Genomic DNA, 55,871 nt, shown 5'->3' with positions numbered 1-55,871 from the left:
TGCTGCTGTCGGTCTTATCACCGACTATTTCTGGGGCATTCTCCGCCGCTACATGCCCCAGCGCAGCGCGGCGGTGTGCACAGGCGCATCCCACCAAACAGCCGCCTCGTCGTCGAGCATGCTCAGCGTGATCGAACAGCCGGCCATGTCGAGCGAGGTCACATAGGACCCGACCAGCGACCGGGCCACCGTCACGCCGTGCTTCTCGAAGATTTTGCGGGCGCTATTGTACATCAGATAAAGCTCCATCAACGGCGTGCCGCCAAAGCCATTGACGAAGAGCAGCGCCTGGCCTCTGGCACCGTCGCCCAGGTCACCCAGGATTGCGGTACAGATCTCCTCGGCGATAGCATCGGCGCTCTTCAAGGTGTCGCGCCGCCTCCCAGGCTCGCCGTGGATGCCGACCCCGAACTCCATCTCGCCGTCGCCGATGTCGAAGGTCGGCTTGCCCGCCGCCGGCACGGTGCAACTGGTCAGCGCCACGCCCATCGAGCGCGTCGCGCCGTTGACGCGCTCGCCCAACGCCTTCAAAGACTCCAGTGGCATGCCTTGTTCGGCTGCCGCGCCGACGATTTTCTCGACCACCAGCGTACCGGCGACGCCGCGCCGGCCGGTGGTGTAGGACGAGTTTTCGACCGCGACGTCGTCATTGGTCACGATTTGCATCACGCCTGCCGTCATTTCAGCGGCCATGTCGAAATTCATCACGTCGCCCTCGTAGTTCTTGACGATGAACAGGCAGCCGGCGCCCGTATTGACGGCATCGGCGGCCGCCATCATCTGGTCAGGCGTCGGCGAGGTGAATACCTGGCCGGGGCAGGCGGCATCCAGCATGCCATGCCCGACGAACCCGCCATGCAGCGGCTCGTGACCCGAGCCGCCGCCGGAGATCAGCGCCACCTTGCCCGGCTTGAGCACCTTGCGGCGGACAAATTTGTGCTCCTCGCCAAGCGCCAGGATATCGGCATGCGCGGCAACGAAGCCGTCGAGGCTCTCGGTCAGCACCGTATCGACCGAATTCAGAAATTTCTTCATGGCTGTCCTCTCGAAATAGCCCAGCGTCAGCTGCCCTTGCCGGCGATGCTGGTGATCTTCTGGATGAAATCGTTGACCGCCCGGTCGAGCGCCGCGTTCTGCTTGTCGTCGCCGAAATCGGGAACGATCAGCGAGACATGGCGTGTCTTGCGCATGCCTGCAGCCAGCGACATCTTTCCCGGATGCGCCCGATGGTAGGCTTCAAGGAAATGATCGCGTTCGGCCGGGCTGAAATGGCAGACGGAGAAGATAGCCGGCAAATGCTTCGACGGGATCGGCGTCGAATAGGCGGGGCTGGAAATCTGCGTGACGAAGCTGCGATGCTTGCCCAGCGCGTCGGCGAGGCGCTGGCGCATGCCGGACGGGCGCTGGTCGATGACCTGCGACAGGATCGTCTTGTAGGCGCGGATCGCCTCTTCGGGGCCGGATTGCGGCGCCTTGTCTGCCATGCCGGGTCCTAGATTGAAACGTCCGCGATGGCCGCCTTGGCCATCGCGAGTTGGGCGGGAGCGACGGAGAGGTCACGCAGGCCGGTTGCGAGCAGCGCCGGGATCGAGGCGGGGTCGCCGCCGGCATCGCCACACAGGCTGACCGGCATATTATGCTCACGGCCGAAGGCAGCAACCGAGGCGATCAGCCGGAGCACGGCCGGGTGCCTGACCGAATTCAGATGTGCGACCGAAATGTTGTCGCGAGCGGCAGCCATTACGTATTGCGTCAAATCATTCGAACCGATCGAGAAGAAGGCGGCCTTGGCGAATGCCTCCGGCGCAATCGCCACCGAAGGCACCTCGACCATGATGCCAAGCGGCGGCATTTTTTGCGCGATGCCGCGCGCCAAAAGGTCAGCCTGCTCTTCCGCGAACAGTGCCGTGGCGTGTTCATACTCTTCCGGAACGGCGATCATCGGGAACATCACCTTCAGATTGCCGTGCATGGCGGCGCGTAGCAAGGCGCGGATCTGCACGCGAAAGACCTCCGGACGCATCAGCGACAGCCTGATCCCGCGCAGGCCAAGGAATGGATTACCTTCCTCAACGGTCAGGCCCGGCACAGGCTTATCGCCGCCCGCATCGACGGTACGGATCGTCACCGGCCTGTCGCCTGCCCATTCCAGCACTTTGCGGTAGGCGCGATATTGGGTCTCCTCGTCCGGCAGCGTCTTGCCGAACAGGAATTCGGTCCGCATCAGCCCGACACCGTCGCACGCCGCAGCATCGATGCGGTCGGCATCGGACGGATCGGCAATATTCACCTGCACCCGGACCGCTATGCCGGTCTTCGTTGCTGCCGGCCTTGTCAGATAGGCTGCCGCTTTGCCGCGATGCGCCGCGAAAGACGACGACGATCGCCGGAACGCGGCGATCTCCGCTTTCGAAGGCGCCAACACGATGCCGCCATGTTCGGCATCGAGCAGCGCGATTCCGGTAAGGTGAGCCGACGAAGCACCGAGTTCGGCCACCCCACGCCCCGTAAGCCCAAGCCCCACCACCATTGGCACGCCGCGCGAGCGTGCCAGCATTGCGACATGACTTGCGGCACTTCCGGCCGTAAGTGCTATGCCGCCGCCGACACTCCAGTCGGTTTCGAGGAAGCGCGTCGGTGCGATATCCTCGCCGTAGAAGATCGCACCCGCCGGCGCGGCAATGTCGCCGCCCCCGGCTAGCGCGCCTAGCACCTGGTCGCGTATGTCGCGCATGTCGGCCGCGCGCGCCCGGAAATAGTCCTGCTCGGATGTCTCATAGCCGGCTATCTCGGCGTCGAGTGCCTGCCGCCAAGCCACATCAGCGGCCATGCCCGCGGCGATGTGCGAAAAGGCCGGGCCGGTCAGCGCGTCGTCGTCCAGCAGGGCGAGCTGGAATTCGAGGATCCCGGCCGCCTCGCTGTCGCTGGTTTCGATCAATGTCGCGAGCCGGGCTGCGGCAATGGAGATGGCGGCCTCAAGTGCCGCCTTCTCGTCCGCGGCAGTCGCCTTGCGGACATAACGCACAGCAGCCTGGTCCAGATCGAACAGCGGCCCCTCGGCATAGCCGGCCGATGCCGAAATGCCCTGCAGCTTAAGCGGTTCGGGCATGGTCCTTGCCTTCGTCGAAATCGCGCCGCACCAGCTCGATCAGCGCGCCGACCGCCTCGCCGGCGCCGTCTCCTCTGGCTCTGATATGCAGGACAGTACCTTTCGGCGCTTTCGCAGCCATTACCTTGACGATGCTCTTGGCGTCGAACCATGGCCCGTTGGCGGCGAGCGCAATTTCGACGTCGGCCGAAAATGTCTTGGCAAGCTTGGTGAATTTCACCGAAGGGCGCGCATGCAATCCCACCTCATGGGTGATCAGGACGCTGGCTTCGGCTGCTGCGGACATGCTTGTCAAAATTCCCGTTCATTCACGACGGCGACAGTTCGTGCGCCGTCGCCACCACTTCCTTGAGCGAGGCGCCGCCGGAAGCCTCGGTCGCCGCCATCACCGCGCCTTCGACGATCGGCGCATTGCAGACGATGATCTTCTGGGCGCGTGGTTCGCCGATCATCTCGACCGCCATCTCGCTATTGGTCTCGGCACCGCCGAGATCGACGAGGATCGCGACACCGGCCTCCGACCAGGCCTTGTCGATGGCGCCCATAATCGCCTCGACATTGGTTCCCAGCCCGCCATGGCCGTTTCCGCCGCACCATGCAAGCGGCACTTCGTCGCCAACCATCTGCCGCACCATGTCAGCGGTGCCTTCGGCGACTAGCGGCGAATGCGATACGATGACGATGCCGACATTGCTCATGCGCGCCTCTCGATTGTCTCGGCTACGGCCCGCACCAGAAGCGCGGTCGAGCGTGCGCCGGCATCCATGTGACCGATCGAACGGTCGCCAAGGAATGAGGCGCGCCCACGCAGCGCCTTCATCGGCACGGTCGCCTCGGCTGCACTGTCGGCAATGTTGACGATGTCCGCTGCCGTCTTTCCCTGCAGCAGGGCCTCATGCACCGGCTGCAGCACGTCGAGCATGGTCTTTTGCCCGGCCTGCGACTTGCCTCTGGCGGCCACCGCTTCGATAGCCTTGCCGAAGGCCGCCGCCAGATTGGCGCGATCCGGCGCGGCGGAAATCTCGTTGCCGAGCGCCATGAACAGCGTGCCGAACAAGGGACCGGAGGCTCCGCCGACGGTCATCACCAGCTTGGTGCCGATCGCCTTCAGCGCCTCGGGCAACGGCTTTGCCGCGAACGCACCGGCCTCGGCTCGGACTGCCTCGAAGCCGCGTTTCATGTTGAGCCCATGATCGCCGTCGCCGATCGCCTGGTCGAGTCTGGTCAGCTCTTCGGCATGGGCGGCGATGGTGTTTGCCGCTGCCTCGATCAGCCTGGAAATATTCGCTGCCGCCATGTCACCCATGCTCCTGGCCCCTGCGCTGCCGGCAGTACGAGAAAATTGCATATCCGGCAATTGAAGCATTCTCTTCCCCAGTCAAGCGGGTTCGAGCAATGCAGCGAGGGCAGTGAAGACCTCGGCGACGGCAAAGGCGCCGGGATCGACCACGCCGTCGAGCTGGCTGCCAATATAGGCGGACCGCCCGGCCTTGGCCTTGCGCATGGCAGCGGTGGCCTCGGCTCCGCGTTGCGCCGCGACCGCCGCATCTTCCAGACTCCCCCTATCCAGCGCCCTCAAGGCGGGTTCCAGGGCATCGATCATCGTGCGATCGCCGATCCTCGCTCCACCATAGAAGGACATCCGATCCAGGCCAGCGAGAAGCGCCTTGGGAAGCGTTTCGCCAGACTGCAGCGCCTGCGCGGCGGCGGTGAAGAAGATCGACAGCAGCACGCCGCTAGAGCCGCCCATGCTGGCGCTCAGGATGTCGCCGACGGCGGCGAGCGTTGCGGCAGGGTCGGCGAGCGGCAGTGTCGCAATGCGGCCAAGCACGCTGCGCGCACCGGCCGCCACAGTCGATCCGGTGTCGCCGTCTCCAGCCTTGGCGTCCAGTCCGTTCAACGTGCCTTCAAGCGAGATCAGCCGTTCGCAGACCGCGACAACCAACCGCTCGGTGCGCGCGTCCCGGCTGGCGTTCGACGCGTTGTCCGGGCCGGCAGCTTTGGCCACCGGCACGACGCTCATTGGGCGAACGGCTCTTGCCGGCGGCCAGGCGTGAGGGCCTACCGGCGCCCGCAACGCCACTTCGCGCGGCGCATCGAGCCGGATCAGCGACAGCGAAAAGCCGTTCATGTTGAGCGCGGTCATAAGCTGCCCGGGCCCGATCGTCAGCGTCACCTTTTTTGCCAGCGGTAAAGCCAACACCGCATTGGCGACAAGCAACATTTCCAGCGGTGGCACCGAACCGAGATTGTTGATCAGCAAGGCGTAGTCACTGGCGGGATCGAGCCGCGCGGCAAGGCGCTCCGACATGATCGCAACCAGTCTTTCGGCACTTTGCACCGCAATCCGCTCAACGCCCGGTTCGCCATGGATGCCGAGGCCGAGTTCAGCGTCGTCGACGCCAAATCTTTCGTCATGGCTCTGGCCGGGGATCGAGCAGGATGAAAGCGATATGCCGAGGGAAACGATGTCCGCCGCCGCGGCCCGCGCCGCCGCGGCAACCCCCGCCAGATCAACGCCTGCTTCCGACAGATGGCCGGCGATCTTGTGCACGAACAAGGTGCCGGCAACGCCACGCGGCTGGGCAATGTCAGGCAGGGCAATGTCGTCGGCGACAATCACCATCTCGACGCGGAAGCCTTCGGTGCGCGCCTTCTCGGCGGCCAAGCCAAAGTTGAGGCGATCGCCGGTATAATTCTTGACGATCAGCAGGCACCCGGCGGGACCGGTCACCGCGCGGATGGCGGCCAATACTGCTTCCACGCTTGGCGAAGCAAAGATCTCGCCTGATACTGCCGCCGTCAGCATGCCAATGCCGACAAAGCCGGCATGCGCGGGTTCGTGCCCGGCCCCGCCGCCGGAAATGACCGCGACCTTGGTCTTATCCCAGTCCGCGCGGAGAATGGCCTTGATCTCGGGATAGCCGTCGAGGCGAGCGAGATCGCCGGCGCCGGTCGTGCCGAGAAAGCCGTCCAGGGCCTCAGTGACGATCGTATCCCTGCGATTGAAAAAATGCTTCATCGAATTGGTCCAGTCCGGTGCCCGAAATTGCCGGTTGAAAGGTGCCAGGAAAACACTCGCGCAGCGCTCACATCAGCCGTCGCCCATCGGCGCCGAAATACAGCGGCGAGCGATAGCGGATTATGATCTTGTCGCCCTGCGCCAGGTCGGTGTCGGGGTCGGTCAGCGTCACCAGCTTCCTGGTCCCCACCGTCACGTGCAGATGGTTCTGGTCGCCGAGATGCTCGACCCAATCGACGACGCCGTCGGCATGGCCGTTCGCGGCCTTCTCGATCGAGAGATGTTCGGTACGTGCACCGATCGTCCTGGTCCCCGCCGGCGCGCCGCCATCCGGCAGCAGGCCGACCGGCAACAAATTGATTGCCGGTTGGCCGAGCCTTGCGGCGACGTGAAGGTTTGCCGGCTCAGAATAGATCGTGCGCGGCGAACCGATCTGCACCAGCACGCCGTCGGCGAGGATGCCGATGCGGTCGGCCATGGTCATCGCTTCGATCTGGTCATGGGTGACGTAGAGCATTGTGGCGCCGAGTTCGGCCTGGATGCGCTTCAGCTCGAGCCTGAGATCGGCGCGCAGCTTGGCGTCGAGCGACGACAGCGGCTCGTCCATCAGGTAGATCGACGGCTTGCGCACCAAAGCGCGGCCGATGGCGACGCGCTGCATCTCGCCGCCCGAGAGTTTGGTCGAGCGATTATTCAGCTTATGGTGGATGCGCACCATCTTGGCCACATCCTCGACGCGGCGGCGGATCTGATCCTCCGGCATTTTCCGCGCCGGCGAGCGCAGCGGAAAGGCGAGGTTGTCGTAGACCGACAGATGCGGATAGAGCGAATATTGCTGGAACACGAAAGCGGTGTCGCGCTCGGCCGGCGACAGCGTTGTCGTGTCGTGGCCGGCAATATGGATCGAGCCCGCTTCCGGCCGCTCCAGCCCGGCGATCAGCCTGAGCGTCGTCGTCTTGCCGGCGCCGGTCGGCCCGAGCAGCACGACGAATTCGCCGTCGGCGATATGCAGGTCGAGATTGTCGACGGCGACATGCTCGCCAAAAACCTTGGTCACGCCTTTGATGTGAACGTCAGCCATGATGCGCTCTCCCCTGAGAGGCCGAGTCATGGATTTCGGTGCGCACCGCACGGCCGGATCCTTTTGCGAACAGCGACAGCCGCGCGCTGCTCAGCGCCAGGCCGACATGATCGCCCGGATTGAGCCGGATTTCGGCCGGCACCCTGGCCTTGATGATGCCGTCTGCCGTCTCCACTGCCACAATCTGCGTGGTGCCGAGATATTCGGTGCCGTAAATGGCGCCGCGCAGCTTCGAAGCGTCGTCGAAACGGATGTGCTCCGGTCGGATGCCAAGCGCCATCTCGGCCGGCGCAACATCCTCGCGCACCTCCGGCACGGCCACCTTCGCGCCTTGCACAACAATTTCCCTGGCGCCCTTTGAAAGCCCGCCGCCGAAGCCGAGGAAATTCATCGGCGGCGAGCCGATGAAGTCGGCGACGAACATCGTCGCCGGCCGGTCGTAGATCTCGCGCGGCGTGCCGAATTGTTCGATGACGCCGTGGTTCATCACCGCGATCTTGTCGGCCATCGACATCGCTTCCATCTGGTCGTGCGTGACATAGACGGTGGTGGCGTGGATGCGGTTGTGCAGTTCGCGCAGCTCATGGACCATCAGGTCGCGGAATTCGGTGTCGAGCGTGCCGAGCGGCTCGTCCATCAGGAAACACTTTGGCCGCCGCACGATGGCGCGGCCGAGCGCCACGCGCTGGCGGTCGCCACCGGCAAGCCCGGAGACGGATTTGTTAAGCAGATGGTCGATCCGCAAAAGCTTCGCCGTCTCTTCCACTCGGCTCCGGATTTCAGCGCCTGGCATGCCTTGCGCCAGCAGCGGAAAGCCGATGTTCTTCCTCACATTCATGTGCGGATAGAGCGCGAACAGCTGGAAGACGAAGGCGATGTCGCGCTCGCGGGCACGCCGCATGGTGACGTCCTCGCCGCCAAGCAGGATCTTGCCGCCGGTCGGCAGTTCGAGCCCGGCGATCATGCGCAACGTCGTCGTCTTGCCGCAGCCGGACGGCCCCAGCATGACGAAGAATTCGCCGTCCTCGACGACGAAGTTGGAATCCTGCACGGCGACGAAATCGCCGAATGCCTTCCTCAGATGTTCGACCCTGATCTCGGCCATCGTCTACTCCGGAAATTTCGAGACGATGATGAACATCGCCGTGCCGGCAAGCATGGTGATGAAGGAATAGGTGTAGAGCACCAGTGCGAAGGGCTGGAACAGCATCAGGAAGCCGATCGCGATGATCGCGGTGGCGACGTTTTCCATCAGCCCGCGCCTGGCCCAGACGGGCCAGCGCGATTTGCGTTTTGCGGTCAGGTTCATTTGCGCACCGCGCCAAAGGTGATGCCGCGCAGCAATTGCTTGCGAAGCAGGATGGTGAAGACCAGGATCGGCACCAGGAAGATCGTCGTGCCGGCAGCGACCGCCGGCCAGTCCTGGCCGCCTTCGCCGATGATGGTCGGAATGAAGGGCGGCGCGGTCTGCGCCGTGCCCGAAGTCAGCAGCGCGGCGAAGGCATATTCGTTCCAGGCAAAGATCAGGCAGAAGATGGCTGTTGCGGCAATGCCGGTAGTCGCCTGCGGCAGCACGGTGCGCCAGAACGCCTGCAGCCGCGTATAGCCGTCGATCATCGCCGCTTCTTCATATTCGCGCGGGATCTCGTCGATAAAGCCTTTCAGCAGCCACACCGCCAAGGACACGTTGACGGCCGTATAAAGCAGGATCATGCCGAGAGCCGTGTCCGACAGGCCAAGCTCGCGATACATCAGGTAGATCGGGATGGCGACGGCGATCGGCGGCATCATCCGCGTCGACAGGATGAAGAACAGAAGGTCGTCGGCGAGCGGCACCTTGAAGCGCGAAAAACCATAGGCCGACAGCGTGCCGAGGAACACCGCGCAAAAGGTCGAGCCGAAAGCGATGATCAGCGAATTGACGAAGCGCGGCATGAAGTTCGACGGGCCGGCGATCACCATGTTGCGCTTGCGCACCGTCTCGTCGCAAAGGCCCGTCGCCGGCCCCAGCGAGTTGATGTATTCCGGCGTCTGCCTGGTCCGCGTCGTGAACAGGTTGCAGTAGCCCTCAACGCTGGGCTGGAACAGGATCTTCGGTGGGTAAGCGATCGAATCGGGCGGCGTCTTGAAGCTGGTGGTGAAGATCCACAGCAGCGGCACGATCGAGATCAGCGCATAGGCGACGATGATCGTGCCGGCGACGCGCTTCGACGTGGCCGACGGTGCGACAACGGAGTGGGCTGACGTCAGGCTCATCTCTGCTTCACCTTGTTCAGCGCCTTGACGTAGATGTTGGCCAGCCCGAACACGGCGACGAACAGGATGATGGCGAAGGCCGAGGAATAGCCCGTCCGCCAGCTTTCGAAGGCCTGCCGCTTCAGCGTGATCGAGGCCACTTCGGTGGTCGATCCCGGCCCGCCGCCGGTGAGCAAATTGACCATGTCGAACATCTTGAAGTTCTCGATTCCGCGAAACAGCACCGCCAGCATGATGAAGGGCAGCGCCATCGGCAGTGTGATCGACCAGAACTGCCGCCAGTTGGAGGCGCGGTCGACCTCGGCCGCTTCGTAGATGTATTCGGGGATCGAGCGCAGGCCGGCGAGGCAGATCAGCATCACGTAAGGCGTCCACATCCAGGTGTCGACGATGATGATCGACCATGGCGCCAGCGACACATTGGAGAGCATGCTGATCTGCGTTGCCGGGATTCCGGTGACGAACGAGACGGCGTAGGCGAACAGCCCGATCTGCGGCTCGTAGAGGAAGCGCCAGAAATTGCCGACCACCGCCGGCGACAGCATCATCGGCACCAGGATGATCGTCGTCCAGAAGGCGTGCCCGCGGAACTTGCGGTCGATCAGCCAGGCCAGCGTAAAGCCGATCAGCGTCTGCAGCAGGATGGTCCAGAACACGAAATGCGCCGTCGTCTGCATGGCGATCCAGATGTCCTGGTCGGCGAGGATGCGCTTGTAGTTCGCCAGCCCAAGGTTCTTCACAATTTCGTTGGGGCGATTGGCGCGAAAGTTTGTGAAGGACAGATAGATCGCCCAGAACAGCGGGAAAATGTTGATGGCGAGAAGCAACAGGATCGTCGGCGAGATGAACAGCCAGGCGAGGCCCTTGTCGCTGATGCCCCGGACCTTGCGGGCCAACGGCTCAGGCGTAGCCCGGGCAACGCTGTCCGCCGTCCGATTGAGCATGGTCAGTCCTGCTTCGGTCACTTGGATCGTCTCGACAATGGAATTTATCTGAACTGTGTCCCGTGCCAAGGGTGGCACGGGACGGTTCGGTCATGGGCTCGGGAGGAGCCGTTTACATCTTGCCGTCGTCCTGGAAGACCTCGGTCCAGTCCTTGACGAGGCCGTCGAGCGCATCCTTGGCCGAGCCTTGCCCGGCAACGACATAGTCGTGGAAACGCTTCTGCGATGCCTGCAGCAGCGGGGCGTAGCTCGGCTCCGCCCAGAAGTCCTTCACGATTGCCATCGAGTCGAGGAAGGTCTGCGCATAGGGCTGGCTGGCCGGGAAGCCCGGGTCCTTGACGACCGCGTTGAGGCAGGAATAGCCGCCGAGCGACCACCATTTGGACTGCACGTCCTTGTTGGCGAACCATTTGACGTATTTGAGCGCGGCTTCCTGCTTGTCGGAATAGGAGACCACCGAGATGCCCTGGCCGCCGAGCTGGGCGAACTGGTCGCCGTCCGGACCTTTGGGATTGACGAAATAGCCGATCTTGTCGCCGCCGACATTCTCGTCCTTCTGCAGGCCTGGCCAGGTGAAGGCGAAGTTCATATGCATCGCCACCTGGCCGGATTTGAAGGCATCGACGCCTTCGCCCATGTAGCTGTTCGAGGCGCCGGGAGGGGTGCAGCAATCGTAGAGGGCTTTGTAGAACTCCAGGCCCTTCACCGATTTATCGGAGTTGACGAACCCTTCCATTTCGTAGGGCTTTTTCGGGTTTTCGTACTGGAAGCCGAAGCTGTAGAGTACGTCCATGGCACCCATGGTGATGCCTTCCGAGCCGCGCTCGGTGTAGATCGACGCGCCATAGACGGTCTTGCCGTCGATCTCGCGCTTCTGGAAGAATTCGGCGATCTGCTTCAGCTGGTCGAAGGTCGTCGGCGGGCCGAGATCCCAGCCGTACTTTTCCTTGAATTCCTTCTGCAGCTCCGGCTTGGAGAACCAGTCCTTGCGGTAAGTCCAGCCGACGACGTCGCCCATGGCCGGCAGCGCCCAGTAATTCGGCGAGTTCTTCGGCCATTCCGAGTAGCCGACGACGGTCGCCGGCACGAAATCGTCCATGCTGATCTTCTCCTTGTCGAAGAAGTCGTTCAGCTTGACGTAGTGGCCGTTCTCGGCGGCGCCGCCGATCCACTGGCTGTCGCCGATGATCAGGTCGCACAGCTTGCCGTGCGAATTCAGCTCGTTGAGAAAGCGATCGGCATAGTTGGTCCACGGCACGAATTCGAATTTCATGCCGATGCCGGTTTCCTTGGTGAAGTCCTTGGACAATTCCACAAGCGCGTTGGCCGGGTCCCAGGCTGCCCAGCAAAGCGTCAGATCTTCTGCCTGCGCGACGTTCGAAACGGCTGTCGACGCAAAGAGTGTCGAGGCCAGTCCCAACGTCAGTTTCAAGGTCGATTTCATGCCTTCCTCCCATTTGCGAAACGCGTCCGGATGACGGTTTCAAGAGCCCGCTAAACCCCTCCTCCGGGGCCCAAACACAACGACGCGACGGCGCACCGGATGTTTAGTAATTTGTTTAGTGATGCAATTTTTACTAAACAAGGCAAGCGAATTCGTTGCTGCATCGCAGCATGCTGGATAGGAAAGCAACGTGAGAGGTTGCGGCGACCTGCCTAGGTCACCGTCTTGTTGCTGACCGCCACCGGACGGATCACTGGGGCCGGCGGCAGCAGCGCGCGGATATCGGCGAAGGGGAAGACCGGCTCGAAGCGGAAGGCCTCGGCGAACGATCCGGCTGGGCCGTTGCACTGGCCGGCGCGAAAGGCGTTCTGCGTGCGCGCCGCATCGACGAAACGCTCGGGATCCTGCGACTGGTGCGCCCGGATCGCCTCCGCCTTGAGACCGAAATGCCTGGAGGTATCGACGTAGTGCGTTGGCGAAAACCCGGTGCCGCCGAACGTGTCGGCATGCAGCACCGGCACCGAGAATGATGCGGCGATGCGCATGCCATCCGATAGCGCGCGATGGTCGCCGTGATAATCGTTCGGCGCATGCGTGATCGCCAGATCCGGCCCTATCTCGCCGATCAACGCCTTCAGCGCCCCGATCAGGGCGGCGTCGGCGACCAGCGCGCCATCGGGAAAATCGATGAAGCGCGGCGTCACGCCAAGCAGACCGGCCGCCGCCGTCGCCTCTTTGCGGCGCGTGCGGGCAAGCGCGGCCGGATCGCCGTAGCCGCCCCTGGCGCCATCCGTGGCTATGGCAAAAAAGAGTTCTGCGCCTTGCGCGGCATAGGCGGCCATCGTACCGAACACGAAGATCTCGATGTCGTCCGGATGCGCGCCAAGCGCCAATATCTTCACTCTCATCTCTCCCGGAAACGGAAAAACGTGCCCAACGGAATTCTGCTCGCTCTCATCGCCTATGCAAGCTATTCGTGCAGCGACGCGGTTGTCAAAAGCCTCGGCGGGCAGTTCAACGTCTTCGAGATCGGCTTCTTCTCGACATTGTTTGCCGGCTGTTTCCTGCTCTTTGCCAGGCCGGCAGGCGAGCGCTGGCGCGATTTCTGGCGCACGACCCGGCCTTGGGCGGTACAGGCCCGCGCCTGGGCCGGCATCGCCTCCGGCGTGCTCAGCGTCTACGCCTTCACCACCATCCCGCTGGCGGAAGTCTATGCGCTGATCTTCCTGGCGCCGCTGTTCGTCACCATCCTGGCCACGCTGGTCCTCAAGGAGAAGGTCGGCCCATGGCGGTGGCTGGCGGTCGTCGCTGGCTTTGCCGGGGTGATGCTGGTCGTCAGGCCTGGGTTTCGCGAGTTGCACCTTGGTCATCTGGCGGCGTTCATCATCGCCTTCCTGGCCGCCACCAATGTCATCCTGATGCGTTCGCTTGCCGCGCAGGAAAAGCGCACGACGATGCTCGGCGTGCTGATCGGCTACGGCCTGCTCTTCAACGGCGTCGGTGCGGCGGCTACCTCGTTCTCGCTGCCGGATGGAAGGCAGTGGGGCTGGCTGGTGCTGGCCGGCGCCTTTACCGCCGGCGGTCAGCTGCTGCATCTGCTGGCGGTCAAATACGCACCGGCCAACCGCATCGCGCCGACGCATTACTCGCAGATCGTCTGGGCCGTGGTCCTGGGCGCGCTGTTCTTCAGGGAATATCCCGATTTTCTGTCGCTGGTCGGCTTGGCCGTGGTCGGCGGTTCCGGCCTGCTGACGATGGTGCGCGAGGAGGTGCGGCTCGGCACCGTGCGCTGGAACCCGTTTTCGCGGACCAGGCTTTGAGTCGGCGCCGAGGTTGCGCCGCGACCGCCACCGCTGATATGCGGTCGCTGCCAACTGGCTGCACGTCCTTGGGACAATGACCACAAAACCTTTGCCGGAACTGCCGGTCTCCGCTGTCTTGCCGGCGCTCAATGAAGCGCTCGGCCATGGCAATAGCGCCGTGCTGGTGGCGCCGCCCGGCGCCGGCAAGACGACGCTGGTTCCACTGGCGCTGCTCGACGCTGAATGGCTCGGCGCCGGAAAAATCATTCTGCTCGAGCCGCGCCGCCTCGCCGCCCGCGCTGCCGCCCGCCGCATGGCCGAATTGCTTGGCCAAGAGCCCGGCGAAACCGTCGGCTATGCCATGCGCATGGAAAACCGCACTTCCGCAAAGACCAGGATTCTCGTCGTCACCGAAGGCGTGCTGTCCCGCATGATCCTCGACGATCCCGAGCTGCCCGGTGTCGCGGCGGTGTTGTTCGACGAGTTCCACGAACGCTCGCTCGACGGCGATTTCGGGCTGGCGCTGGCGCTCGACGTGCAAAGTGCGCTGAGGCCCGACCTCAGATTGCTGGTGATGTCGGCGACGCTCGATGGCGCGCGTGTCGCAAGACTGCTGTCCGGCGCGCCGGTGATCGAGAGCGCAGGCCGCGCCTTCCCGGTCGACATCCGTTATGACGAGCGGCCGGCCGGCGTCACCATCGAAGATGCCATGGCCAGGGCGATCCGCTCGGCGCTTGCCGGGGAGGAGGGCAGCGTGCTCGCTTTCCTGCCCGGCCAGCGCGAGATCGAGCGCACCGCCGAGCGGCTCGCGGGCAAGGTCGGCGCCGACACCGACATCGTGCCGCTCTACGGCATGCTCGACAACACGGCGCAGGACGCGGCGATCAAGCCGGCGCCGCCCGGCCGCCGCAAGGTCGTGCTGGCGACGTCGATCGCCGAAACCTCCATCACCATCGACGGCGTGCGCGTCGTCATCGATTCCGGCCTATCGCGGCTGCCGCGCTATGAGCCGGCGAGCGGCCTGACGCGGCTGGAGACGGTACGTGCTTCCCGCGCTTCCGCCGACCAGCGCGCCGGCCGTGCCGGGCGCACGCAGCCCGGCGTCGCCATCCGGTTGTGGCGGGCCGAGCAGACGGCGGCACTGCCGGCCTTCACGCCGCCGGAAATCCTCGAAGCCGATCTTTCCGGCCTGTTGCTCGATTGCGCCGCGTTCGGCGTCGCCGATCCGACCAGCCTGTCCTTCCTCGACCCCCCGCCGGCTCCGGCGCTCACCGAGGCGAGGGCGCTGCTGCGTGCGCTCGATGCGGTCGATGCGGCAGGACGCCTGACAGATGCCGGTGCCGCGATGCGCAGGCTGGCGCTACCGGTGCGGCTCGCCCACATGGTCGCCGAGGCCGCAAGGACCGGACAGGCGCTCGAGGCGGCGATGCTCGCCGTGCTATTGACCGAGCGCAGCCTTGGCGGCGACGGTGCCGATCTCGAACGGCGGCTGATGCGCTTTCACGCCGAAAGATCGCCGCGTGCCACCGCTGCCCGGCAGCTGGCCGAGAGGTTGGCAAAGCAGGCTTCACCCTCCCCCTCGAGGGGAGGGTCGGCGAGCGAGCCGAGCGCAGCGAGACGAGGGAGACGCGGCGGGGTCGCCGATGGCGTGCCCGAACCGACCCCACCCCGAACCGCGACGCGGATCGACGCGCCGGGGCGAGCCGCGGGTCTCGCCCGTCCTTCGGACCCCCTCAAGGGGGAGGGCAGCACCGCCGGCGCTCTCCTCATCCATGCCTGGCCGGATCGGATTGCCAAAGCGCGCGGCGAGCGTGGCCGCTTCGTGCTTGCCAATGGCTCCGGCGCCATGCTCGACGCCTCCGATCCGCTGGCCGGCGAGACCTGGCTCATCGTCGCCGACCTGCAGGGCAAGTCACAGAACGCCCGCATCACCGCGGCGGCATCCATCGATGAGACCGATATCCGCGCCGCGCTGGCGGAAAAGATCGAGACCCGCCGCGAGGTGAGCTTCGACCGCGACAGGCGCGCGGTGCGGGTGCGCGAAACGGTTCGCCTCGGCGCCATCATGTTGTCCGAACGCATGCTGCCGGCGCCGACCGGTGCCGACGCAGACAGCGCCATTCTCGGCGCCTTGCGCGAACACGGCCTGTCCCTGTTGCCGTGGAACAGGGAGGCGGAGACGTTGCGGCAGCGGCTCGGCTGGCTGCATCGCGGCCTCGGCGCGCCATGGCCCGATGTCTCCGATGCCGCGCTCGTCGAGCGCCTCGACGACTGGCTGCTGCCGTTCCTTTCCGGTGCCGCATCCTTTGCGGCGATTGATCCCAGCATGCTTTCGCAAGGCCTGATGACGCTGGTACCGCACGAATTGCAGCGCAAGATAGACACATTGGCGCCGACCCATTTCGACGCGCCGTCGGGCAGCCGGCTACCGATCCGCTATGACGGCGAATGGCCGGTGCTGGCGATCCGCGTGCAGGAACTGTTCGGCCTCGACCGGCATCCCGCGATCGCCAACGGCACTGTGCCGCTGACGCTCGAATTGCTGTCGCCGGCGCATCGGCCGATCCAGACGACGCGCGACCTTCCCGGGTTCTGGCGCGGCTCCTGGGCCGATGTGCGGGCAGACATGCGCGGCCGCTATCCCAGGCATGTCTGGCCAGAGAACCCGCTTCTCGCCGCCGCCACCAGCCGCGCCAAGCCGCGCGGTACCTGACGCTTCCCGGACTGTCATCCCGAACGGAAGGCCAGCTTCGGCGGTTTTTCGGAAAAGACCTCCGGCTGTTTCCCCTCTATAATCATTGGCCATGATAAACATTCTGCACGCACCCGACTTCCAGCAAAGCCAGCGGCTGCGCCTCAACACGCTGATCAGGTTGCGCTGGCTTGCCATCGTCGGCCAGAGCCTGACCGTGCTTGTCGTCGCTTACGGGCTGAAATTTCCGCTACCGGTCAGCATGTGTTTTGCGCTGATCGCCTGTTCGGCCTGGATGAACCTTTTGCTGACCTTCCGCTATCCGGCGGCGCATCGGCTTACCCCGTTCTCGGCCTTCGCCATCCTGACCTTCGACAGCCTGCAGCTTGCCGGCCTGCTCTATATGACCGGCGGCCTCACCAATCCGTTTTCGCTGCTGATGACCGTGCCCGTCGTCGTCTCGGCGACGTCGCTGCCGCTGCGGCTGACCGCCATGCTCGGCGCGCTGGTGATCGTGGCGGCGACGCTGCTGGTCTTTTACCACCTGCCGCTGCCCTGGCATGAGGCCGCGCCATTGGCGATGCCGTTCATCTATGTCGCCGGCATATGGATGGCGGTGTTCTGCTCCATCGCCTTTACCGCGATCTATGCCTTTCGGGTGGCCGAGGAGGCGCGGCTGCTTGCCAACGCGCTTGCCGCCACGGAACTGGTGCTGCAGCGAGAACAGCATCTCTCTGCCCTCGACGGCCTCGCCGCGGCCGCCGCGCACGAGCTCGGCACGCCGCTCGCCACCATCACGCTTGTCGCCAAGGAGATGGAGAAGGCGCTTGGCGAAGATCCGAAATACGGCGAGGACGTGAAGCTGCTGCGTTCGCAGAGTGAGCGCTGCCGCGAAATCCTGAAGCGCCTGACCAGCCTTTCCTCCGAGAGCGAGGTGCACCTCTCGCGTCTGCCGCTGACCTCGCTGGTCGAGGAAGTGACGGCGCCGCACCGCGATTTCGGCATTTCGATCAAGCTTCGGCCGGGCGAGCGCATTGGCCCGGAACCGGTGGGCCGGCGCAATCCCGGCGTCATTTACGGCCTCGGCAATCTGGTCGAGAACGCCGTCGACTTTGCCCGCAAAAACGTCACCATACGCTGGAAATGGAACGAGGCCGCCATCAGCTTCTCGATCATCGACGACGGGCCGGGCTTTCCGCCGGAGATCATCGACCGCATCGGCGAACCTTATATGTCGACGCGCCAGGGCACCGAAGCCGGCGGCGGCCTCGGCCTCGGCCTGTTCATCGCCAAGACCTTGCTCGAACGCTCCGGCGCGACGCTCGATTTCCGCAATTCGAGCGAGCCCGGCGAGGGCGCTATCGTGCAGATATCGTGGCCGCGCAGCGTCTTCCTCAATCCCGAGCAGGCTTCGGCCACCATGTTCGACACGGCCTAAATTGGACAATAGCGTTGCGAAACTATATTTGCGTAAAAACCAGGCAGCAGGATTTTCAGCACGATGAGTACTGACGAAACGATTGGCGCAATGGTCGAAGGCGAGGACACCTCGCTGCTGATCGTCGACGACGACAAGCCGTTCCTGACAAGGCTTGCCCGCGCCATGGAAACCAGGGGTTTCGTGGTCGAGACGGCCGAGAGCGTCGAGGAAGCGGTTGCAAAGGCGCGCGCCAATCCGCCGGCCTATGCGGTGGTCGACATGCGGCTGGCCGACGGCAACGGCCTCGACGTCGTCGCCGCCATTCGCGAGAAGCGCGACGATGCCCGCGCCATCATCCTCACCGGCTACGGCAACATCGCCACTGCGGTGACGGCGGTAAAGCTCGGCGCCATCGACTATCTGTCGAAGCCGGCCGATGCCGACGATATCTTTGCAGCCCTGACCCGCACGGCGGGCGAACGCGCGGCGCCGCCCGAAAATCCGATGTCGGCCGACCGGGTACGCTGGGAGCACATCCAGCGCGTCTACGAAATGTGCGACCGCAACGTCTCGGAAACCGCACGCCGCCTGAACATGCATCGCCGCACACTGCAGCGCATCCTCGCCAAGCGCGCGCCGCGCTAAAAGGCTCTGACTACAGGCTTGCCCGGCCAGCGCTGTTTGCGCATCATCGCTTGGCGGTGTCGGACCTTGCCGCTGATACGACGGAGGCGACATGCAGGACGAAAAGCGGCTGGTCTCGATGCTGCGCGAATTCCTCGACAGCGAGGCGGCCGGCGGCCTCATCCTGATGGCTGCGGCGGCGTTGGCCCTGATCGTCGCCAATTCGCCGCTGGGCGAGGCCTATTTCTCCGCCCTCCATGCCTATCTCGGACCGCTCAGTGTCTCGCACTGGATCAATGACGGCCTGATGGCGGTGTTCTTCCTGCTGGTCGGCCTCGAGATCAAGCGCGAGATGCTCGACGGCCAGCTGTCGACCTGGCCGCGCCGCGTGCTGCCCGGCATCGCCGCCGCCGGCGGCATGGCAGTGCCGGCACTGGTCTACGTCGCCATCAACCGCAACAATCCAGCCGCTCTGTCCGGCTGGGCGATTCCGACCGCCACTGACATCGCCTTTGCGCTCGGCGTGCTGTCGCTGCTCGGCAGCCGCGTCCCGGGCTCGCTGAAGATATTCCTCACCGCGCTCGCCATCATCGACGATCTCGGCGCCGTGCTCATCATCGCGGTGTTTTATACCAGCGGGCTGTCGCTCGCCTATCTCGGCGCCGCCTTCGCCGTCATCGCGCTGCTGGTGGTGCTCAACCGCATGCGGGTGCTGACGCTGCTGCCCTATATCGTGCTCGGCATCGTTCTGTGGGTTTTGGTGCTCAAATCAGGCGTCCATGCGACGCTCGCCGGCGTTGCGCTGGCCCTCACCATCCCATTGAAGATATCGCCGGGCAGCGGCCACGATCTCGACCATTCGCCGCTGCACCGGCTCGAACACGGCCTGCACAAAATCGTCGCCTTTTTCGTCATCCCGATTTTCGGCTTTGCCAACGCCGGCGTCTCGCTCGGCGGTCTCAGCGCTGCCGCGCTGGCCGAGCCGCTGACGCTCGGCGTCGCCGCCGGTCTCGTCGCCGGCAAGCTGGTCGGCGTGTTCGGGTCTTCCGCACTCGCCATCCGGCTCGGCTTCGCCGATTTGCCGGTCAATGCTGGCTGGCTGCACATGGTCGGCATTTCGCTGCTCTGCGGCATCGGCTTCACCATGAGCCTGTTCATCGGCCTGCTCGCCTTCGCCAGCGACGTCGCTCTGCAGGACGCGGTCAAGGTCGGCATCCTCGCCGGCTCCTTCATCTCCGCGATCCTCGGCGCCGCCGTACTGCTGGTGGCGCCGGTCGCGGACGGGACGGACGAGGCCGAAGAATAGTCGCGCCAACACTTCCGGCCTTCAGGCCACCTTCCCCCGCATCTGGACCCTACCCGTGCGCAACCATGACGTGGCGGACGGCGGTATAGTCCTCCAGCGCGTAGAGCGACATGTCCTTGCCGTAGCCGGATTGTTTCAGTCCGCCATGCGGCATCTCGTTGGTCAGCATGAAATGGGTGTTGATCCAGGTGCAGCCATATTGCAGCCGGGCCGCCGTCGCCATGGCGCGCGAAACGTCCTTGGTCCACACCGATGACGCCAGGCCGTAGTCAGAGTCATTGGCCCAGTTCACGGCCTCGTCGACTTCGGAAAAGCGGGTGACCGAGACCACCGGGCCGAACACTTCGCGGCGCACGATCTCATCCTCCTGCAGCGCACCGGCAACGACGGTCGGCTGGTAGAAGAAGCCGGAGCCCTCGCCAGGCTTGCCGCCCGTGGTGATCTCGATGTGCTTGAGCTCCGAGGCGCGCTCGACGAAGCTCGAGACGCGGTCGCGCTGGCGGCGCGAGATCAGCGGCCCAATCTCGTTCTCGGTATCGTCGGGACGATCATACTTGATGGTCGAGACCGCAGCGGAGAGGTCGGCGACGAGCTTGTCGTAGATCTTCTTGCCGGCGTAGATGCGGCATGCGGCGGTGCAGTCCTGGCCGGCGTTGTAATAGCCAAAGGCGCGCAGGCCGTTGACCACCGCACCGAGATCGGCGTCATCGAAGACGATGACAGGCGCCTTGCCGCCGAGCTCGAGATGCGTGCGCTTGACCGATTTGGCGGCGGCCTGCAGCACCTTCTTGCCGGTGGCGACGTCGCCGGTGATCGAGATCATGTTGACCCTCGGATGGTTGATCAGCGTGTTGCCGACGCTGTCGCCGCGGCCGAGCACGACGTTGACGACGCCTTCCGGCAGGATCTCGGCAAGGATTTTTGCCAGCTTCAGCGCAGTCAGCGGCGTCTGCTCCGACGGCTTGAAGACGACGGTGTTGCCGCCGGCAATCGCCGGCGCCAGCTTCCAGGCCATCATCATCAGCGGATAATTCCACGGCGCGATCGACGCGACAACGCCGATAGCGTCGCGGCGGACCATCGAGGTGTGGCCGGGAATATATTCGCCGGCGACCTGGCCGGGCATCGAGCGGACCGCGCCGGCAAAGAAGCGGTAGCAGTCGACGATCGCCGGGATCTCGTCATTGAGCACGGCATTGATCGGCTTGCCGCAGTTCAGCGCCTCGAGCGCCGCGAAATCCTGTGCAGCAGCCTCGATGCGATCGGCGATCTTCAGGAGATAGCCGGCGCGCTGCGCCGGTGTTGTGCGGGACCAGGTGACGAAGGCTTTTTCGGCCGCAAGCACTGCCGCCTCGATCTGCGCCGGGCCGGCCTCGGGAAGATTGAGGATGGTCGCCCCGGTCTTCGGGTTGAGGATCGGTTCCTCGGTCTCGGTGCCTTTTTCGAATTTCGAGCCGATCAGCATCTGCGTGTCCATGGAAGTCTCTCCCTTATGAACGAGATCATTTGCCCGAACCGGCGATCTGGTCGCCGTCGCGGGTCAGGTAATAGGCAGCGAGAATGGGAAGCAGCGTCACCAGCACCACGACCATCGCCACGACATTGGTGACCGGACGCTGGCGCGGACGGATCAATTCTTCGAGCATCCAGATCGGCACCGTCTGCTGCTGGCCGGCGGTGAAGGTGGTGACGATGACCTCGTCGAAGGACAGCGCAAAGGCAAGCATGCCGCCGGCCAGCAGCGCGGTTGCGATGTTGGGCAGCACGACATGCCGAAAGGTCTGGAAACCGTCGGCGCCGAGGTCCATCGACGCCTCGATCATCGAGCCGGACGTGCGGCGGAAACGGGCGACCGCATTGTTGTAGACGACGACCACGCAGAAGGTCGCGTGGCCGAGCACGATCGTCCAGAACGAGAACGGGATTTCGGCCAGCGCGAAGGCCGAGCGCAGCGCAATGCCGGTGATGATGCCGGGTAGCGCGATCGGCAGGATCACTAGCAGCGAGATGGTTTCGCGGCCGAAGAATTTTGTGCGGGACACGGCGGCGGCGCAGAGCGTGCCGAGGACCAGCGCGATGGCGGTCGAGATCGCCGCGACCCGTACAGACAGCGACAGCGCCTGCCAGACGTCCGGCCGGTTCCAGGTCACGGCGAACCATTGCGTGGTCAGGCCCGGTGGTGGCCAGACGAAGCTCTTCTCCTCGGTGGTGAAAGCATAGACGAAGATCAGCAGAATCGGCAGGTGCAGGAAGAGCAGGCCGCCGGTGGCGGCGAGCTTCAGGCCGAGAGGCGCGGATGGGCCACGGTCAGAGCGCATCGAAAGCCCCCATGCGCTTGGCGCCCCAGAGGTAGAAACCCATGATGACGATGGGCACCACGGTAAAGGCGGCGGCGAGCGGGATGTTGCCGGCAGTGCCTTGCTGCGAATAGACGGCCTGGCCGATGAACAGTCGCGAGGTACCGATGATCTGCGGGATGATGTAGTCGCCGAGCGTCAGCGAGAAGGTGAAGATCGAGCCGGCGACGATGCCGGGCAGCGCCAGCGGAAACAGCACGTTGCGGAAGGTCTGGCCGGGCGAAGCGCCGAGATCGGACGAGGCCTCGACCAAATTGCCCGGCACGCGCTCAAGTGCGGCCTGCACCGGCAGGATCATGAACGGCAGCCAGACATAGACGAAGACGATGAAGGTGCCGGTTGAGGAGACCGACAGCGAGTTGCCACCGACGATCGGCAGCGATAGCCAGGCATCGAGCAGCCACAGAAGATGCAATTTGGCCAGCAGCCAGGTCAGGATGCCTTCCTTGGCGAGGATCAGCTTCCAGGCATAGATCTTGACCAGGTAGCTCGACCACAGCGGCAGCATTACGCCGAGATAAAACAACGCCTTCCAACGGCCGCGCGCATAGCGCGCCGCGTAATAGGCTATGGGAAAGGCGATGACCGCCGACGCGAGCGTCACCAGCGCCGCCATCGTCACCGTGCGCAGGATGATGTCGAGATTGGCGGCCTGCAGCAGGTCGCCGTAAGTCTTCAGCGTGAACTCGCGGTTGATGAGGCCGGAGAACTCGTCAATCGAAAAGAAACTCTGCAAAAGCAGCGCGAAGAGCGAGCCGATATAGACGATGCCGAGCCACAGAACCGGCGGCAGCAGCATGAGCAGAAGCAGCAGTTGGGGCCGGCGCCAGAAGATGTCGGAGAGCGCGCCGCGTACGCCGCCGCTGCCCGGCAGGATGGCGGGGGCCGTGGCCCGCGGCATGGCAGCGTCAAGGCTCATCCCAGATCGTCCATCAAATGCAAATGCTCGCGGTTGAAGGTGAGCACCACCGCCTCGCCTTCCCGGGGCAAGGCAGCACCCGCCGGCACGATGGCATGTAGCTGCAAGCCCTCTGCATCGAGCGTCAGTCTTGTCGTGGCGCCGAGATAGTTGGTCGAGACAAGACGAGCGGCAACGCCGTCGCCTTTGGCGGCACGACCGATGCGGATGGATTCGGGCCGCAGGCTGCCCCAGCGATGCTGGCCGGCATAGCGCTGGACGAAATCCGGCGGTAGCACGTTGGACGAGCCGACGAAATCGGCGACGAAGCGGGTCTTGGGGCGCTGGTAGATGTCTTCCGGCGTGCCGATCTGCATGATCTTGCCGTCATTGAAGACGGCGACGCGGTCGGCCATCGACAGCGCTTCGCCCTGGTCGTGGGTGACGAACACGAAGGTGATGCCGAGCGCCTTCTGCAGCGATTTCAACTCCTCCTGCATGTTTTCGCGCAGCTTGAGGTCAAGCGCGCCGAGCGGCTCGTCGAGCAACAGCACCTTGGGCTGGTTGAACCAGCGCGCGGGCAAGCGCGACGCGTTGGCGCTGACCGCCGGAGAGCTGGCCGGGGCGACGCGCGCCGTAGCCGGGAAGCCGCACCAGCGCCAGCGCCTCTTCCGCCGCCTTTTGCCGCTCCGGTCTGCCGACGCCCTTGACCATCAGCCCATAGGCGACGTTGTCGAGCACGTTGAGATGCGGGAACAGCGCATAATCCTGGAACACGGTGTTGACGTTGCGGCGATAGGGCGGCACGCCCTCGGCGCGTTCGCCGAAGATCGAGATCGACCCAGCCGCCGGCTGCTCGAAGCCGGCGATGAGGCGCAGGCACGTCGTCTTGCCCGAGCCGGAAGGCCCGAGCATGGCGAAGAACTCGCCCGGCACGATGTCGAGATCGACCGCGTCGACGGCACGCACGCTGCCGAAATGGCGGGAGACTTTTTGGAAGGAAACGGCGGAGGTCATGGGCTGTCCTGATCTGTCAGGCTCATTAAATTTCAGGCGGTTGCGCCGCCCCTCATCCGCCTGCCGGCACCTTCTCCCCGTATAGTGGACGGGGAGAAGGGAGGCGCTCCAACGCTGGCGACCCCCCGTTCTTCACGGGGAGAGGGTAAGGGTGAGGGGCAGCGCCGAGCTTCGTAGGTGAGGCGAACTCACCGCCCGCCGATGACGCCGATATAGTCCGACACCCAGCGGTAATAGGGCACGCACTGATCGTTCTGGGTGGCGCATTTCGAGACCGGCGTCTTCCAGAACTTGATCTTGTCGAAATTGTCGTAGCCGTTGGTCTTGCAGCCCTCTTCGCCGAGCAGTTCGTTGCCCTTGCAGGCGGCAGGCACCACCGGCAGCGAGCCGAACCAGGCGGAGACGTCGCCCTGCACTTTCGGCGACAGCGAATGCTCAATCCACATGTAGGCGCAGTTCGGGTGGGCCGCATCGGCCTCCATCATCGTGGTGTCGGCCCAGCCGGTGACGCCCTCCTCGGGGATGGTCGAGGCGACCGGCTTCTTGGCCGCGATCAGCGTGTTGACCTGGTAGGGCCAAGAACCGGAGGCGACGACGCCTTCGTTCTGGAAATCGTCGACCTGTATGGCGGCGTCATGCCAATAGCGTCCGACAAGCGTACGCTGGACGCGCAGCAGGTCGAGCGCGGCCTTGTACTGGTCCTCGGTCAGTTCGTACGGATCCTTGATGCCGAGCTCCGGCTTGTGGGCCATCAGGTAATTGGCGGCGTCGGCGATGTGGATCGGCCCGTCATAGGCCTGGACGCGGCCCTTGTTCGACTTGCCGTCGGGCAGCTTAATTTCCTCGAACACGATGTTCCAGCTCTTCGGTGCCTCCTTGAACACTTCGGTGTTGTACATCAGCACGTTCGGCCCCCACTGATAGGGGACGCCGTAATGGACACCGCCGACGGTGAACCAGGGCGCATCCTTCAGCCGGTCGTCGACCGTCTTCCAGCTCGGTATGAGGTCGGTGTTGATCGGCTGGACGCGCTTGCCGGCAACCAGGCGCAGCGAGGCATCGCCCGAGGCGGTGACCAGGTCGAAGCCGCCTTCGTTCATCAACGAGACCATCTCGTCGGAGGTGTTGGCGGTCTTGACGTTGACCTTGCAGCCGGTTTCCATTTCGAACGAAGTGACCCAATCATAGCCCTTGTCGGTTTCGCCGCGCTCGATATAGCCCGGCCAGGCGACGATATTGACCTCGCCTTCGCCCTTGCCGAGCTCCTTGACCTGGGCGATGGCCTGGCCGGAGAAGGTCAGCGCGACCGTCAAGGCAGTGCATGATTTCAGCAATGAATTCATCGTCGATCTCCCATTTTTGCATGACCTCGAAACCGGTTTCGGTTTTCGGAAGAAGATCATGCGCCCGTTCAAAACGTTGGATGCGCGGCTCTGAAGGGCCGTGCTCCGGCGGCAGCTTTGTTCCCTGACCGAAAAGTGCTGCGAAATTTCCGGTTTCGCAAATTCATTTATCAGAAAGCCGATATCGGTTTTTCCGATACATCAGCGGCCGATCTTCTCGGGCCGTTGGCGCACCATGCGCTGCGACTGGGCAAGTCCGATGAAGTCGCGCGCTGCCTGCGGCAGGCCGGAGCCGCGCCGCCAGACCATGCCGACCTGGACGACCGGCAACGACCCCGAAATATCGCGCGATTCGATGCGGTCGCCTTCCAGCGACCATGGCCGGTAGACAAGGTCGGGCAGCAGCGCCACGCCGGCGCCGGTAGCGACGAGGCTGCGCACCGCTTCGACCGAGCGGGTGCGGAAGGCGACGTGCGGCTTGGCGCCGATCGCCGTCAGCAGCTTTCCGGTATTCTCCTCGATCTCGTCGACGGTCAGCATGATCAGCGGTTCCGAGGCGATGTCGCCGATGCCGATGATGTCGGCGCCGGCCAAGGGGTGTCCGAGCGGCAGCCACAGCCGGTAGGCCGAGACTTCGAGGATTTCGGACTGCAGTGCCGTGCGGTCGCGCAGGTTCGAGGTGACCATGACGGCAATGTCGAGCTTGCCGCCGATCAACAGGTGCTCGAGATAGTCGCCATTGTCCTCGATCGCCGAGACTTCGACACCCGGATAGGCGCGGCGATAGCGGGCAAGAAGATCGGACAGCACATAGCCGGCGACCAGCGAAGTGACGCCAAGTTGCAGCCGCCCGCTTGCCGCGATCCGTTCGCCGAAGAAGGCGCGGCGCGCATCGGAAACGTCGGCCAGGATCTTTCTCGCATGGCGGAGGAACTGGTGACCCTTGTGGGTGATGTTCAAGCCGCGCGGGTGGCGTTCGAACAGCTCGACGCCGAGATCGTGCTCCAACTCCTTGATCGCTTCGGTGACCGAAGATTGCGAGATCGACAGGTTCTGGGCGGCGCCCGACACTGTGCCTTGCTCGGCGACGGCGATGAAGAACTGCAATTGGCGGATGGTGAAAGCCATGGCTGGACTAAACACGGCAGAGGCGGCGCTGGGAAGTGGAATGCTGGTGCCGATCTCCCGATAGAGCTCAGCCCCCGCTCCCGCCATCGGCAATGCTGAGCCGCGCGCCGGCCTGGGCAAGGGCAGCGGCGATGTCGTGCGGCGGCGGCCGGTCGGTGGCGAGTTCGGAAAAGCCGTCGAATCCGCAGACCTGAACCAGACCCTGGCGGCCGAATTTGCTGTGGTCGGTGACGACAAGCGAACGCTGGCCGCGCGACAGCACCATGCGGGCGAACTCGGCCTCTTCCAAGTCATAGTCCATGACGCCGGTGACGGCATCGACCGCACCGGTCGATATCACCGCATGGCTGACGGAAAAGCGGCTGACAAATTCGATGGCCGAGACGCCGAAGGCAGCACCGGAATCGCTGCGCAGCTCGCCGCCGGTCATATAGACCTTGTTGCCGTTGACGGTGGCCAGTGTGCGGGCGATGTCGGAGGAGTTGGTGACGACCGTCAGCCGCCGGTGGCCGAGCAGTTCCCGGGCCAGGAAAGAGGTGGTAGTGCCGGTGTCGAGCATGATGGACTCGCCGTCGCGGATGGTGGCGGCGACCATGCGCGCTATTGCCCGCTTGGCATCGGCGTTCTCGCGCATGCGCCGCTCGAACGGCGCTTCGCCGGCCATCGACGGCAGGCCGACGGCGCCGTGCATCTTGAGGATCGAACCGTCGCTGGTCAGTGGCTTGACGTCGCGGCGTACCGTCTCCAGCGAGACGCCCAGCCGGTCGGCCAGGCTGGCAATGGTGACAGTGCCTTCCTCCTTGAGGAGGCGCAGGATTTCGCCGTGCCGCTTCGAGTGGACCATCGGTTCCATCCGGTCGGATTGTTGCACTACTGACCGTTTCTACGGCATAATAGCCACTAATTCCAAGGAATTTAGCAAAATTCGGGCGAAAAACCAGAAAACACCACAATTTCGCGTTGACAACGTCTCCAGCGTGGCGCGACATTATCGCTGTGACAGGCTCGGAACGGAGGACGGGGCTGAGCCGCACGAAAAATCGCCTGCCCGAACGCCCGGGAAACTGTCGGGTGCAAGGGTGCCGAAATTCAGGATCCGCGGGGGCGGATGCCGGCGTCGAAGAACCCGGCACAAAGGGGCTCGTCGGTGCGGTGCGGGATACCGATCCCGAGATCTGCACCGACGAGATCTTCGCGTTGCCTCCATTCCTCCGTCCGATTGTCATAGCTGGCCAGCCGTGACATGCGTGGAAAATTGACCCAATGTTGGACGAGATCGTGACTGTCGAAGACCGCATCCGCGCGCTGCCTTGCTGGACCGGCAGCATCGACATTGCGCCGCTGCCGGGCGGGTTGAGCAATGCCAATTATCTGGTCAAGGACGCGGTCGGGCGGCACGTCGTGCGGATCGGCCAGGATTATCCGTTCCACCATGTCTTTCGCGAGCGCGAGATGATGACCGCGCGAGCAGCGCACGCGGCAGGCTTCGCTCCGGCCGTCCACTACACCGGACCCGGCGTCATGGTGACGGAGTATCTCGGCGCCAAGGCCTATGTCGCACAGGACGTGCGCGCCGATCTCGGCCGCGTTGCCGCGTTGCTGCGCGGCTTCCACCGGGAAATGCCCGGTCATGTCTCCGGCGCCGGCTTCATGTTCTGGGTATTCCATGTCATTCGCGACTATGCGCGCACGCTGGAGGAAGGCGGCAGCCGCAAGCTGGGCGAACTGCCGCGCCTGTTGACGCTGGCGGACGAGCTCGAGCGCGCGCAAAAACTGCTGCCGATCGTCTTCGGCCACAACGACCTTTTGCCGGCTAATATAATCGACGACGGTCACAGGCTTTGGCTCATCGATTTCGAATATGCCGGCTTCAACACCGCGATGTTCGACCTTGCCGGCGCGGCGTCGAATGCCGGCATGAGCGACGAGGAATCCTTCGCCTTTCTGACCGCCTATTTCATGAAGGAGCCGGACCCGGCAATACGGCGCTCGCACGCCGCCATGCAATGCGCGTCGCTGCTGCGCGAGGCGATGTGGGGCATGGTTTCCGAGCTCTACCTCGACGCGCCCGGCATCGACTACGCCGCCTACGCCGACGAAAACCTGGCGCGGCTCGAAACCGCCCTGGAGAACTACAGGACAAAATACGGGACGCGGACATGACCCTGCCCGCCCAGGCCGAGATCGTCGTCATCGGCGGTGGCATCATCGGCTGTTCGACGGCCTATCATCTGGCGCGCGACCATAAGGCCGATGTCGTGCTGCTCGAGCAGGGCAAACTGACCTCGGGCTCGACGTGGCATGCTGCCGGGCTGGTCGGCCAGTTGCGCTCGTCGGCGTCGATTACGCGGGTGCTCAAATATTCGGTCGATCTTTATAAGGGGCTGGAAGCCGAAACCGGCCTCGCCACCGGCTGGAAGATGACCGGCTGCCTGCGCCTCGCCACCAATGCCGACCGCTGGACCGAGTATAAGCGGCTGGCAACGACGGCAAAGAGCTTCGGCATGGATATGCATTTGCTGTCGCCGGCCGAGGTCAAGGAAATGTGGCCGCTGCTGGCAACCGGCGACCTCGTTGGCGCGTCCTGGCTGCCGACCGACGGTCAGGCAAGCCCTTCCGACATCACCCAGTCGCTGGCCAAGGGCGCGCGCATGCACGGCGCAAAATTGTTCGAGGAGGTGCGGGTCACCGGCTTCGAAATGAGAGACGGCCGCATCACCGCGGTGAAGACCAGCAAGGGCGATATCGCCTGCGACAAGGTGGTGAACTGCGCCGGGCAATGGGCGCGGCAGATGGGTGCGCTGGCTGGCATCAACGTGCCGCTGCAGCCGGTGAAGCACCAGTACATCATCACCGAGAGGATCGACGGCTTGGCGACCGACGCGCCGACGATTCGCGATCCCGATCGCCGCACCTATTTCAAGGAGGAGGTCGGCGGGCTGGTGATGGGCGGCTACGAGCCGAACCCGCAGGCCTGGACGACCGGTCTGCCTGGCGGCGATGTGCCGGAGGATTGGGAGTTCCGGCTGTTCGACGATGATTACGATCATTTCGAGCAGCATATGAGCCAGGCGATCGAGCGTGTCCCGGCGCTCGCCAATGCCGGCGTCAAGCAGATGATCAACGGCCCGGAGAGCTTTACGCCGGACGGCAATTTCATCCTCGGCGTGGCGCCGGAATGCGCCAATATGTTCGTTGGCGCCGGCTTCAATGCCTTCGGCATCGCGTCCGGCGGCGGCGCCGGCTGGGTGCTGGCGCAATGGGTCGTCGACGGCGAGGCGCCGCTCGATTTGTGGGTGGTCGACATCCGCCGCTTCTCCGATCTGCACCGCGACCGGCAATGGGTCGGCGACCGCACGTTGGAAGCCTACGGCAAGCACTACGCGATCGGCTTCCCGCATGAGGAATATGTCAGCGGCCGGCCGCGCATCGTCTCGCCTTTGTACGAGCGGCTGCAAAAACATCGCGCCGTGTTCGGCTCGAAACTTGGCTGGGAGCGGCCTAACTGGTTCGCGCCGGAAGGCATCGAGCCGAAGGACGTCTATTCGATGGGCCGGCAGAACTGGTTCTCGGCGGTTGGCGACGAGCACCGCCACGTGCGCGAAAAGATCGGCATTTTCGACCAGTCGTCGTTCGCCAAATACGAAATGACCGGAGCCGACGCGCTGAAGGCGCTGGACTGGATCTGCGCCAACGATGTCGCCAGGCCGGTCGGCCGGCTGACCTACACGCAGCTCCTCAACACGCGCGGCGGCATCGAGGCCGATTTGACCGTGGCGAGGCTCGGCGAGGAGAAATTCTACATCGTCACCGGCACCGGTTTCCGCACGCATGATTTCTCCTGGATTGCCGATCATATCGGCAGGGAGTTCGACGTGACGCTGACCGACGTCACCGAGGATTTCGGCACATTGTCGCTGATGGGGCCGCGCGCCCGTGACGTGCTGTCAGCGGTGACCGATGCCGACGTCTCGAACGCCGCCTTTCCGTTTGGCCATGTTCGCGAGATCGCCATTGCCGGCCACCCGGTTCGGCCGCTGCGCGTCACCTATGTCGGCGAGCTCGGCTGGGAACTGCATGCGCCGATCGCGGCAACGGGCGAGGTTTTCGATGCACTGATGGCGGCGGGCGCCGTCCACGACATCCGCCCGGTCGGCTACCGGGCGCTGGAATCGCTGCGGCTGGAAAAAGGCTACCGCGCCTGGGGCGCCGACATCACACCCAACGACACGCCGCAGGAGGCCGGCCTCGGCTGGGCGGTGAAGCTCAGGAAGAACACCGATTTCCTCGGCCGGCGGGCGCTTGAAAAGCTCGATGGCTCGACGCTCAGGAAACGCTTTGCCGGCTTCACTGTCGACGATCCGGATGTCGTGCTGCTCGGGCGCGAGACCATCCTGCGCAACGGCGACGCCGTCGGTTATCTCACCAGCGGCGGCTATGGCTACACCATCGGCAAGAACATCGGCTACGGCTATGTGCGCAATGCCGATGGCGTCAACGATGATTTCCTCACTTCCGGCAACTACGAGCTCGTGGTGGCAATGGAACGGACGCCGGCTAAGATCCATCTCGAGCCGCTTTACGATCCGACGGGGGCAAAGGTGAAGGCCTAGAGCCTTCCGGTTTCAGCCTCAGTTCACGATGAGCACCAGCCCCCGGCTCGGCACGGTATCGGCCTCGCCTGGCATCGAAACATAGGGCGGCGTCTCTTCGGCGCGCGTGACGGTGCCTTGCGCCTCGAGCTCGGCGATCCGGGCGGCAAACCCGGCATCCCACAGCGTATTCTTCACCGTCAGCACGATCACCCCGCCCGGACGGCAGACGCGGATCAGCTCGTCCAGCCCCTCGGCTCCGACATGGCCCGACGTGAAGACGCCGGCGGAGATGATCCCAGCATAGGCATCGTCCACGAAGGGCAGCGGTCCGCCAAGCGCCAGGCAGTGCAGCGCAGAATAGACGCCCTTGCGCGAGGCTTGCGCCAGCATGCCTTCCGAAATGTCGAGCGCTTCGACCTGCGGATAACCGGTGATGGCAAGCCATTCGCCGATGAGCCCGGTGCCTGCCCCGGCATCGAGCAGAGGTGCGGCGCCGCGCGGCAGATGGCGGGCCAGCAAGGCAAGGCAGAGGGTGGGATGGCGATAGCCGGCCGCCGACATGTCGGCGTCATAAGTGCCGGCCCAGCTGTCGTAGAGCGCCGCGACGTCTTCCGGTCGCTTCGCCGCATAGGCTGCGGCGAGCGCGCTCTGCTGTTTGCTGTCCGTCATCGCTTTCCGTCGCCTGGTATCGATCTGCAACGCGATCATAGCCAAACGGCGAAAACTGTGGAACCGTCATCGTCGCAATAACACGGGGAAAGGAGCGAAAGCCATGGCGGATGACCAGGCACGCGCCGCACTTGCGGCCATTCCGATGCTGGCCGGCTATGACGGCCCGCTGGAACGGCTCGGCGGTCTCACCAACCTCGTCTTCAGGGGGAAAGATTTCTGCCTGCGCATCCCCGGCAAGGGCACCGAGGAATATATCAACCGCGCCAACGAGGCAGTGGCGGCGCGGCAGGCGGCAAAAGCCGGCGTCAGTCCGGATGTGCTGCATGTCGATGCCGAGACCGGCGTGTTGGTGACCCGCTTCGTTGCCGGTGCCGAGACGATGTCGCCGGAAAAGTTCAAGACCCGACCGGGCAGCCCGGCACGCGCCGGCAAGGCCTTTCGCAAGCTGCACACATCCGGCGCGGTGTTCCCCTTCCGCTTCGAGCTGTTTGCGATGATCGACGACTATCTGCAGGTGCTGTCGACCAAGGATGTCGCTCTGCCTTCCGGCTATCACGATGTGGTCCGCGAGGCGGAGGCAGTGCGCTCGGCACTTGCCGCTCATCCTTTGCCGCTCGTCGCCTGCCACTGCGACCCGCTATGCGAAAACTTTCTCGACACGGGCGACAGGATGTGGATCGTTGACTGGGAATATTCCGGCATGAATGATCCGCTCTGGGATCTCGGCGACCTCAGCGTCGAAGGGCAATTCGACGCCGCGCAGGAGGAGGAAATGATGCTGGCCTATTTTGGCGGCGAGCCGACACCGGCGGAGCGCGGCCGCATCGTCATCTACAAGGCGATGTGCGACCTGTTGTGGACGCTGTGGGGCTTGATCCAGCTTGCCAACAAAAATCCGGTCGACGACTTTCGCGCCTATGCCGACGGCCGGTTTGCGCGCTGCAAGACGCTGATGGAGACGCCGGAGTTTTCAAGGCATCTGGCGGCGGTGCATGCGGGCTAGAGCAATTCCCTATGAGAGCGGTCCAGAGCTCCAGCGATCCAGTAAAAGGCTTGAATGCTCTAAAAGCGCATTATGATTGAGCAGGTCAGGCGACATGACTTGGAGCAAAGCGCTGGACGTCAGCCTCTATTGGAAAACCCGCTCTATTTCACTCATCGTCAACGTATCGTCAGACTTTTTGCAGTACCAGACGATCAGCGCGATGGTGCCGATGGGGAATAATCCCGCAAGGAGCTGATGCCAACCGCTTCTGTTGATGTCATGCAGTCGGCGAGTGGTCATGGCAAGTGTCGGCAGAAGGACGGCAAGATTCCAAAGAGATGAGATAATTTCATTATTCACAACAGCATCAGCTATCACCGCAACGACAGAGACAATGAAAATGAAAAGGTAGGAATACCAGAACTCCGAGCGGCTGGCTCTGCCCGAAAAAGTCACATAATTTCCGAAAAAGCTTGAAATAGCTTCCGTAAAATTCATCGGAGGCGGTATGTCTCCGAAGCGATTGGAGCCAGCTGGCGCTGGTCTTAAAACAAATACCAATGGCAGGCCGATTAAGACCAAAACTATCAGCCAGTGCCATATAGAGAAACTACCCATTATTCCCCCCAATCACAGTTTCCCCGAAGATATTAGTCTTCGGCCTATCCCCGCCAAGAATCAATCCAGGATTGCGCCCGACAGGAAATTTACACCGCAAAATATCGATGTAAATACCGAACTTTTGGCTGAACACTCCAGTAATTCCGAGCGATAATCATATAATCAACAGATGTTAAAACGCTTCGCTTCAAAACGGTACCATGCGACGCGCTTTACGCTTTGTTGCTTCAGTTCACACCCTTCGGCACATTTTCTGGCGGCACGGTGTCGACCACCTTCTGGCGGTGGAAGATGAACAGGCCGGCCAGCACGACGATGGCCGAGCCGATCAGGATGCGCGGCCCAGGCACATCGCCGAAGAAGGCGAGGCCGAAGACCACTGCCCACAACAGCAGGCTGTAATGCAGCGGCGCCAAGGTCGAGGCCGGCGCCAGCTTCAATGCCCTGGTGATCATCAGATGCGCGCCGCAGGAGACGATGCCGAGAAGCAGCATGGCGCCGAAATCGAGCAAGGACGGCGTCTCCCAACTGCCGATGGTCAGCGCCGCGCCGATCAGCAGGGTGCCGATGGTTTGCCAGGTGACAAGCGAAGTGTCGCTGGTGCCGCGCAGCCGCCGATTGAGGATGATGGCGAAGGCGAATGAAATGCTCCCGGCGAGCGCGAACATCGACGACAGCGAGAACGCGGCCGAAGACGGCTTCAGCATGATCAGCACGCCGCAGAAACCGACCAGGATAGCCGCCCAGCGGCGCCAGCCGACCCTTTCGCCGAGCAGGAAGTGCGACAGCGCCGCCACATAGATCGGCCCGGCCATGTAAAAGCTCATCACGTCGGCGAGCGGCAGATAGACGACCGCCGCGTAGAACAGCGCCGTGTCGAGCGTCGTCATCACCACGCGCAGCAGCTGCAGCTCCGGCCGCTCCATGCGAAACAGCTTGGCCGCACCCTGATGAGCAATCATCGGCCCGAGTATGAAAAACGCGCCGATCGAGCGGATCAGCACGACCTGGCCGACGGAAAAACTGGCGACCAGCCACTTGCCCATAGCGTCGTTCAGCGCAAACAGGAAATCGCCGGCGAGCATCAGCAGGATACCGGCCAGCAGCACGTTCCTGATAGTTGAGTTCTGGGCTGCGGGCTGCGCCATTCCGTTACCGGTTCCTCGCCGTGGGTACGGTGACCCGCGTCGTAGTCGCTAGCAGCGGCCGTGACGAGGCAGAAATCGAGAATTCGGTAAGACCAGCGCCGGAAATCGGCTGGTCTAAGCGTGGCGCCGGTTCACGGTGCCCGGCCTTCCGGCGATCGAAAGCCGGGTGTCCTGCCGGCTGCGTTCGGCCACCACCTTGCCCCTGGCAATGACGCAGAGACGCTCGGGGCGCAGGCGCAGCGCCTCGACCGGATTGCCGGCATCGAGAACGACCAGGCTGGCGCGCTTGCCGACGGCAAGGCCAAGGTGGTCGAGGCCCATGATGGCGGCATTGACGTTGGTGACCATGTCGAAACAGCGCGCCATCTCGGCCGGGCTCGACATCTGCGCGACATGCAGGCCCATGAAGGCGACGTCGAGCATGTCGGCGGTGCCCAGCGAATACCAGGGGTCGAGCACGCAATCCTGGCCCCAGCCGACGCGGATCCCGTGCGCCAGCATCTCCTTGACGCGGGTCAAGCCGCGGCGCTTGGGAAAGGTGTCGTGGCGGCCCTGCAACATGATGTTGATCAGCGGATTTGGGATCGCCGAAACGCCGGCCTCGGCAATCAGCGGCAACAGCTTCGAGACGTAGTAATTATCCATCGAATGCATCGAGGTCAGGTGCGAGCCGGCCACTCTGCCCTGCAATCCCAGGCGTTGCGTCTCATAGGCAAGCTGCTCGATGTGGCGCGACAGCGGATCGTCAGTCTCGTCGCAATGCAGGTCGACCATCAGGCCGCGCTCGGCCGCGATCTCGCAGAGCTCGGTGACGGAGCGCGTGCCGTCGGCCATGGTGCGTTCGAAATGCGGGATGCCGCCGACGACATCGACGCCCAGGTCGAGCGCGCGGACTGTGTTCTGGTGCGCTGTCGGCGAGCGATAGAGCCCGTCCTGCGGGAAGGCGACCAGCTGCAGGTCGATATAGGGGGCAACGGTCTTTTTCACGTCGAGCAGCGCTTCGACCGCCAGCAGGCGGTCGTCGCAGACATCGACATGGGTACGGATGGCGAGCAGGCCCATCGACACCGCCCAGTCGCAATAGGTAAGCGCGCGGTCGCGCACCGCCTCGTGGGTCAGAAGCGGCTTCAGCTCGCCCCACAGCGAGATGCCTTCCAGCAGCGTGCCCGAGACATTGATGCGCGGAATGCCGAGCGAAAGCGTGGCGTCCATATGGAAATGCGGATCGACGAAAGGCGGCGAGACCAGATTGCCATGGGCATCGATCGCCGTGCCGGCGCTGACGTTCAGCTCGGGCTCTATCGCTGCGATCGTTTCGCCGACGATGCCGATATCGGCGATCCTGCCGTCGGGCAGCGTCCCGCCGTGCACCACAAGGTCGAAATCCATCTATCGCCACCTCGTTGAAGAATGATGCTTATTCCGGCACGTACCGCACCGCACCCTTGGCAGCACTTGTCGCCATCGCCGCATAGGCGCGCAAGGCCGTCGTCACCTTGCGCTTGCGCTTTTCCTCCGGCTTCCAGGCAGCCGTTCCCTTGGCCTCCATCGCCGCGCGGCGGGCGGCGAGCTCCGCGTCGTCGACGGCTAGCCGGATGGTGCGGTTGGGGATATCGATCTCGATGGTATCGCCTTCCCTGACCAGCCCGATCAGCCCGCCTTCCGCCGCTTCCGGCGAGACATGGCCGATCGACAGGCCGGAGGTGCCGCCGGAAAAACGCCCGTCGGTGATCAGCGCGCAGGCCTTGCCGAGACCTTTCGACTTCAAATAGCTGGTCGGGTAGAGCATTTCCTGCATGCCGGGGCCGCCGCGCGGCCCTTCATAGCGGATGACGACGACATCGCCGGCCTTGATCCCGTTCGACAGGATCGCCTTGACGCTGGCGTCCTGGCTTTCGAACACTCTTGCCGGGCCGGTGAATTTCAGGATCGATTCATCGACGCCCGCCGTCTTCACGATGCAGCCGTCGAGCGCCAGATTGCCTTTGAGCACGGCAAGGCCGCCATCCCTGGAGAAAGGATGTTCGGCCGAGCGGATAGCACCTTTCTCGCGGTCGAGATCGAGATCGTCCCAGCGGCGGTCCTGGCTGAAGGCGACCTGCGTCGGCACGCCGCCGGGTGCGGCCAGAAAGAAATCGCGGACATTCTGGCTGGTCGTGCGCGAAATATCCCAATGCTCGAGCGCTTCGCCGAGCGTTCGCGTGTGCACCGTCGGCAGGTCGCGGTTGATCAGCCCGGCGTTGTCGAGCTGGCCGAGGATCGCCATGATGCCGCCGGCGCGGTGGACGTCTTCCATGTGCACATCGGCCTTGGCGGGGGCAACCTTGCACAGCACCGGCACCTTGCGCGACAGGGCGTCGATGTCGTCCTGGTCGAAGTCGACCTCCCCCTCATGTGCTGCGGCGAGGATGTGCAGCACGGTGTTGGTCGAGCCGCCCATGGCTATGTCCAGCGTCATGGCGTTCTCGAAGGCGCCCTTCGAGGCGATGCTGCGCGGCAGCGCGGTGTCGTCGTCCTGCTCATAATAGCGCTGGGCAAGATCGACGATCAGGTGGCCGGCCTCGACGAACAGGCGCTTGCGGTCGGCATGCGTCGCCAGCGTCGAGCCGTTGCCGGGCAGCGAGAGGCCGAGCGCCTCGGTCAGGCAGTTCATCGAATTGGCGGTGAACATGCCCGAGCAGGAGCCGCAGGTCGGGCAGGCCGAGCGCTCGATGGTTTTAACGTCCTCGTCGGAGATCTTGTCGTCGGCGGCCGCCACCATGGCGTCGACCAGATCAAGCGCCTGGCTCTTGCCGGCGAGCACCACCTTGCCGGCCTCCATCGGCCCGCCGGAGACGAAGACAGTCGGGATGTTGAGGCGCAGCGACGCCATCAGCATGCCGGGCGTGATCTTGTCGCAATTCGAGATGCAGACCATCGCGTCGGCGCAATGCGCGTTGACCATGTATTCGACGGAGTCGGCGATCAATTCGCGCGACGGCAACGAATACAGCATGCCGTCATGGCCCATGGCGATACCGTCATCGACGGCGATGGTGTTGAACTCCTTGGCGACACCGCCGGCTTTTTCGATCTCACGGGCAACCAGCTGGCCGAGGTCCTTGAGATGGACATGGCCGGGCACGAACTGGGTGAAGGAATTGACCACGGCGATGATCGGCTTGCCGAAATCCGAATCCTTCATCCCGGTGGCACGCCACAGGCCGCGGGCGCCGGCCATGTTGCGGCCATGGGTGGTGGTGCGGGAACGGTAGGCGGGCATTGAACTGTCCTTGCTGTCTGCGTCGCGCCAAAGGCGCGGAAAACCGGAATTGAGCCGCAGGCCTTATAGACGCCACGCTCAGGTCTGGCCACAATTTTGCGCTGCGCCAGGGAGCGGAACGAGCGGCCAGCCAAAGACGCAGCTAGTCCAGGCGTAAAAAAGTCAGAAGTGCTGTCGGATCGTGTTTTGCTCGAGCGTCCTTGGGCAGACGGCAGGGAGGGGCATCAATCGCCAGCCAGCCGTTTCACGAGTGAAAGCAAAACAAAACCAGCCCGAGGAGCAAGAGAATGCAAAAGATCACCACCTGCCTGTGGTTCGACGACCAGTCCGAGGAGGCCATGAACCATTACGTCTCCATCTTCAAGAACTCGAAGGTGCTGAGCGTGATGCGCTGGCCCAAGGGCAGCGGCGATCGTGAGGGCAAGGTGCTGATGGTCTCATTCGAGCTCGACGGCGTTCAGTTCCAGGCGCTCAACGGCGGCCCGCAATTCAAGTTCACCCAGGCAGTCTCGCTCTCCATCGACTGCAAGACGCAGGAAGAGGTCGACTATTTCTGGGACAGGCTTATCGCGGGCGGTGGCGAGCCCAGCCAGTGCAGCTGGCTGAAGGACAAATTCGGCCTCTCCTGGCAGGTCGTTCCCGAGCAGCTGCCCAAGCTGCTGCTGGACCCCGACAGGGAAAAGGCCGGCCGCGTGATGCAGGCGATGATGCAGATGACCAAGATCGACATCGCCAAGATCGAAGAGGCAGCCAAGGGGTGAACAATTGCCCAAGTCAGCGCCGCCCCTCATCGCCCTGCCGGGCACTTCTCCCCGTATAGTGACGGGGAGAAGGGGACCGTCCACAACCTCAGCGTGCATCCTGCAGCGCTGGGCATTGGCGAAACCATCGATGAGAGCCCCCCCTCTCCCCGTCGCTATACGGGGAGAGGATGCCGGCAGGCAGGTGAGGGGCAGCGCTGACGCCGGACTGTTAGGGAACGAAATTCAACCTTTAAGCGATTGCCTTGGAGATACCGCTCAAGCCGCTCTGTCGCGCACCTGGTAATCCTTGACCGCGGCGAAGCGGATCGCCTTCCAGCGCTCGGCCTCGTAGTTGAGCGAGAAGGCGTGCTGGGCGAGGAACACCGGATCATTGTCGAGATCGCGGGCAATGTCGCCGCGATGCGCCTCGATAAAGCGCTGGAGTTCGGCCCTGTCGTCGGCCGATATCCAGCGGCAGACGGAAAAACGCGACATCTCAAAATCGACCGGCAGCGTGTATTCGAAATTCAGCCGCTCCTTCAGGACGTCGAGCTGCAGGGCGCCGACGACGCCGACGATGGCCGGCGAGCCGTCCTCCGGCGAGAACAATTGCACGACGCCTTCCTCGGCCATCTGGTGCAGCGCTTCCTTGAGCTTCTTAGCCTTCATGGCGTCGCCGAGGCGAACGCGACGCAGGATTTCCGGCGCGAAATTCGGCACGCCGCGAAACAGGATCTCCTCGCCCTCGGTCAGCGTGTCGCCGATGCGCAGCGTGCCGTGGTTGGGGATGCCGACGACATCGCCGGCGAATGCCTCGTCGGCGGTGACGCGGGTGCGGGCAAAGAAGAATTGCGGCGCCGACAGGCTCATCGGCTTTCCCGTGCGCACCAGCTTGGCCTTCATGCCGCGCTCGAGCTTGCCGGAGCAGACGCGGACGAAGGCGATGCGGTCGCGGTGGTTGGGGTCCATATTGGCCTGGATCTTGAAGACGAAGGAGGTCATCTTGTCCTCGGTCGCCTCGACCTTGCGGCTGTCGGCCTCCTGCGCGCGCGGCGGCGGCCCATAGGCGCCGAGCGCCTCGATCAGGTCGCGCACGCCGTAATTGCGCAGCGCCGAGCCGAAATAGACCGGGGTCAGATGGCCTTCGCGAAAAGCTTCCAGGTCGAGCGGGCGGCAGGCCTCGCGCGCCAGCTCCAGCTCCTCGATGAAAGCCTCGCGCTCGTTCTCCGGCAACAGGCCGGCAACGCGGTTGGAATCGGGACCGTTGACCGGCGTGCGCTCCTTCTCGGCGTCGCCCTTGCGAACCGCGTTCAGCGCCAGATGGTAAGTGCCGGAAAAGGTCTTGCCGCGGCCGATTGGCCACGTAATCGGCGCTGTATCCAGTGCCAGCTTCTGCTCGATCTCATCGAGGATGTCGAATGGGTCGCGGCTTTCTCGGTCCATCTTGTTGACGAAGGTGATGATCGGGATATCGCGCAGCCGGCAGACCTCGAATAGTTTCAGCGTGCGCGGCTCGATGCCCTTGGCGGCGTCGATGACCATCACCGCGCTGTCGACCGCCGAAAGCGTGCGATAGGTGTCGTCGGCGAAATCCTCGTGCCCGGGCGTGTCGAGCAGGTTGAAGACAGTGTCCTCGTATTCGAAGGTCATCACCGACGTCACCACCGAAATGCCGCGCTCCCGTTCGATCTTCATCCAGTCCGAGCGGGTCTGGATGCGGTCCTTCTTGGCCTTGACCTCGCCGGCAAGCTGGATGGCGCCGCCGAACAAAAGCAGTTTTTCGGTGAGCGTGGTCTTGCCGGCGTCGGGGTGGGCAATGATCGCGAAAGTGCGGCGGCGCGATACCGCTTCTGTAATCATTTCGGACATTTTCAGGATTTCCGTGTGAGGCCGGGCTTCTAGCAGCGGAGTGCAGAGCTGTCGACCTCTCCGGCTGCCGCAGCCGCCGGTTCACGTCCCGACGTCAGGCCGGTTCGGCCGCATGGCTCTCGAAGGCTATCTCGGGAATCCACTCGGCAATCGCGGCGCCGATCCTGTCGGCATGGTCCTCCTGCAGATAATGCGCGCCGGGTCCGAGATCGATCAACCGGCAGTTCTTCAGGCCCGCCGCGAATTCCCGTGCCGCCTGCGGCGAGACGAGGGCGCCCGGATCGCCTGAGAAAAGCAGCTTCGGGTAGGAGGAAAGCCGGAGCGCCCGATGGTCGTTCTCACTGATGGCGGCGACATCGGCTGGCTGGCCTTCGATCGGCAGGTCGCGCGGCAGCCGCAGGATCGGCTTGCGCGATTGCCGCGTCGAGAATGGCGCCCGGTACGCGGCCATTTCTTCATCGCTCATGGTGCGCAGCACAGCGGCCGGCAGCACTTTTTCGACGAAGACGTTGTCTTCCAGGACAAGCTTCTCACCGACGCCAGGCGTGCGCATTGCCTTGAACAATTGGCGCGCCTGCGGACGCTGGTGGAAATCGTCCCAGCTCTCGAAGGGGCGGATGAATTCCATGAAGGCGAGGCCGAGGATCCGCTGCGGCCACCGTGCGGCGAGATGGAAGGCGAGCGCGGTGCCCCAGTCCTGCGCGACGACCACCATGTCGGTGATGCCAAGTGTCTCGATGAAAGCGTCGAGATAGCGGACGTGGTCGAAGAAGCGATAGTCGATGTCCGGCTTGCCGGATTGGCCATAGCCGATCAGGTCGGGCGCAATGCAGCGGCCGAACGGCGCCACATGCGGGATGATGTCGCGCCAGATGTAGGACGACGTCGGGTTGCCGTGCAGGAAGAGCACAGCCGGACCGGCAGTACCTGCCTCGACATAGGAGATGGTGGAATCGAGTACCGCGACTTGCGAGCGTGGCAACATTGTGCGGGATTGCTGCTTTTCGAGTTTAGGGTTCATCGGATCAGCTCCTTTTTGTGAAGACTGTTTTGAAAACGATGTTCTTGAAACGCTCGAGCGGTTCGGGACTGCGCTCCACCTTCATGCGCAGCATCGCGCCTTGCCAGGAACTCAAAAGGAAATCGGCGAGATCCTCGGCATCGAACGCGTCGGTGATATCGCCGGCCGCCTGGCCCTCGGCGATGCCCTCGGCGAAGGGCTTGCGCCAGCGTTCGAAAATGGCGACGAGTTGCAGCCTCAGCGCCTCACTGTGAGCCGCCGTCTCGAGGCTGAGATTGCCGATCATGCAGCCCCGTGCCCAATCATGCGCCTCCAGCTTCGACGTGATGATTTCGAGGTAGCGGCGCAAGCGCCCGACCGGGGGCGTGCCGTCCCGGGCGAGGGCCTGCTCCACCAAACCGCTCACATAGGCGAAATAGCGGTCCAGCACCTCGCCGGTGAACGCCTCCTTGGATGCAAAATGATTGGTGAAGGACCCCGGGCGGGCATCGGCCGCGGCGACGATGTCGCGCACACCGGCGGCCGAATAGCCGGAATTCCAGATGGTTTTGAAACCGGCGTCGAGAAGTTTTTCGCGAAGTGAATGTCTGGCCATATCGATACAATACGTACGTACGTATTAAAATCAAGAGGCATATTTGATACCGCGCGCTCTTGGCAGAACCCACGGGCAATGGCATCGCAGTGGTGGCGTTGGAACGAGGAGTGAAGCATGACAGCGGCGAAAGAAGTCATCGTCATCGGCGCCGGCATCATCGGCGCCTCCATCGCCTGGCACCTGACGAGGGCCGGAGCAAAGGTGACGGTCATTGCCGGCAGCGGCGCCGGCGGCGTCGCGACACCGAATTCCTTTGCCTGGATCAATGCCAGTTGGGGCAATCCGGAGGTCTATTTCCGCCTGCGCATTCGGTCGATGGCCGAATGGACGCGATTGGCGAAAGAGGTGCCCGGCATCCCGTTACAATGGTGCGGCGGCCTGTGCTGGGACCTGCCGCGTGCCGAACTTGAGGCCTATGCGGCCGAGCACTCCGCATGGGGCTACGGCATCGAGCGTGTCGACCGTGCCGGAGCGGCGCGCATCGAGCCCAATCTGACCGAGCTTCCCGATTTCGCCCTTTATGTGCCTGGGGAAGGCGTTGCCGAGCCGGTCGCTGCCACGCAAGCACTGCTGACCGACGCCGAACGGCGCGACGCGCGGCTGCTGACGGGAGTTACCGCGACCGCATTTGTGCAGGCCAACGGCAAGGTCTCCGGCGTCGATACATCCGCAGGGCGGATAACTGCCGACGAGGTGGTGATCGCGGCCGGAGCCGGCTCTCCGGCACTAGCGGCAACAGCCGGGATAGAACTGCCGATCGAGACGCCACCCGGCCTGATCGTGCATTCGCGCCCCTACGAAAAGCTGCTCAACGGCCTGGTGATCGGCGACCGCCTGCATATGCGCCAGACGGCGGAAGGCCGCATCATCGCCGGCTCGGATTTCGGCGGCGCCGATCCCGGCATGGATGCCGCGGCCACCGCCCGCGACCTGTTTGCAGCGATGAAGGCCATGCTGCGCGGAGCGGACGGGCTGGAACTCGATTTCCACACGGTTGGCTATCGGCCGACGCCGATCGATGGCTTTCCGATCATCGGCCGCGCCGAAGGCACGAGCGGCGTCTACGTCGCGGTCATGCATTCCGGCATCACGCTGGCGCCGGCCGTCGGCCTGTTCGCCGCCCGCGAAATCCTCGACGGCGAGCGCGATCCGCTGCTTCAGCCTTACGGACTGGGGCGGTTTACTCAATAACCGGGCGGGCGGCGAAAGCCGCCGGTTAGCGGCTCGATTGCCTTGGCGATGCCGAGCAGGCGCGACTCCGACCAGCGTTTGCCAACAAGCTGTAGTCCGATGGGCAGGCCATTGCCGTCCTGTCCGAAGGGCAGCGACAATGCGGGGTGGCCGCTGTAATTGAACACCGCGCCATAGGCCGGCAGCATCCAATAGCTTTGCTTCTTTCCGTCGACCTCGATCGGCGTTCCCGGATCGCAATGCGGAAAGGCGGGAACCATGGCGACGGGGCACAGCAAGGCGTCGCAGTGTTCGAAGAACCGTTCCCACGCCAGGATGGAGCGGTCGCGGCGGGCCAGCGCCTCGAACCAGCGCGAGACCGGCGTCGGCTTCTCCGGTGGTCCGGGCTGCGCCGCCTCCAGCATCATGCCGATCAGGACGCCGCCTTGTGCCAGGTCATCGTGCAGGTCGAACTCCGGCAATTTGGCTTCCTCGACGATGGCGCCCGCGGCCTGAAGCTCTTTTGCCAGACTCTCGACGGCCGCGCTGATCTCGCCGGCCACCGGAAAGCCCGGAAAGGACGGCGCGACGGAAATGCGCAAATTCCTGAGATCCAGCTCCGGCATGGTTTCGACCGATACCGGCGCAAGGTCGGTATCGCTTCCATCCGGCCCGGCAATGAGGCCGTAGATCAGCGCCAGGTCCTCGACGCTGCGTGCCATCGGCCCGAGGCAGGAGATCAGCCGCACGCTGCGCGGCGCCCCGCCTGGATCGGGGAAGGCGCCGGCGAGCGAGACGCGGTGCTCGGTCGGCTTGAGGCCGTAGACGCCGCACAAGGCAGGGGGCAGCCGGATTGAATCCTGCATGTCGGTGCCGACCTCGAACGGCGTCATTCCGGTGCTGAGCGCCGCCGCTGCACCGCCACTGGAGCCGCCGGCGGTGCGCTGGAGGTTCCAGGGGTTGCCGGTGCGGCCGAACAGCGGATTGCTCGACTGCCAGTCACCTAGCATTGTCGCCACGTTCGTCTTGCCCACCAGTATGCCGCCTGCCGCCTTCAGCCGGGCAACGACCGGACTGTCTGCCCTAGCGGCATAGTCGGCGAAGGCCGGCAAGCCGACGGTGGTTCTCATGCCAGCGGTTTCGTGCGTGTCCTTTAGTGTGAACGGCAGGCCATGCAGCGGCCCAAGTGCCTGGCCGCGCGCCTGTGCTTCGTCGGCCTTGCCGGCGCGTTGCCGCGCACCTTCCCGATCGAGGGTTACGACGGCATTGACCGCCTCATTGTGCCTGTCGATCTGCGCCAGATGCTCGTCCAGCACCTCTATTGCGGACACCGTACGGTCGCGGATGGCTGCGGCCAGTTGGGTGGTCGAGGAAAAGACGATATCCATGATAAATGCTCCGGGCTATCGCGCCGCGCTCCTCAAAATGGCGGATTGGCGCGCGGCTTCAAGCCTGGCTCGGCATTTCGACGACGGCGGCGCTTGATCGGGATTGCGCTGCCGGGATCCGTTGAGGGTCGGCGCCGTCCAGCGGCCTCGCCGCGATCGGCACCTCTACGGCTTACCGTCCCCTGTTATGCGTCCGTTCGTAGAGCTCACGGATGATGCCGCTTGCCGTGGTCTCGAACAGAAACGGCAAGAAAGCATGAATGAGCGCGGCAAAGGCCGCCATGAACAATCGCGACGAGAACCATGCGGCGAAAGCCATATGGCCGAAATAGCTCTCGCCCACCGCGGCCGGGTGAGAGGTGAAAAGTCTTGCGAGCCGTGCTGTCATGTCGATCCCTCCTGCCGGCATGAAGAGCCGGCGATGAATATCCTGCCACGGCTGTCAGGTTCATCGGTCTCAAATTGTCCTTGTCTCAAGCCAAATTTTGGGACAAACATCCCACATGACGCCGGAAATCGACGAAATAGACCGGAGATTGCTGGCCGAGCTGCAACGCGACGGCACGCTATCCGTCGACCAACTCTCGGCAAGAATATCGCTGTCGCGCAATGCCTGCTGGCGCCGGGTCAAGCGGCTGGAGGAAGACGGCGTCATCACCGGTCGGGTGGCGCTGGTCGACGCCGACAAGCTTGGACTCGGCCTTTCGGTGTTTATCATGATCCGCACCTCGAACCACGATCCCGACTGGCTGCAAAGATTCCGGGCGGCGGTGACCGGCTTTGCCGAGATCACCGGCGCCTACCGCATGTCCGGCGATCTCGACTATGTCTTGCGCGCCCGCGTCGCCGATGTGAAGGCCTATGACCGGCTCTATCAGCGGCTGATCGCCAAGGTGGCACTGTCGGACGTTTCGGCCTCCTTCGTCATGGAGGAGATCAAGGAGACCACGGTCGTTCCGATGGTACTGCGCTGAGCGGAACTGTGCTGAAAGAAAGCCGTTGATAGCATTGCCGCCGAGTTGACTGAACCGGCGTTCGCGACGATAGGATCAGCCTTATGCGCGCAGCACTTTATCCTACCTCCGTCATCGGTCCGGCTGTCGGCTTCGTCAGGCTGCCGCATGGCGAGGGATTGCCGCTTCCTGCCTATGAGAGCTCGGGCGCGGCCGGCATGGACCTGCGCGCCGCCGTCCCGGACGACAGGCCGCTCTTGATTCTGCCGGGAAAACGCGCGCTGGTGCCGACCGGGCTGATCCTGGAAATTCCGGAGGGCGTCGAAGGCCAGGTCCGGCCGCGTTCCGGCCTCGCCTTCAAGCACGGGCTCACCTGCCTCAATACGCCGGGCACCATCGACAGCGACTATCGCGGCGAGGTCAAGGTGCTGCTGATCAATCTCGGCGACGAGGATTTCGCGGTGACACGCGGCATGCGGATCGCCCAGATCGTCTTCGCCCCGGTGACGCAGGCAACCGTCGAGGAGCGCACATTGGCCGGCGGCACGGCGCGCGGCTCGGGCGGCTTCGGTTCGACCGGCACCGCCTGATGAAAATACCCAAACTCGTCATCTTCGATTGCGACGGGGTTCTGGTCGATACCGAGAACCTGGCCAATCGGCGCCTCGCCGAGTGGCTGACCGCGGCCGGCTTTCCGGCCAGCTTCGAATATTGCCGCAAGAATTTTTCCGGCCGCAGCATGGTCTCGGTGCAGAAGGAAGTCGAGGCGACCGGCGTCAGCCTCGGCGCCGATTTCGTCGAGCGCTGGAACGCCGGCCTGCCGGACCTGTTCGCGCATGGCGTCGAGGCCATCCCCTACGTTCGCGAGTTCATCGAAACCGTGCACGCCGCCGGCATCGCCACCTGCGTCGCCTCGTCGGCACGGGTGTCCAAAATGCACATCACGCTCGGCCAGACCGGGCTGCTGCCGCTGTTCGAGCATGCGCTGTTCAGCTCGACCATGGTCTCGCGTGGCAAGCCGTTCCCCGACCTCTTCCTGCATGCGGCAGCGACGATGGGCTTCGCGCCCGCCGACTGCATCGTCATCGAGGACAGCGTCGCCGGGACGGCAGCCGGCATCGCCGCCGGCATGCGCGTCTATTCCTATCACGGCGACCCGCTTTCCGACCGCGATGGGCTGATCGAAGCCGGCGGCATCCTGTTCGACGACATGCGTGAACTGGCCGGGCTGGTGCCGATCCACTGATCGCCTTTGCGCAGGCTGCATGCGCGCCCGATCTCAGACCGGGCGTGGGGCTCCAAGTACTCGGTCGACCGTGTCGCGTATGAGACTGCGCAGATTGGCCGGCCTGTCGAGATGACTGACGACAAGGAGGCCGTCGGCCGCCACCGTTAGCGCGTCCGCTGTGCGGTCCGGATCGGGATTTGTGTCCGCGATCAGCAGATCCCTTAGGATGCCCCACTTCCAGTGACGATGCTTATCGATCGCGTGGCGAACCGGGCTGCTGGGGTCGGGGTATTCGGCAGCTGCATTCTGGAACGGGCAGCCGCGGTAGCCCGGCTGATCCGCCGCATCGGCGATGAGATCGAATATGGCAAGGATCATCTGGCGAGGTGGCCGCCGGCCAAGGCTCGCGATTGCCGCCCGTCCTCCCTTGCTGAGTTCCTCGATGTAGGCGCGGACGAGATCGTCCTTGGCCGCGAAGTGATGATAGAACGTCGCCTTGGCAACGCCGGCCTCGGCGATGATGCGGTCGATGCCGACTGCGCGCACCCCCTCCAGAGAAAACAGCGCGGTCGCCGTATCGAGGATGCGACGGCGCGCAAGACTTTCGGGACGATCGTTGATTCGGGCTGCGGACATGCCTTGACTATATAACAGACAGGTCTGTATACATCCATATGTAGACAGACAGGTCTACCTATTAACGAAGGGAAGGCGAAACATGGCTTCGATAGTCAGGGAAATCATCGTAGATGCTTCACCGGAAAGCGTATGGGCGACGGTGGGCGACTTCGCCGGCGGCGCCCAACGGATAGCCCCAGGCGTTTTCGTCGACTGCCGGGTGGATGAGGACGACGTACGGGCCCTTACTTTCGCCGACGGCAAGATTGTGCGAGAGCGGCTCATCGCCCGCGACGAGCTGAACCGGCGGATCGTGTGGGGATGGCTCGGCGATGAGGTCACCCACGATAATACCTCCATGCAGGTCTTTGCTGCGGGCGAGGGCCGGAGCCGCCTGGTCTGGATCCACGACACTCTGCCCGACGAACTCGGCGCGTGGCTCGCAGCCGCCATGGATCAGCTGGTGCCGGTTTTCCGGCAGACCTTGGCGAGCCAAGCCAAACCAACATAGTGACGCAACGCCAGGTGTTTCCTCTTGGCCGCAAAATGCTCTAGCTTGCGCGCGCCCGAGATAACGAGCGCGCGCATGACCTTCTCCCTGCTTCGTTTCATCTTTGCCTGCCTGCTGCTGCCCTGTCTTTGGACGGCGGCCAGCGCAGAGGCCGTCAGCTTCCCGGAGCTCGGCAGCGCTGTCCCCGGCCACGGCGATGTCACCTATCTCGACCTCGCCAGGATGGTCATTCCCGATCTGGCGGCGGACAAGGACGGTTTTTTCCGGGGTTCGACGCCAATCGAGATGCGTCACATCGCTGGACCGGACTACGGCGGCTCGCCGCCGGCGACGTCGGGTCTTTCCAATGCCGGCGTGCTTGGCATCAAGGCCGGCGGCAAGGAGCGGCTGGCCATGCTGTTCGACCTCGGCGACTCGCCTGACAGTGCCGAGGGCTATGCCGTGCTGGCGCTCTACGACATCACTGGCAAGCCGGCGCTGCTCGACGCGGTCAATGTCGCCGTCGACCGCATCACCTCTCTTCGCGAACCGGGCAAGCTGCCGATCGGGCCTGGTGACGACGCCATCATCAGCATGAGCATGCATTTCAATTCGAGCCAGGGCTATGGGATCACGTCGCTGATCATGGTCCGTAACGACAGGTTCGAGCTGATCGACATGATCTATACGTTCGACGAAAACCTCTGCACCCATAGGAGGACGCAGAACGCGGCGTTTCAGGCGATCGCCGACGGCCAGCCCTATGCAGCCATCAAGGTCACGGTGACCGACGCGACGCTACCGGGGGAAGAAGGCTGCGACGGCCAGCCGCCGCCAGAGGCGTCTTCGCGCGACATTTCCGTCACCTATCATTGGGACAAAAACGATTCGCACTACGTCAAGGATTCCGATGCGCTGGACCGATTGGCAGATGAGAACGCCAAACGCTTCTGAGCCAACCGCATTTGTTTGCTCGGCGCCTTCCGCCGGGCTAGAATTTACCTCACATTCTGCACTGGAGGGGAGCATCCATGGACAAGGGCAAGATTTTTCGCGACCTGCATGCCTCGATCTTCGTCATGGCCAATTCTTGGGACGTCGGCACGACCAAGCTCTTGGCCTCGTTCGGCTTCAAGGCGCTGGCCACGACCAGCGCCGGCTTTGCCTTTTCGCGTGGCCTGCCCGATGGCGCGGTGACGTTCGAGGCGATGATCCATCATTGCCGTGAAGTGTCGGCGGCGACCGGGTTGCCGGTTTCGGCCGACCTCGAAAAGGGCAAGGGCGACAGCGCGACAAGTGCCGGCGAAACCATCTTCGCCGCCGAGGCGGCAGGCCTCGCCGGCTGCTCGATCGAGGACCATACCGGCGAGCCCGACAAGCCGATCTATGATTTTGCGCATGCCGTCGAGCGCGTCGCGGCGGCGGCGGAAGCGGCACGGGCGCTGAAACGCGATTTCGTCTTCACCGCGCGGGCCGAGAATTTTCTGTGGGGCAAGCCCGACCTCGACGATACGATCAAGCGGCTGCAGGCGTTCGAAAAGGCCGGCGCCGACGTGCTCTATGCACCGGGGCTGGGCGACATCGAGATGGTTCGAACCGTCTGCTCCGCGCTGACCAAGCCGGTCAACGTCATGGCCAAGCCCGGCTTCACCATCGCCGATCTGGCCATGGCGGGGGTAAAGCGCGTCTCGCTCGGCCCATGGCTCACCAATTTCGCCTTCGGCATGCTGGAGACCGCGGCGCGCGAGATCCAGCAGGACGGCACCTTCGGCTTCACCCGCGCCGCCATGCCGTTCGGCAAGCTGCAGGCGCTGTTTGCCAAATCTTCAGCTTAGGTGGGGCCCGGCGAATGACGCTCACCGTCGTCGACATGCACACCGGCGGCGAGCCGCTGCGGATCGTCACCGGCGGCTACCCCAATATTCCCAAGGGCACGATCCTCGAAAAGCGTGCCTATGTGCGCGACCATCTCGATCATCTCAGAAAGATCCTGATGTTCGAGCCGCGCGGCCATTACGATATGTATGGCGCGCTGCTGGTGGAGCCCGACCTGCCGGGCGCCGACCTCGCGGTGCTGTTCATGCACAATGAGGGCTATTCGACGATGTGCGGCCACGCCATCGTCGCGCTCGGCCGCTATGCCCTCGACGAGCGGCTGGTGGCGCCACGCGAGCCGCTGACGACCGTCAACATCGAGGCGCCATGTGGACTGATCTCGGCCGCGGTCGAGGTGAGGGATGGCAAGGCCGGCGCGGTGTCCTTCGAAAGCGTGCCGGCGTTTCTGTTTGCCCGCGACCAGCGGATCGAGCTGCCGGGCTATGGTCCGGTCGGCTTCGACATCGCCTATGGCGGCGCCTTCTATGCGCAGGCCGACTGCCGCCAGTTCGGGCTGGAATTCGGCAGGAACCGGGTGCGCGATTTCGTCGATGCAGCGACCGCGCTGACCAATAAGCTGAAGGCCGAATTGCCGCTGTCGCACCCCGACCATGCCGATCTCGCCTTTCTCTACGGCACCATCCTGACCGACGGACAGGATGCGTTCTCCGATACGCCGACCAAAAACATCTGCGTTTTCGCCGAAGCCGAGGTCGACCGGTCGCCGACCGGCTCGGGTGTCACCGCGCGGCTGGCGGCCATGCACGCCAAGGGGCAAATCGAGATTGGCCGGACGCGGCTGTTCGAGAGCATCGCCGGCTCGCGCTTTTCCGGTGCGGTCGCGCGCACGGCGACAGCCGGGCCGCATGATGCCATCATCGCCCGCGTCGGCGGTCGCGCCTATTACTCAGGCCGAGCCGAATTCATCGTCGAGGACGACGACGAACTGGGGCGCGGCTTTCTGCTGCGCTAAGGCGTGTTGATGTTCAACTGCCGGCGAACGGCGGTGGCTCGAGCCCAAGGCCGGGCGCTGCTGCTGTTCAGGGCTGCGACGCTCGAAGGTAACGGCATGGATCCTAGGGTCTGCGCCGCGTCGCTTCGCTCCTTGCTCCGCCCTAGGATGACGAAATGAGGGAGGCCGCAGCTAACCTCGAAGGATTGTGACTTGCCGTCCGCTACCACCCTCTACACTGCGACGCAACGGCCAATCTCCGACGTCCGCGACTTGTCTTGAACCCCCATGCCTTCGTCATCCTAGGGCGGAGTAGGAGCGAAGCGACGTCGCGGAGACCCTAGGATCCATGCCGTTATTATGGCTGAAGAGTGCAGCGCCTCCGTGCGCCGGACTTGCACCAACAAGGGCGGTCAGCTCCCTTCCCGTGCCGAGATCGCCTTGTGCAGATGCACCATCATGGCTGCGGCAAACAACGGCGTCAGTAGGTTGAGCAGCGGTACGGCCAGGAAAGCCGCGACAACCAGCCCGGCGAGGAACACGGTGACCGCGTGCTTTCTGCGCAGCGCCTTGGCCTCGGCCTCCGGGCGAAAGCGCATGGCGGCGAATTCGAAGAACTCGCGCCCGAGCAGATAGCCGTTGACGATGAAAAAGGCGGCGATGTTGATGCCTGGCACCAGGAGAAGCAGCAGGGCGACGATATTGCCGAGGATGACGACGCCGAAGAACCTGATCGCCAGCACCAGCGAGCGCAGCGCCGGCACGGCGCGGCCGGGCGGATCGTTGAGGTAATCGGTGCGCTCGACCACTTCGGCGACGTCGTCGAGGAACAGGCCGGCGATGATCGCCGTCACCGGCGCGATGAAAAGCGCCAGCCCCAGCGCAAGGCCGATGCCGGCGACGACGGCGCCCAGCCATCCGGCCCAGGAGGGAAGAGCGGGCAGCCATGCATCGATCCATGGCCAGGCCAGCCAGTCGAACAGGCTCTTTATCCCGAACCACAGCGCAGCCAGCGCCAGCAAGGTCAGCCCCAGCGTCTTCACGAACACGGAACGGAATTCGGGCGAGAACAGCCGGCTCAAGGCGGCGCGGGCGGCGTCGAGGATCACGGCGTTTCCAATCCCATGGGTGATATTTCGAGATAGGCGGAGACAAGCCGCGAGACAAGCGCAAACCGCGCAACACGAGGCGTCTGCGTTCTGCCCGGATTTATAACACGCGGCCTAGGCAAAGCCGCATCAAACCGCTAGACCCGCCCGCGCCCGGCGTGGCAGAAAGCCGGTAGTTTTTTGGCGGAGACATGAATTGATGCCGGACTATGACGTGCTTTGTATCGGAAATGCCATCGTCGACATCATCGCCCAGTGCGACGAGGCGTTCCTGGAGACCAACGGCATCATCAAGGGCGCGATGAATTTGATCGACACGAGGCGCGCCGAACTGCTCTACAGCCGCATGGGCCCGGCCATTGAAGCCTCGGGCGGCAGCGCCGGCAACACGGCGGCCGGCGTCGCCTCCTTCGGCGGTCGCGCCGCCTTCTTCGGCAAGGTCTCCAACGACGCGCTCGGCGAAATCTACGCGCACGACATCCATGCCCAGGGCGTCGCCTTCGACACCAGGCCGCTCAATGGCGAACCGCCGACGGCGCGCTCGATGATCTTCGTCACGCCCGACGGCGAGCGCTCGATGAACACCTATCTCGGCGCTTGCATCGAGCTCGGCCCGGAGGACGTCGAGGCCGACAAGGCGTCGGGCGCCGCGGTCACCTATTTCGAGGGCTATCTATGGGACCCGCCGCGCGCCAAGGAAGCGATCCGCCAGACGGCGAAGCTCGCCCACGCCGCCGGGCGCGAAGTGTCGATGACATTGTCGGACTCGTTCTGCGTCGACCGCTACCGTGACGAGTTCCTCGACCTGATGCGCTCCGGCACCGTCGACATCGTCTTTGCCAACAGCCACGAGATCAAGTCGCTCTACCAAACCGCGTCCTTCGACGAGGCGCTGGCGCAGATCCGCAAGGATTGCAAGATCGCCGCCGTCACCCGCTCGGAAAAGGGTTCGGTCATCGTGCGCGGCGACGAGACCGTCACCATCGAGGCGACCAGGATCCGCGAACTGGTCGACACCACAGGCGCCGGCGACCTCTACGCCGCCGGCTTCCTCTACGGCTACACGCAAGGCCGCAGCCTGAAGCAGTGCGGCGATCTCGGCTCGCTGGCAGCCGGGCTGGTCATCCAGCAGATCGGCCCAAGGCCAAGGCAGAATCTGCGCCGCGAGGCCGAACAGGCGGGGCTGCTGTAGCGGCACCTCTTTCCTTCTCCCCTTGTGGGAGAAGGTGGATCGGCGCGCAGCGCCGAGACGGTTGAGGGGTGTTGGACGGAGCGCTGCCGGCGCCAAGCTGGAACACCCCTCATCCGACCTCGTTTCGCGAGGCCACCTTCTCCCACAAGGGGAGAAGGGAGAGGCGCTGCTGCTGCCCCGCCACTCAAGCCCCAGCGCTGTACGCCGCGATCGCCGCCATATTCACGATATCGCTATCCTTGGCGTTCAGCGAGACGATCTGAACCGGCTTGTTCAGGCCGACCAGCAGCGGGCCGATGACGGTCGAGCCGCCGAGCTCTTGCAGCATCTTGGTCGAGATCGAGGCCGAGTGGAAGGCCGGCATGACCAGTACGTTGGCCGGGCCGGTCAGCCTGATGAACGGGTACTGCGCCATGGCGCGGGCGTTGAGCGCAACGTCGGCGGCCATTTCGCCGTCATACTCGAAATCGACGCGGCGCTTGTCGAGGATGCGCACCGCTTCCTGGACGCGCTCGGAGCGCTCGCCCTGCGGATGGCCGAAGGTCGAATAGGCGAGCATGGCAAGCCTCGGCTCGTAGCCCATGCGGCGGGCGAAGCCGGCGGCCTCCTCGGCTATGTCGGCGATCTGTTCAGCATTAGGCATGTCGTGCACGGCGGTGTCGGCGACAAGGACGGTGCGACCCCGCGCGAGCACGATCGACACGCCGATGACGCAGTGGCCGGGCCTTGCGTCGATGACGCGGCGGATATCGTCGAGCGCCGTCGAATAGTTACGGGTAACGCCGGTGACGATGCCGTCGGCATCGCCCAGCGCCACCATGCAGGCGGCGAAATGGTTGCGGTCGGTGTTGATCAGTCGCTGGCAGTCGCGGAACAGGAAGCCTTTGCGCTGCATGCGCTCGTAGAGATAGTCGGTGTAGACCGAGTTGCGCCGCGACAGCCGCGCATTGATGATCTCGATGCCTTGCTTGCCGAGGTCGATGCCGGCATTCCTGGCGTTTTCCTTGATGATGTCGTCGCGGCCGAGCAGGATGGCGGTGCCGAGCCGCTGGTTCACATAGGAGACGGCGGCGCGCATCACCTGCTCCTCCTCGCCCTCGGCAAAGACGATGCGCTTGGGCTGGCGGCGCACCCGGTCGTAGATGCGCTGCAGCGTCGAGGCGATCGGGTCGCGGCGGGCGGAAAGCTCTTGAGCGTAGCGGTCGAGATCGAGGATCGGCTTGCGCGCGACGCCGGAGTCCATCGCCGCCTTGGCGACCGCGATCGGGATCGCCGATATCAGCCGCGGATCGAACGGCACCGGGATGATGTAGTTGGGGCCGAATTTCGGCCGGTTGCCCTGGTAGGCGGCCGCGACATCGTCGGGCACGTCCTGGCGCGCCAGTTCGGCCAGCGCCCGGGCGGCGGCGATCTTCATGTCGTCGTTGATGGTGGTCGCCCGCACATCGAGCGCGCCGCGGAAGATATAGGGGAAGCCAAGCACGTTGTTGACCTGGTTCGGATAGTCGGACCGCCCCGTCGCCATGATGGCGTCGGTGCGGATCTCGGCGACCTCCTCAGGCGTGATCTCGGGGTCGGGATTGGCCATGGCGAAGATGATCGGGTTCTTGGCCATCGACTGCACCATCCTGGTGGTCAGCGTGCCTTTGGCCGACAGGCCGAGGAACACGTCGGCGCCGTCCAGCGCCTCGGCCAGCGAGCGCGCGCCGGTTTTCACGGCGTGCGCCGATTTCCACTGGTTCATGCCTTCGGTGCGGCCCTGGAAGACGACGCCCTTGGTGTCGCACAGAATGATATTTTCTGGCGCAAAGCCCATCGCCTTCATCAATTCGATGCAGGCGATGCCGGCAGCACCCGCGCCATTGCAGACCATCTTGGTGGTCTTCATGTCGCGGCCGGTGACCTCCAGCGCGTTGATCAGGCCGGCGGCCGAGATGATGGCGGTGCCGTGCTGGTCGTCATGGAAGACCGGTATGTCCATCAGCTCGCGCAGCCGCTGCTCGATGATGAAGCATTCCGGCGCCTTGATGTCCTCAAGGTTGATGCCGCCGAACGAGGGTCCAAGGAAGCGCACGCAGTTGATGAATTCGTCGGCATCCTCGGTGTCGACCTCGAGGTCGATGGAATCGACGTCGGCGAAGCGCTTGAACAGCACCGCCTTGCCTTCCATCACCGGCTTCGAGGCCAGTGCGCCGAGATTGCCGAGGCCGAGGATGGCGGTGCCGTTGGAGATGACGGCGACCATGTTGCCGCGAACCGTGTAGTCGAAGGCGCGGCTCGGGTCCTCCGCGATGGCGAGAACCGGCACCGCGACGCCCGGCGAATAGGCAAGGCTGAGATCGCGCTGCGTCGCCATTGGTTTTGTAGCGACGATCTCCAGCTTGCCGGGGCGGCCCATGGCGTGGAATTCCAACGCCTCCTGGGCGCTGACGGAGGGCCCGTTGCTTTCGGTTTTCTTGGCCATGGTACCTTGATTTCCTCGCCCGTACGGCACCGCTTGCGATGGGTGCGCATGCTTTCTTTTGTGGAAGGTTCGGGATTAAGGCTACACTTCGCCGCTGTAAACCGCCAAGCATGGCTTGCAAAATTTTGGAAGCAGCTTCGTGAACGACGAGACGCCCATTCGAAGCGACACCGCCACGCCGGCCTTCGCGCCGGCGACGCCGATGATGGAGCAGTATATCGAGATCAAGGCGGCGAACCCGGATTCGCTGCTGTTCTACCGCATGGGCGACTTCTACGAGCTGTTCTTCGACGACGCCGAGAAGGCGAGCCGGGCGCTCGGCATCGTGCTGACCAAGCGCGGCAAGCACCAGGGGCTCGACATCCCGATGTGGGGGGGGGCCCGGGCCCCCCCCCCGCAGTTAATTGAGAAGCGGATCGGGCCGGGGGGACCCGGGCCGCGCGGGGGCGGCGGGACGGGAGGGAGGGTAATACAA

At 64.0% G+C, this 55,871-nt stretch carries 52 protein-coding genes and 1 pseudogene; 19 read left to right on the top strand and 34 right to left on the bottom strand.

Translation table 11 applies throughout. The features are described from left to right. Window positions 1-48: 48 nt before the first annotated feature. The 14 genes from dhaK to NKJ40_RS02100 form a co-directional block, all read right to left on the bottom strand. A complete protein-coding gene (gene dhaK, locus NKJ40_RS02165; RefSeq protein WP_352464364.1) occupies window positions 49-1,035 on the bottom strand; it encodes a dihydroxyacetone kinase subunit DhaK in 987 nt (328 codons plus the stop codon). Between the two features lie 26 nt (window positions 1,036-1,061). After that, a complete protein-coding gene (locus NKJ40_RS02160) occupies window positions 1,062-1,484 on the bottom strand; it encodes a hypothetical protein (RefSeq protein ID WP_352464362.1) in 423 nt (140 codons plus the stop codon). 8 nt (window positions 1,485-1,492) lie between these two features. Then, window positions 1,493-3,109 (bottom strand): phosphoenolpyruvate--protein phosphotransferase, encoded by a 1,617-nt coding sequence (ptsP, locus tag NKJ40_RS02155; protein ID WP_352464360.1) that lies wholly within the window; start codon window positions 3,107-3,109, stop codon window positions 1,493-1,495. After that, the gene (locus tag NKJ40_RS02150) at window positions 3,093-3,395 is read right to left on the bottom strand and encodes an HPr family phosphocarrier protein (protein ID WP_352464359.1); all 303 of its coding nucleotides are present in this window, start codon (window positions 3,393-3,395) and stop codon (window positions 3,093-3,095) included. The genes ptsP and NKJ40_RS02150 overlap by 17 nt, the downstream gene beginning before the upstream one ends. Before the next feature lie 22 nt (window positions 3,396-3,417). Next, the gene (gene dhaM / locus NKJ40_RS02145; RefSeq protein WP_172220312.1) at window positions 3,418-3,807 is read right to left on the bottom strand and encodes a dihydroxyacetone kinase phosphoryl donor subunit DhaM; all 390 of its coding nucleotides are present in this window, start codon (window positions 3,805-3,807) and stop codon (window positions 3,418-3,420) included. Further along, on the bottom strand, window positions 3,804-4,406 hold the full coding sequence (gene dhaL / locus NKJ40_RS02140) for a dihydroxyacetone kinase subunit DhaL (protein WP_352464357.1): 603 nt from the start codon (window positions 4,404-4,406) through the stop codon (window positions 3,804-3,806). The genes dhaM and dhaL overlap by 4 nt, the downstream gene beginning before the upstream one ends. Before the next feature lie 81 nt (window positions 4,407-4,487). Continuing rightward, window positions 4,488-6,131 carry a dihydroxyacetone kinase subunit DhaK gene (locus tag NKJ40_RS02135; RefSeq protein WP_352464355.1) on the bottom strand — a complete coding sequence of 548 codons (1,644 nt, stop codon included), beginning with the start codon at window positions 6,129-6,131 and terminating at the stop codon, window positions 4,488-4,490. A gap of 67 nt (window positions 6,132-6,198) precedes the next feature. Then, window positions 6,199-7,212 carry an ABC transporter ATP-binding protein gene (locus tag NKJ40_RS02130; protein ID WP_352464352.1) on the bottom strand — a complete coding sequence of 338 codons (1,014 nt, stop codon included), beginning with the start codon at window positions 7,210-7,212 and terminating at the stop codon, window positions 6,199-6,201. Further along, window positions 7,205-8,317, bottom strand: a complete 1,113-nt coding sequence (locus tag NKJ40_RS02125) for an ABC transporter ATP-binding protein (protein WP_352464350.1) — start codon at window positions 8,315-8,317, stop codon at window positions 7,205-7,207. The genes NKJ40_RS02130 and NKJ40_RS02125 overlap by 8 nt, the downstream gene beginning before the upstream one ends. A 3-nt stretch (window positions 8,318-8,320) precedes the next feature. Further along, window positions 8,321-8,521, bottom strand: coding sequence for a hypothetical protein (locus NKJ40_RS02120; protein ID WP_352464348.1), 201 nt, complete (start codon window positions 8,519-8,521; stop codon window positions 8,321-8,323). Next, on the bottom strand, window positions 8,518-9,468 hold the full coding sequence (locus tag NKJ40_RS02115) for a carbohydrate ABC transporter permease (RefSeq protein WP_352464347.1): 951 nt from the start codon (window positions 9,466-9,468) through the stop codon (window positions 8,518-8,520). Before NKJ40_RS02115 ends, NKJ40_RS02120 begins: the two co-directional genes overlap by 4 nt. Further along, window positions 9,465-10,412, bottom strand: a complete 948-nt coding sequence (locus tag NKJ40_RS02110) for a carbohydrate ABC transporter permease (RefSeq protein ID WP_352464771.1) — start codon at window positions 10,410-10,412, stop codon at window positions 9,465-9,467. The genes NKJ40_RS02115 and NKJ40_RS02110 overlap by 4 nt, the downstream gene beginning before the upstream one ends. A 112-nt stretch (window positions 10,413-10,524) precedes the next feature. Next, window positions 10,525-11,856 (bottom strand): ABC transporter substrate-binding protein, encoded by a 1,332-nt coding sequence (locus NKJ40_RS02105; protein ID WP_352464345.1) that lies wholly within the window; start codon window positions 11,854-11,856, stop codon window positions 10,525-10,527. A 212-nt stretch (window positions 11,857-12,068) separates the two neighbouring features. Then, window positions 12,069-12,758, bottom strand: a complete 690-nt coding sequence (locus tag NKJ40_RS02100) for a PIG-L deacetylase family protein (protein WP_352464343.1) — start codon at window positions 12,756-12,758, stop codon at window positions 12,069-12,071. A 27-nt stretch (window positions 12,759-12,785) separates the two neighbouring features. Here NKJ40_RS02100 and NKJ40_RS02095 point away from each other — a divergent pair, with 27 nt between their 5' ends. The 5 genes from NKJ40_RS02095 to nhaA all read left to right on the top strand — a co-directional run bounded on the left by NKJ40_RS02095 (window position 12,786) and on the right by nhaA (window position 19,700). Next, on the top strand, window positions 12,786-13,676 hold the full coding sequence (locus tag NKJ40_RS02095; RefSeq protein ID WP_352464341.1) for a DMT family transporter: 891 nt from the start codon (window positions 12,786-12,788) through the stop codon (window positions 13,674-13,676). Between the two features lie 76 nt (window positions 13,677-13,752). Continuing rightward, on the top strand, window positions 13,753-16,371 hold the full coding sequence (gene hrpB / locus NKJ40_RS02090) for an ATP-dependent helicase HrpB (RefSeq protein ID WP_352464339.1): 2,619 nt from the start codon (window positions 13,753-13,755) through the stop codon (window positions 16,369-16,371). 91 nt (window positions 16,372-16,462) lie between these two features. Beyond that, a complete protein-coding gene (locus NKJ40_RS02085; protein ID WP_352464338.1) occupies window positions 16,463-17,788 on the top strand; it encodes an ActS/PrrB/RegB family redox-sensitive histidine kinase in 1,326 nt (441 codons plus the stop codon). A gap of 63 nt (window positions 17,789-17,851) precedes the next feature. After that, window positions 17,852-18,415 (top strand): ActR/PrrA/RegA family redox response regulator transcription factor, encoded by a 564-nt coding sequence (locus tag NKJ40_RS02080; protein WP_023676342.1) that lies wholly within the window; start codon window positions 17,852-17,854, stop codon window positions 18,413-18,415. A 91-nt stretch (window positions 18,416-18,506) separates the two neighbouring features. Next, window positions 18,507-19,700, top strand: coding sequence for a Na+/H+ antiporter NhaA (gene nhaA, locus NKJ40_RS02075; protein WP_352464336.1), 1,194 nt, complete (start codon window positions 18,507-18,509; stop codon window positions 19,698-19,700). A 49-nt stretch (window positions 19,701-19,749) separates the two neighbouring features. Here the strand turns inward: nhaA and NKJ40_RS02070 are convergent, their stop codons facing one another. The 7 genes and pseudogenes from NKJ40_RS02070 to NKJ40_RS02040 all read right to left on the bottom strand — a co-directional run bounded on the left by NKJ40_RS02070 (window position 19,750) and on the right by NKJ40_RS02040 (window position 27,287). Further along, window positions 19,750-21,177, bottom strand: coding sequence for a gamma-aminobutyraldehyde dehydrogenase (locus tag NKJ40_RS02070; RefSeq protein ID WP_352464334.1), 1,428 nt, complete (start codon window positions 21,175-21,177; stop codon window positions 19,750-19,752). A 25-nt stretch (window positions 21,178-21,202) separates the two neighbouring features. Then, entirely contained in the window at window positions 21,203-22,018 is an 816-nt protein-coding gene (locus tag NKJ40_RS02065; protein WP_352464332.1) for an ABC transporter permease, read from the bottom strand. Beyond that, window positions 22,008-22,958, bottom strand: coding sequence for an ABC transporter permease (locus NKJ40_RS02060; protein ID WP_352464770.1), 951 nt, complete (start codon window positions 22,956-22,958; stop codon window positions 22,008-22,010). The genes NKJ40_RS02065 and NKJ40_RS02060 overlap by 11 nt, the downstream gene beginning before the upstream one ends. Window positions 22,959-22,972: 14 nt before the next feature. Next, window positions 22,973-23,972, bottom strand: a pseudogene (locus NKJ40_RS02055) (ABC transporter ATP-binding protein). A gap of 188 nt (window positions 23,973-24,160) precedes the next feature. After that, the gene (locus NKJ40_RS02050) at window positions 24,161-25,315 is read right to left on the bottom strand and encodes an ABC transporter substrate-binding protein (protein ID WP_352464330.1); all 1,155 of its coding nucleotides are present in this window, start codon (window positions 25,313-25,315) and stop codon (window positions 24,161-24,163) included. Between the two features lie 201 nt (window positions 25,316-25,516). Then, window positions 25,517-26,443, bottom strand: a complete 927-nt coding sequence (locus NKJ40_RS02045) for a LysR family transcriptional regulator (protein WP_254816127.1) — start codon at window positions 26,441-26,443, stop codon at window positions 25,517-25,519. Window positions 26,444-26,510: 67 nt separating this feature from the next. Continuing rightward, window positions 26,511-27,287, bottom strand: a complete 777-nt coding sequence (locus tag NKJ40_RS02040; RefSeq protein ID WP_352464328.1) for a DeoR/GlpR family DNA-binding transcription regulator — start codon at window positions 27,285-27,287, stop codon at window positions 26,511-26,513. A 434-nt stretch (window positions 27,288-27,721) separates the two neighbouring features. On the opposite strand from NKJ40_RS02040, the gene NKJ40_RS02035 reads away from it, so the two are divergent. Next, window positions 27,722-28,606 carry a phosphotransferase gene (locus NKJ40_RS02035; RefSeq protein WP_352464769.1) on the top strand — a complete coding sequence of 295 codons (885 nt, stop codon included), beginning with the start codon at window positions 27,722-27,724 and terminating at the stop codon, window positions 28,604-28,606. Next, window positions 28,603-31,056 (top strand): GcvT family protein, encoded by a 2,454-nt coding sequence (locus tag NKJ40_RS02030; protein WP_352464326.1) that lies wholly within the window; start codon window positions 28,603-28,605, stop codon window positions 31,054-31,056. The genes NKJ40_RS02035 and NKJ40_RS02030 overlap by 4 nt, the downstream gene beginning before the upstream one ends. An 18-nt stretch (window positions 31,057-31,074) precedes the next feature. On the opposite strand, the gene NKJ40_RS02025 is transcribed toward NKJ40_RS02030, so the two are convergent. Then, window positions 31,075-31,707, bottom strand: coding sequence for a class I SAM-dependent DNA methyltransferase (locus NKJ40_RS02025; RefSeq protein ID WP_352464324.1), 633 nt, complete (start codon window positions 31,705-31,707; stop codon window positions 31,075-31,077). Window positions 31,708-31,810: 103 nt separating this feature from the next. On the opposite strand from NKJ40_RS02025, the gene NKJ40_RS02020 reads away from it, so the two are divergent. After that, window positions 31,811-32,713, top strand: coding sequence for a phosphotransferase (locus NKJ40_RS02020; protein WP_352464322.1), 903 nt, complete (start codon window positions 31,811-31,813; stop codon window positions 32,711-32,713). A 126-nt stretch (window positions 32,714-32,839) separates the two neighbouring features. Here NKJ40_RS02020 and NKJ40_RS02015 read toward each other — a convergent pair whose 3' ends face one another. The 4 genes from NKJ40_RS02015 to ilvD all read right to left on the bottom strand — a co-directional run bounded on the left by NKJ40_RS02015 (window position 32,840) and on the right by ilvD (window position 37,726). Further along, window positions 32,840-33,313: a DUF805 domain-containing protein gene (locus tag NKJ40_RS02015; protein ID WP_352464320.1), complete on the bottom strand. Its 474-nt coding sequence runs from the start codon at window positions 33,311-33,313 to the stop codon at window positions 32,840-32,842. Window positions 33,314-33,543: 230 nt separating this feature from the next. Then, window positions 33,544-34,464, bottom strand: coding sequence for a DMT family transporter (locus NKJ40_RS02010; protein ID WP_352464318.1), 921 nt, complete (start codon window positions 34,462-34,464; stop codon window positions 33,544-33,546). 114 nt (window positions 34,465-34,578) lie between these two features. After that, complete coding sequence (locus NKJ40_RS02005; RefSeq protein WP_352464316.1) at window positions 34,579-35,853, bottom strand: amidohydrolase family protein; 1,275 nt, start codon at window positions 35,851-35,853, stop codon at window positions 34,579-34,581. A 28-nt stretch (window positions 35,854-35,881) separates the two neighbouring features. Continuing rightward, the gene (gene ilvD, locus NKJ40_RS02000; protein ID WP_352464314.1) at window positions 35,882-37,726 is read right to left on the bottom strand and encodes a dihydroxy-acid dehydratase; all 1,845 of its coding nucleotides are present in this window, start codon (window positions 37,724-37,726) and stop codon (window positions 35,882-35,884) included. 287 nt (window positions 37,727-38,013) lie between these two features. Between ilvD and NKJ40_RS01995 the strand changes: the two genes are divergently transcribed. Next, window positions 38,014-38,487 (top strand): VOC family protein, encoded by a 474-nt coding sequence (locus tag NKJ40_RS01995; RefSeq protein ID WP_352464312.1) that lies wholly within the window; start codon window positions 38,014-38,016, stop codon window positions 38,485-38,487. Between the two features lie 258 nt (window positions 38,488-38,745). Here the strand turns inward: NKJ40_RS01995 and NKJ40_RS01990 are convergent, their stop codons facing one another. The 3 genes from NKJ40_RS01990 to NKJ40_RS01980 all read right to left on the bottom strand — a co-directional run bounded on the left by NKJ40_RS01990 (window position 38,746) and on the right by NKJ40_RS01980 (window position 41,954). Further along, window positions 38,746-40,338, bottom strand: a complete 1,593-nt coding sequence (locus NKJ40_RS01990; protein WP_352464310.1) for a peptide chain release factor 3 — start codon at window positions 40,336-40,338, stop codon at window positions 38,746-38,748. A 94-nt stretch (window positions 40,339-40,432) separates the two neighbouring features. Next, complete coding sequence (locus NKJ40_RS01985; RefSeq protein WP_352464308.1) at window positions 40,433-41,359, bottom strand: haloalkane dehalogenase; 927 nt, start codon at window positions 41,357-41,359, stop codon at window positions 40,433-40,435. A gap of 4 nt (window positions 41,360-41,363) precedes the next feature. After that, window positions 41,364-41,954: a TetR/AcrR family transcriptional regulator gene (locus NKJ40_RS01980; RefSeq protein WP_352464306.1), complete on the bottom strand. Its 591-nt coding sequence runs from the start codon at window positions 41,952-41,954 to the stop codon at window positions 41,364-41,366. Window positions 41,955-42,071: 117 nt separating this feature from the next. On the opposite strand from NKJ40_RS01980, the gene NKJ40_RS01975 reads away from it, so the two are divergent. Then, complete coding sequence (locus NKJ40_RS01975; RefSeq protein WP_352464304.1) at window positions 42,072-43,148, top strand: NAD(P)/FAD-dependent oxidoreductase; 1,077 nt, start codon at window positions 42,072-42,074, stop codon at window positions 43,146-43,148. Here the strand turns inward: NKJ40_RS01975 and NKJ40_RS01970 are convergent. Continuing rightward, window positions 43,142-44,515 carry an amidase gene (locus tag NKJ40_RS01970; RefSeq protein ID WP_352464302.1) on the bottom strand — a complete coding sequence of 458 codons (1,374 nt, stop codon included), beginning with the start codon at window positions 44,513-44,515 and terminating at the stop codon, window positions 43,142-43,144. The genes NKJ40_RS01975 and NKJ40_RS01970 overlap by 7 nt on opposite strands. Window positions 44,516-44,687: 172 nt before the next feature. Further along, entirely contained in the window at window positions 44,688-44,903 is a 216-nt protein-coding gene (locus tag NKJ40_RS01965) for a DUF6356 family protein (RefSeq protein ID WP_023717932.1), read from the bottom strand. A gap of 115 nt (window positions 44,904-45,018) precedes the next feature. Between NKJ40_RS01965 and NKJ40_RS01960 the strand changes: the two genes are divergently transcribed. From NKJ40_RS01960 to NKJ40_RS01950, 3 genes are all read left to right on the top strand, one after another. Then, window positions 45,019-45,489: an Lrp/AsnC family transcriptional regulator gene (locus NKJ40_RS01960; RefSeq protein ID WP_352464299.1), complete on the top strand. Its 471-nt coding sequence runs from the start codon at window positions 45,019-45,021 to the stop codon at window positions 45,487-45,489. An 83-nt stretch (window positions 45,490-45,572) separates the two neighbouring features. Then, the gene (gene dut, locus NKJ40_RS01955; protein ID WP_352464297.1) at window positions 45,573-46,058 is read left to right on the top strand and encodes a dUTP diphosphatase; all 486 of its coding nucleotides are present in this window, start codon (window positions 45,573-45,575) and stop codon (window positions 46,056-46,058) included. Continuing rightward, complete coding sequence (locus tag NKJ40_RS01950) at window positions 46,058-46,714, top strand: HAD family hydrolase (protein WP_352458656.1); 657 nt, start codon at window positions 46,058-46,060, stop codon at window positions 46,712-46,714. The genes dut and NKJ40_RS01950 overlap by 1 nt, the downstream gene beginning before the upstream one ends. 33 nt (window positions 46,715-46,747) lie before the next feature. On the opposite strand, the gene NKJ40_RS01945 is transcribed toward NKJ40_RS01950, so the two are convergent. Further along, on the bottom strand, window positions 46,748-47,332 hold the full coding sequence (locus tag NKJ40_RS01945) for a TetR/AcrR family transcriptional regulator (RefSeq protein WP_352464295.1): 585 nt from the start codon (window positions 47,330-47,332) through the stop codon (window positions 46,748-46,750). An 82-nt stretch (window positions 47,333-47,414) separates the two neighbouring features. On the opposite strand from NKJ40_RS01945, the gene NKJ40_RS01940 reads away from it, so the two are divergent. The 4 genes from NKJ40_RS01940 to NKJ40_RS01925 all read left to right on the top strand — a co-directional run bounded on the left by NKJ40_RS01940 (window position 47,415) and on the right by NKJ40_RS01925 (window position 50,652). After that, window positions 47,415-47,825: an SRPBCC family protein gene (locus tag NKJ40_RS01940; protein ID WP_352464293.1), complete on the top strand. Its 411-nt coding sequence runs from the start codon at window positions 47,415-47,417 to the stop codon at window positions 47,823-47,825. Between the two features lie 75 nt (window positions 47,826-47,900). Then, window positions 47,901-48,758, top strand: a complete 858-nt coding sequence (locus NKJ40_RS01935) for a hypothetical protein (protein WP_352464291.1) — start codon at window positions 47,901-47,903, stop codon at window positions 48,756-48,758. A 77-nt stretch (window positions 48,759-48,835) separates the two neighbouring features. Then, window positions 48,836-49,639 (top strand): isocitrate lyase/PEP mutase family protein, encoded by an 804-nt coding sequence (locus NKJ40_RS01930; protein ID WP_352464289.1) that lies wholly within the window; start codon window positions 48,836-48,838, stop codon window positions 49,637-49,639. A 14-nt stretch (window positions 49,640-49,653) separates the two neighbouring features. Next, a complete protein-coding gene (locus NKJ40_RS01925) occupies window positions 49,654-50,652 on the top strand; it encodes a proline racemase family protein (RefSeq protein ID WP_352464287.1) in 999 nt (332 codons plus the stop codon). A 392-nt stretch (window positions 50,653-51,044) separates the two neighbouring features. Here the strand turns inward: NKJ40_RS01925 and NKJ40_RS01920 are convergent, their stop codons facing one another. Next, window positions 51,045-51,740, bottom strand: a complete 696-nt coding sequence (locus NKJ40_RS01920) for a sulfate transporter family protein (RefSeq protein WP_352464285.1) — start codon at window positions 51,738-51,740, stop codon at window positions 51,045-51,047. A 199-nt stretch (window positions 51,741-51,939) separates the two neighbouring features. Between NKJ40_RS01920 and NKJ40_RS01915 the strand changes: the two genes are divergently transcribed. After that, window positions 51,940-52,932: an adenosine kinase gene (locus NKJ40_RS01915; protein ID WP_352464283.1), complete on the top strand. Its 993-nt coding sequence runs from the start codon at window positions 51,940-51,942 to the stop codon at window positions 52,930-52,932. A gap of 184 nt (window positions 52,933-53,116) precedes the next feature. Here NKJ40_RS01915 and NKJ40_RS01910 read toward each other — a convergent pair whose 3' ends face one another. Beyond that, window positions 53,117-55,396: an NADP-dependent malic enzyme gene (locus NKJ40_RS01910; RefSeq protein WP_352464281.1), complete on the bottom strand. Its 2,280-nt coding sequence runs from the start codon at window positions 55,394-55,396 to the stop codon at window positions 53,117-53,119. 139 nt (window positions 55,397-55,535) lie between these two features. Between NKJ40_RS01910 and NKJ40_RS01905 the strand changes: the two genes are divergently transcribed. Beyond that, window positions 55,536-55,871: MutS N-terminal domain-containing protein (locus NKJ40_RS01905; RefSeq protein WP_502903682.1), on the top strand; the 336-nt coding region annotated here is incomplete at its 3' end.

The sequence above is a fragment of the Mesorhizobium sp. M0119 genome (assembly GCF_040322615.1).
Taxonomy (GTDB): Bacteria; Pseudomonadota; Alphaproteobacteria; order Rhizobiales; family Rhizobiaceae; genus Mesorhizobium.
Note: the sequence above shows the minus strand (reverse complement) of the source record. Positions and strands in the feature narration are given on the sequence as shown.

Excerpts from the sequence above, each read along its gene's own strand:
- ilvD (WP_352464314.1), bottom strand. The coding sequence starts at position 37,726 with ATGCCCGCCTACCGTTCCCGCACCACCACCCATGGCCGCAACATGGCC.
- NKJ40_RS01960 (WP_352464299.1), top strand. The coding sequence starts at position 45,019 with ATGACGCCGGAAATCGACGAAATAGACCGGAGATTGCTGGCCGAGCTG.
- NKJ40_RS02030 (WP_352464326.1), top strand. The coding sequence starts at position 28,603 with ATGACCCTGCCCGCCCAGGCCGAGATCGTCGTCATCGGCGGTGGCATC.
- NKJ40_RS02015 (WP_352464320.1), bottom strand. The coding sequence starts at position 33,313 with ATGGGTAGTTTCTCTATATGGCACTGGCTGATAGTTTTGGTCTTAATC.
- NKJ40_RS01975 (WP_352464304.1), top strand. The coding sequence starts at position 42,072 with ATGACAGCGGCGAAAGAAGTCATCGTCATCGGCGCCGGCATCATCGGC.
- NKJ40_RS02135 (WP_352464355.1), bottom strand. The coding sequence starts at position 6,131 with ATGAAGCATTTTTTCAATCGCAGGGATACGATCGTCACTGAGGCCCTG.
- dhaM (WP_172220312.1), bottom strand. The coding sequence starts at position 3,807 with ATGAGCAATGTCGGCATCGTCATCGTATCGCATTCGCCGCTAGTCGCC.
- NKJ40_RS02110 (WP_352464771.1), bottom strand. The coding sequence starts at position 10,412 with ATGCTCAATCGGACGGCGGACAGCGTTGCCCGGGCTACGCCTGAGCCG.
- NKJ40_RS01925 (WP_352464287.1), top strand. The coding sequence starts at position 49,654 with ATGACGCTCACCGTCGTCGACATGCACACCGGCGGCGAGCCGCTGCGG.
- hrpB (WP_352464339.1), top strand. The coding sequence starts at position 13,753 with ATGACCACAAAACCTTTGCCGGAACTGCCGGTCTCCGCTGTCTTGCCG.
- NKJ40_RS02010 (WP_352464318.1), bottom strand. The coding sequence starts at position 34,464 with ATGGCGCAGCCCGCAGCCCAGAACTCAACTATCAGGAACGTGCTGCTG.
- dhaL (WP_352464357.1), bottom strand. The coding sequence starts at position 4,406 with ATGGCGGCAGCGAATATTTCCAGGCTGATCGAGGCAGCGGCAAACACC.
- NKJ40_RS01950 (WP_352458656.1), top strand. The coding sequence starts at position 46,058 with ATGAAAATACCCAAACTCGTCATCTTCGATTGCGACGGGGTTCTGGTC.
- NKJ40_RS02020 (WP_352464322.1), top strand. The coding sequence starts at position 31,811 with ATGGCGGATGACCAGGCACGCGCCGCACTTGCGGCCATTCCGATGCTG.
- NKJ40_RS02085 (WP_352464338.1), top strand. The coding sequence starts at position 16,463 with ATGATAAACATTCTGCACGCACCCGACTTCCAGCAAAGCCAGCGGCTG.
- NKJ40_RS02005 (WP_352464316.1), bottom strand. The coding sequence starts at position 35,853 with ATGGATTTCGACCTTGTGGTGCACGGCGGGACGCTGCCCGACGGCAGG.
- NKJ40_RS01990 (WP_352464310.1), bottom strand. The coding sequence starts at position 40,338 with ATGTCCGAAATGATTACAGAAGCGGTATCGCGCCGCCGCACTTTCGCG.
- ptsP (WP_352464360.1), bottom strand. The coding sequence starts at position 3,109 with ATGCCCGAACCGCTTAAGCTGCAGGGCATTTCGGCATCGGCCGGCTAT.
- NKJ40_RS01935 (WP_352464291.1), top strand. The coding sequence starts at position 47,901 with ATGACCTTCTCCCTGCTTCGTTTCATCTTTGCCTGCCTGCTGCTGCCC.
- NKJ40_RS02060 (WP_352464770.1), bottom strand. The coding sequence starts at position 22,958 with ATGCCGCGGGCCACGGCCCCCGCCATCCTGCCGGGCAGCGGCGGCGTA.
- NKJ40_RS01945 (WP_352464295.1), bottom strand. The coding sequence starts at position 47,332 with ATGTCCGCAGCCCGAATCAACGATCGTCCCGAAAGTCTTGCGCGCCGT.
- nhaA (WP_352464336.1), top strand. The coding sequence starts at position 18,507 with ATGCAGGACGAAAAGCGGCTGGTCTCGATGCTGCGCGAATTCCTCGAC.
- NKJ40_RS01965 (WP_023717932.1), bottom strand. The coding sequence starts at position 44,903 with ATGACAGCACGGCTCGCAAGACTTTTCACCTCTCACCCGGCCGCGGTG.
- NKJ40_RS01930 (WP_352464289.1), top strand. The coding sequence starts at position 48,836 with ATGGACAAGGGCAAGATTTTTCGCGACCTGCATGCCTCGATCTTCGTC.
- NKJ40_RS02070 (WP_352464334.1), bottom strand. The coding sequence starts at position 21,177 with ATGGACACGCAGATGCTGATCGGCTCGAAATTCGAAAAAGGCACCGAG.
- NKJ40_RS02160 (WP_352464362.1), bottom strand. The coding sequence starts at position 1,484 with ATGGCAGACAAGGCGCCGCAATCCGGCCCCGAAGAGGCGATCCGCGCC.
- dhaK (WP_352464364.1), bottom strand. The coding sequence starts at position 1,035 with ATGAAGAAATTTCTGAATTCGGTCGATACGGTGCTGACCGAGAGCCTC.
- NKJ40_RS02115 (WP_352464347.1), bottom strand. The coding sequence starts at position 9,468 with ATGAGCCTGACGTCAGCCCACTCCGTTGTCGCACCGTCGGCCACGTCG.
- NKJ40_RS02120 (WP_352464348.1), bottom strand. The coding sequence starts at position 8,521 with ATGAACCTGACCGCAAAACGCAAATCGCGCTGGCCCGTCTGGGCCAGG.
- NKJ40_RS01985 (WP_352464308.1), bottom strand. The coding sequence starts at position 41,359 with ATGAACCCTAAACTCGAAAAGCAGCAATCCCGCACAATGTTGCCACGC.
- NKJ40_RS02025 (WP_352464324.1), bottom strand. The coding sequence starts at position 31,707 with ATGACGGACAGCAAACAGCAGAGCGCGCTCGCCGCAGCCTATGCGGCG.
- NKJ40_RS01940 (WP_352464293.1), top strand. The coding sequence starts at position 47,415 with ATGGCTTCGATAGTCAGGGAAATCATCGTAGATGCTTCACCGGAAAGC.
- NKJ40_RS01910 (WP_352464281.1), bottom strand. The coding sequence starts at position 55,396 with ATGGCCAAGAAAACCGAAAGCAACGGGCCCTCCGTCAGCGCCCAGGAG.
- NKJ40_RS01995 (WP_352464312.1), top strand. The coding sequence starts at position 38,014 with ATGCAAAAGATCACCACCTGCCTGTGGTTCGACGACCAGTCCGAGGAG.
- NKJ40_RS02080 (WP_023676342.1), top strand. The coding sequence starts at position 17,852 with ATGAGTACTGACGAAACGATTGGCGCAATGGTCGAAGGCGAGGACACC.
- NKJ40_RS02105 (WP_352464345.1), bottom strand. The coding sequence starts at position 11,856 with ATGAAATCGACCTTGAAACTGACGTTGGGACTGGCCTCGACACTCTTT.
- dut (WP_352464297.1), top strand. The coding sequence starts at position 45,573 with ATGCGCGCAGCACTTTATCCTACCTCCGTCATCGGTCCGGCTGTCGGC.
- NKJ40_RS01980 (WP_352464306.1), bottom strand. The coding sequence starts at position 41,954 with ATGGCCAGACATTCACTTCGCGAAAAACTTCTCGACGCCGGTTTCAAA.
- NKJ40_RS01915 (WP_352464283.1), top strand. The coding sequence starts at position 51,940 with ATGCCGGACTATGACGTGCTTTGTATCGGAAATGCCATCGTCGACATC.
- NKJ40_RS02050 (WP_352464330.1), bottom strand. The coding sequence starts at position 25,315 with ATGAATTCATTGCTGAAATCATGCACTGCCTTGACGGTCGCGCTGACC.
- NKJ40_RS02130 (WP_352464352.1), bottom strand. The coding sequence starts at position 7,212 with ATGGCTGACGTTCACATCAAAGGCGTGACCAAGGTTTTTGGCGAGCAT.
- NKJ40_RS02125 (WP_352464350.1), bottom strand. The coding sequence starts at position 8,317 with ATGGCCGAGATCAGGGTCGAACATCTGAGGAAGGCATTCGGCGATTTC.
- NKJ40_RS02045 (WP_254816127.1), bottom strand. The coding sequence starts at position 26,443 with ATGGCTTTCACCATCCGCCAATTGCAGTTCTTCATCGCCGTCGCCGAG.
- NKJ40_RS02150 (WP_352464359.1), bottom strand. The coding sequence starts at position 3,395 with ATGTCCGCAGCAGCCGAAGCCAGCGTCCTGATCACCCATGAGGTGGGA.
- NKJ40_RS02040 (WP_352464328.1), bottom strand. The coding sequence starts at position 27,287 with ATGGTCCACTCGAAGCGGCACGGCGAAATCCTGCGCCTCCTCAAGGAG.
- NKJ40_RS02065 (WP_352464332.1), bottom strand. The coding sequence starts at position 22,018 with ATGCGCTCTGACCGTGGCCCATCCGCGCCTCTCGGCCTGAAGCTCGCC.
- NKJ40_RS01970 (WP_352464302.1), bottom strand. The coding sequence starts at position 44,515 with ATGGATATCGTCTTTTCCTCGACCACCCAACTGGCCGCAGCCATCCGC.